This is a genomic window from Rhodococcus sp. WS3 (assembly GCF_003797085.1).
In the GTDB taxonomy this organism is placed as follows: domain Bacteria; phylum Actinomycetota; class Actinomycetes; order Mycobacteriales; family Mycobacteriaceae; genus Rhodococcus_F; species Rhodococcus_F globerula.
This window is the reverse complement of sequence record NZ_RKMA01000001.1, coordinates 1,430,339-1,487,289: the sequence shown is the minus strand read 5'-3', so window position 1 is coordinate 1,487,289 and position 56,951 is coordinate 1,430,339. Positions and strand designations below refer to the sequence as shown.

At 61.7% G+C, this 56,951-nt stretch carries 56 protein-coding genes and 1 riboswitch (1 of these 57 cut by a window edge); of the genes, 33 read left to right on the top strand and 23 right to left on the bottom strand.

Annotated elements, in window-relative coordinates; genetic code table 11:
- Positions 1-731: 731 nt before the first annotated feature.
- A complete protein-coding gene (locus tag EEB13_RS06845) occupies positions 732-953 on the bottom strand; it encodes a hypothetical protein (protein WP_116101834.1) in 222 nt (73 codons plus the stop codon).
- Between the two features lie 25 nt (positions 954-978).
- On the opposite strand from EEB13_RS06845, the gene EEB13_RS06840 reads away from it, so the two are divergent.
- The gene (locus EEB13_RS06840; RefSeq protein WP_141484887.1) at positions 979-2,313 is read left to right on the top strand and encodes an HNH endonuclease signature motif containing protein; all 1,335 of its coding nucleotides are present in this window, start codon (positions 979-981) and stop codon (positions 2,311-2,313) included.
- Positions 2,314-2,428: 115 nt separating this feature from the next.
- On the opposite strand, the gene EEB13_RS06835 is transcribed toward EEB13_RS06840, so the two are convergent.
- The 3 genes from EEB13_RS06835 to EEB13_RS06825 all read right to left on the bottom strand — a co-directional run bounded on the left by EEB13_RS06835 (position 2,429) and on the right by EEB13_RS06825 (position 4,435).
- Positions 2,429-2,920 (bottom strand): GNAT family N-acetyltransferase, encoded by a 492-nt coding sequence (locus tag EEB13_RS06835; protein ID WP_033235653.1) that lies wholly within the window; start codon positions 2,918-2,920, stop codon positions 2,429-2,431.
- An 88-nt stretch (positions 2,921-3,008) separates the two neighbouring features.
- On the bottom strand, positions 3,009-3,779 hold the full coding sequence (locus EEB13_RS06830) for a site-2 protease family protein (protein ID WP_141484886.1): 771 nt from the start codon (positions 3,777-3,779) through the stop codon (positions 3,009-3,011).
- A complete protein-coding gene (locus EEB13_RS06825) occupies positions 3,776-4,435 on the bottom strand; it encodes a hypothetical protein (RefSeq protein ID WP_092802426.1) in 660 nt (219 codons plus the stop codon). Before EEB13_RS06825 ends, EEB13_RS06830 begins: the two co-directional genes overlap by 4 nt.
- 305 nt (positions 4,436-4,740) lie before the next feature.
- Between EEB13_RS06825 and EEB13_RS06820 the strand changes: the two genes are divergently transcribed.
- Complete coding sequence (locus tag EEB13_RS06820) at positions 4,741-6,030, top strand: adenylosuccinate synthase (protein WP_033235650.1); 1,290 nt, start codon at positions 4,741-4,743, stop codon at positions 6,028-6,030.
- A 54-nt stretch (positions 6,031-6,084) separates the two neighbouring features.
- Here EEB13_RS06820 and EEB13_RS06815 read toward each other — a convergent pair whose 3' ends face one another.
- Together EEB13_RS06815 and EEB13_RS06810 are read right to left on the bottom strand one after the other, a co-directional pair.
- Entirely contained in the window at positions 6,085-6,570 is a 486-nt protein-coding gene (locus EEB13_RS06815) for a 5' nucleotidase, NT5C type (RefSeq protein WP_141484885.1), read from the bottom strand.
- Positions 6,571-6,603: 33 nt separating this feature from the next.
- Entirely contained in the window at positions 6,604-6,834 is a 231-nt protein-coding gene (locus EEB13_RS06810; protein ID WP_141484884.1) for a hypothetical protein, read from the bottom strand.
- 61 nt (positions 6,835-6,895) lie between these two features.
- Here EEB13_RS06810 and EEB13_RS06805 point away from each other — a divergent pair, with 61 nt between their 5' ends.
- Positions 6,896-8,371 (top strand): PLP-dependent aminotransferase family protein, encoded by a 1,476-nt coding sequence (locus tag EEB13_RS06805; RefSeq protein ID WP_141484883.1) that lies wholly within the window; start codon positions 6,896-6,898, stop codon positions 8,369-8,371.
- Between the two features lie 62 nt (positions 8,372-8,433).
- The gene (locus EEB13_RS06800; protein ID WP_141484882.1) at positions 8,434-9,567 is read left to right on the top strand and encodes a class I SAM-dependent methyltransferase; all 1,134 of its coding nucleotides are present in this window, start codon (positions 8,434-8,436) and stop codon (positions 9,565-9,567) included.
- An 84-nt stretch (positions 9,568-9,651) separates the two neighbouring features.
- Here the strand turns inward: EEB13_RS06800 and EEB13_RS06795 are convergent, their stop codons facing one another.
- The 3 genes from EEB13_RS06795 to EEB13_RS06785 form a co-directional block, all read right to left on the bottom strand.
- A complete protein-coding gene (locus EEB13_RS06795; RefSeq protein ID WP_033235812.1) occupies positions 9,652-10,752 on the bottom strand; it encodes a CaiB/BaiF CoA transferase family protein in 1,101 nt (366 codons plus the stop codon).
- 107 nt (positions 10,753-10,859) lie between these two features.
- Positions 10,860-13,010: an ABC transporter ATP-binding protein gene (locus EEB13_RS06790; RefSeq protein ID WP_141484881.1), complete on the bottom strand. Its 2,151-nt coding sequence runs from the start codon at positions 13,008-13,010 to the stop codon at positions 10,860-10,862.
- Complete coding sequence (locus EEB13_RS06785) at positions 13,007-14,740, bottom strand: ABC transporter ATP-binding protein (protein WP_033235645.1); 1,734 nt, start codon at positions 14,738-14,740, stop codon at positions 13,007-13,009. Before EEB13_RS06785 ends, EEB13_RS06790 begins: the two co-directional genes overlap by 4 nt.
- Before the next feature lie 311 nt (positions 14,741-15,051).
- On the opposite strand from EEB13_RS06785, the gene EEB13_RS31935 reads away from it, so the two are divergent.
- From EEB13_RS31935 to EEB13_RS06770, 6 genes are all read left to right on the top strand, one after another.
- On the top strand, positions 15,052-15,174 hold the full coding sequence (locus tag EEB13_RS31935) for a hypothetical protein (RefSeq protein WP_255285212.1): 123 nt from the start codon (positions 15,052-15,054) through the stop codon (positions 15,172-15,174).
- A 214-nt stretch (positions 15,175-15,388) separates the two neighbouring features.
- On the top strand, positions 15,389-15,511 hold the full coding sequence (locus tag EEB13_RS31930; RefSeq protein ID WP_255285213.1) for a hypothetical protein: 123 nt from the start codon (positions 15,389-15,391) through the stop codon (positions 15,509-15,511).
- Between the two features lie 378 nt (positions 15,512-15,889).
- Complete coding sequence (locus EEB13_RS31925) at positions 15,890-16,015, top strand: hypothetical protein (protein ID WP_261984456.1); 126 nt, start codon at positions 15,890-15,892, stop codon at positions 16,013-16,015.
- A gap of 173 nt (positions 16,016-16,188) precedes the next feature.
- Positions 16,189-17,619 (top strand): sensor domain-containing diguanylate cyclase, encoded by a 1,431-nt coding sequence (locus EEB13_RS06780; RefSeq protein ID WP_261984455.1) that lies wholly within the window; start codon positions 16,189-16,191, stop codon positions 17,617-17,619.
- A 62-nt stretch (positions 17,620-17,681) separates the two neighbouring features.
- The gene (gene purT, locus EEB13_RS06775) at positions 17,682-18,935 is read left to right on the top strand and encodes a formate-dependent phosphoribosylglycinamide formyltransferase (protein ID WP_045066599.1); all 1,254 of its coding nucleotides are present in this window, start codon (positions 17,682-17,684) and stop codon (positions 18,933-18,935) included.
- The gene (locus EEB13_RS06770) at positions 18,932-19,414 is read left to right on the top strand and encodes a DUF456 domain-containing protein (RefSeq protein ID WP_045064067.1); all 483 of its coding nucleotides are present in this window, start codon (positions 18,932-18,934) and stop codon (positions 19,412-19,414) included. Before purT ends, EEB13_RS06770 begins: the two co-directional genes overlap by 4 nt.
- A 7-nt stretch (positions 19,415-19,421) precedes the next feature.
- Here the strand turns inward: EEB13_RS06770 and EEB13_RS06765 are convergent, their stop codons facing one another.
- Both EEB13_RS06765 and EEB13_RS06760 read right to left on the bottom strand, forming a co-directional pair.
- Positions 19,422-20,204, bottom strand: coding sequence for an amidohydrolase family protein (locus EEB13_RS06765; RefSeq protein WP_141485551.1), 783 nt, complete (start codon positions 20,202-20,204; stop codon positions 19,422-19,424).
- Between the two features lie 118 nt (positions 20,205-20,322).
- Positions 20,323-21,717: an FAD-dependent oxidoreductase gene (locus tag EEB13_RS06760; protein ID WP_141484880.1), complete on the bottom strand. Its 1,395-nt coding sequence runs from the start codon at positions 21,715-21,717 to the stop codon at positions 20,323-20,325.
- Between the two features lie 231 nt (positions 21,718-21,948).
- On the opposite strand from EEB13_RS06760, the gene EEB13_RS06755 reads away from it, so the two are divergent.
- From EEB13_RS06755 to EEB13_RS06745, 3 genes are read left to right on the top strand one after another with little or no spacing between them, the layout of a single operon-like run.
- A complete protein-coding gene (locus tag EEB13_RS06755; RefSeq protein ID WP_045064066.1) occupies positions 21,949-22,374 on the top strand; it encodes a hypothetical protein in 426 nt (141 codons plus the stop codon).
- A 38-nt stretch (positions 22,375-22,412) separates the two neighbouring features.
- Positions 22,413-22,832 (top strand): rhodanese-like domain-containing protein, encoded by a 420-nt coding sequence (locus EEB13_RS06750; protein WP_092803338.1) that lies wholly within the window; start codon positions 22,413-22,415, stop codon positions 22,830-22,832.
- Entirely contained in the window at positions 22,829-24,052 is a 1,224-nt protein-coding gene (locus EEB13_RS06745) for an O-succinylhomoserine sulfhydrylase (protein WP_175393502.1), read from the top strand. The genes EEB13_RS06750 and EEB13_RS06745 overlap by 4 nt, the downstream gene beginning before the upstream one ends.
- Before the next feature lie 61 nt (positions 24,053-24,113).
- Here the strand turns inward: EEB13_RS06745 and EEB13_RS06740 are convergent, their stop codons facing one another.
- The 8 genes from EEB13_RS06740 to EEB13_RS06700 form a co-directional block, all read right to left on the bottom strand.
- Positions 24,114-24,668 (bottom strand): alternate-type signal peptide domain-containing protein, encoded by a 555-nt coding sequence (locus EEB13_RS06740; RefSeq protein ID WP_092802399.1) that lies wholly within the window; start codon positions 24,666-24,668, stop codon positions 24,114-24,116.
- On the bottom strand, positions 24,665-26,305 hold the full coding sequence (locus EEB13_RS31400; protein WP_187328501.1) for a signal peptidase I: 1,641 nt from the start codon (positions 26,303-26,305) through the stop codon (positions 24,665-24,667). Before EEB13_RS31400 ends, EEB13_RS06740 begins: the two co-directional genes overlap by 4 nt.
- Before the next feature lie 7 nt (positions 26,306-26,312).
- Positions 26,313-26,882, bottom strand: a complete 570-nt coding sequence (locus EEB13_RS06725; RefSeq protein ID WP_261984454.1) for a SipW-dependent-type signal peptide-containing protein — start codon at positions 26,880-26,882, stop codon at positions 26,313-26,315.
- A gap of 25 nt (positions 26,883-26,907) precedes the next feature.
- Complete coding sequence (locus EEB13_RS06720) at positions 26,908-27,564, bottom strand: signal peptidase I (RefSeq protein ID WP_072782284.1); 657 nt, start codon at positions 27,562-27,564, stop codon at positions 26,908-26,910.
- Positions 27,565-27,575: 11 nt separating this feature from the next.
- Positions 27,576-28,160: a hypothetical protein gene (locus EEB13_RS06715; protein ID WP_092802390.1), complete on the bottom strand. Its 585-nt coding sequence runs from the start codon at positions 28,158-28,160 to the stop codon at positions 27,576-27,578.
- Between the two features lie 12 nt (positions 28,161-28,172).
- The gene (locus EEB13_RS06710) at positions 28,173-28,757 is read right to left on the bottom strand and encodes an alternate-type signal peptide domain-containing protein (protein ID WP_033235638.1); all 585 of its coding nucleotides are present in this window, start codon (positions 28,755-28,757) and stop codon (positions 28,173-28,175) included.
- A 287-nt stretch (positions 28,758-29,044) separates the two neighbouring features.
- Complete coding sequence (locus EEB13_RS06705; RefSeq protein WP_033235637.1) at positions 29,045-29,854, bottom strand: HAD-IIA family hydrolase; 810 nt, start codon at positions 29,852-29,854, stop codon at positions 29,045-29,047.
- 37 nt (positions 29,855-29,891) lie between these two features.
- Complete coding sequence (locus EEB13_RS06700; protein ID WP_033235636.1) at positions 29,892-30,659, bottom strand: sulfite exporter TauE/SafE family protein; 768 nt, start codon at positions 30,657-30,659, stop codon at positions 29,892-29,894.
- 508 nt (positions 30,660-31,167) lie between these two features.
- Between EEB13_RS06700 and EEB13_RS06695 the strand changes: the two genes are divergently transcribed.
- From EEB13_RS06695 to EEB13_RS06635, 14 genes are all read left to right on the top strand, one after another.
- Positions 31,168-32,142, top strand: coding sequence for an amino acid ABC transporter permease (locus EEB13_RS06695; RefSeq protein ID WP_095886802.1), 975 nt, complete (start codon positions 31,168-31,170; stop codon positions 32,140-32,142).
- Positions 32,139-32,924, top strand: coding sequence for an amino acid ABC transporter ATP-binding protein (locus EEB13_RS06690; RefSeq protein ID WP_033235633.1), 786 nt, complete (start codon positions 32,139-32,141; stop codon positions 32,922-32,924). The genes EEB13_RS06695 and EEB13_RS06690 overlap by 4 nt, the downstream gene beginning before the upstream one ends.
- Positions 32,925-32,957: 33 nt before the next feature.
- Positions 32,958-33,929: an ABC transporter substrate-binding protein gene (locus EEB13_RS06685; RefSeq protein WP_141484879.1), complete on the top strand. Its 972-nt coding sequence runs from the start codon at positions 32,958-32,960 to the stop codon at positions 33,927-33,929.
- A gap of 10 nt (positions 33,930-33,939) precedes the next feature.
- Positions 33,940-35,049, top strand: coding sequence for an FAD-dependent oxidoreductase (locus EEB13_RS06680; RefSeq protein ID WP_141484878.1), 1,110 nt, complete (start codon positions 33,940-33,942; stop codon positions 35,047-35,049).
- A 32-nt stretch (positions 35,050-35,081) separates the two neighbouring features.
- Complete coding sequence (locus EEB13_RS06675; RefSeq protein ID WP_141484877.1) at positions 35,082-35,615, top strand: GNAT family N-acetyltransferase; 534 nt, start codon at positions 35,082-35,084, stop codon at positions 35,613-35,615.
- Positions 35,616-35,702: 87 nt separating this feature from the next.
- Positions 35,703-35,797, top strand: a riboswitch (SAM riboswitch).
- Between the two features lie 9 nt (positions 35,798-35,806).
- A complete protein-coding gene (locus EEB13_RS32425) occupies positions 35,807-35,896 on the top strand; it encodes a putative leader peptide (RefSeq protein ID WP_317823110.1) in 90 nt (29 codons plus the stop codon).
- Between the two features lie 167 nt (positions 35,897-36,063).
- A complete protein-coding gene (locus EEB13_RS06670) occupies positions 36,064-37,704 on the top strand; it encodes an ABC transporter substrate-binding protein (protein WP_141484876.1) in 1,641 nt (546 codons plus the stop codon).
- Positions 37,705-37,707: 3 nt separating this feature from the next.
- Positions 37,708-38,706, top strand: a complete 999-nt coding sequence (locus EEB13_RS06665; RefSeq protein ID WP_033235628.1) for an ABC transporter permease — start codon at positions 37,708-37,710, stop codon at positions 38,704-38,706.
- Complete coding sequence (locus tag EEB13_RS06660) at positions 38,699-39,589, top strand: ABC transporter permease (protein ID WP_141484875.1); 891 nt, start codon at positions 38,699-38,701, stop codon at positions 39,587-39,589. The genes EEB13_RS06665 and EEB13_RS06660 overlap by 8 nt, the downstream gene beginning before the upstream one ends.
- Positions 39,586-41,208 (top strand): dipeptide ABC transporter ATP-binding protein, encoded by a 1,623-nt coding sequence (locus EEB13_RS06655; protein ID WP_141484874.1) that lies wholly within the window; start codon positions 39,586-39,588, stop codon positions 41,206-41,208. The genes EEB13_RS06660 and EEB13_RS06655 overlap by 4 nt, the downstream gene beginning before the upstream one ends.
- The gene (locus tag EEB13_RS06650; protein ID WP_141484873.1) at positions 41,195-42,313 is read left to right on the top strand and encodes an LLM class flavin-dependent oxidoreductase; all 1,119 of its coding nucleotides are present in this window, start codon (positions 41,195-41,197) and stop codon (positions 42,311-42,313) included. The genes EEB13_RS06655 and EEB13_RS06650 overlap by 14 nt, the downstream gene beginning before the upstream one ends.
- Before the next feature lie 25 nt (positions 42,314-42,338).
- Complete coding sequence (locus tag EEB13_RS06645) at positions 42,339-43,709, top strand: NtaA/DmoA family FMN-dependent monooxygenase (protein WP_095886796.1); 1,371 nt, start codon at positions 42,339-42,341, stop codon at positions 43,707-43,709.
- Positions 43,706-44,512, top strand: coding sequence for a DUF1684 domain-containing protein (locus EEB13_RS06640; protein ID WP_141484872.1), 807 nt, complete (start codon positions 43,706-43,708; stop codon positions 44,510-44,512). The genes EEB13_RS06645 and EEB13_RS06640 overlap by 4 nt, the downstream gene beginning before the upstream one ends.
- A gap of 1 nt (position 44,513) precedes the next feature.
- The gene (locus EEB13_RS06635) at positions 44,514-45,653 is read left to right on the top strand and encodes an LLM class flavin-dependent oxidoreductase (protein WP_141484871.1); all 1,140 of its coding nucleotides are present in this window, start codon (positions 44,514-44,516) and stop codon (positions 45,651-45,653) included.
- A gap of 106 nt (positions 45,654-45,759) precedes the next feature.
- Here the strand turns inward: EEB13_RS06635 and EEB13_RS06630 are convergent, their stop codons facing one another.
- On the bottom strand, positions 45,760-46,668 hold the full coding sequence (locus tag EEB13_RS06630; protein ID WP_045066596.1) for an alpha/beta hydrolase: 909 nt from the start codon (positions 46,666-46,668) through the stop codon (positions 45,760-45,762).
- Positions 46,669-46,841: 173 nt separating this feature from the next.
- Here EEB13_RS06630 and EEB13_RS06625 point away from each other — a divergent pair, with 173 nt between their 5' ends.
- The 6 genes from EEB13_RS06625 to EEB13_RS06600 all read left to right on the top strand — a co-directional run bounded on the left by EEB13_RS06625 (position 46,842) and on the right by EEB13_RS06600 (position 52,908).
- On the top strand, positions 46,842-47,552 hold the full coding sequence (locus EEB13_RS06625) for a hypothetical protein (protein ID WP_045066595.1): 711 nt from the start codon (positions 46,842-46,844) through the stop codon (positions 47,550-47,552).
- Positions 47,552-48,028: an RDD family protein gene (locus EEB13_RS06620; RefSeq protein WP_045064034.1), complete on the top strand. Its 477-nt coding sequence runs from the start codon at positions 47,552-47,554 to the stop codon at positions 48,026-48,028. Before EEB13_RS06625 ends, EEB13_RS06620 begins: the two co-directional genes overlap by 1 nt.
- Positions 48,025-48,372, top strand: coding sequence for a YidH family protein (locus tag EEB13_RS06615; protein WP_033235620.1), 348 nt, complete (start codon positions 48,025-48,027; stop codon positions 48,370-48,372). The genes EEB13_RS06620 and EEB13_RS06615 overlap by 4 nt, the downstream gene beginning before the upstream one ends.
- A 91-nt stretch (positions 48,373-48,463) precedes the next feature.
- A complete protein-coding gene (gene fgd / locus EEB13_RS06610) occupies positions 48,464-49,477 on the top strand; it encodes a glucose-6-phosphate dehydrogenase (coenzyme-F420) (protein WP_033235619.1) in 1,014 nt (337 codons plus the stop codon).
- 147 nt (positions 49,478-49,624) lie between these two features.
- Positions 49,625-51,703, top strand: a complete 2,079-nt coding sequence (pta, locus tag EEB13_RS06605) for a phosphate acetyltransferase (protein WP_045064032.1) — start codon at positions 49,625-49,627, stop codon at positions 51,701-51,703.
- Between the two features lie 2 nt (positions 51,704-51,705).
- Positions 51,706-52,908 carry an acetate kinase gene (locus EEB13_RS06600; RefSeq protein WP_033235617.1) on the top strand — a complete coding sequence of 401 codons (1,203 nt, stop codon included), beginning with the start codon at positions 51,706-51,708 and terminating at the stop codon, positions 52,906-52,908.
- Positions 52,909-52,931: 23 nt separating this feature from the next.
- Here EEB13_RS06600 and EEB13_RS06595 read toward each other — a convergent pair whose 3' ends face one another.
- The 3 genes in view from EEB13_RS06595 to EEB13_RS06585 are tightly spaced (at most 53 nt apart) and all read right to left on the bottom strand, a layout consistent with a single transcriptional unit that may run on beyond the window.
- Positions 52,932-55,268, bottom strand: a complete 2,337-nt coding sequence (locus EEB13_RS06595; protein WP_141484870.1) for a serine/threonine-protein kinase — start codon at positions 55,266-55,268, stop codon at positions 52,932-52,934.
- A gap of 7 nt (positions 55,269-55,275) precedes the next feature.
- The gene (locus tag EEB13_RS06590; RefSeq protein WP_242484647.1) at positions 55,276-56,205 is read right to left on the bottom strand and encodes a glutamate ABC transporter substrate-binding protein; all 930 of its coding nucleotides are present in this window, start codon (positions 56,203-56,205) and stop codon (positions 55,276-55,278) included.
- 53 nt (positions 56,206-56,258) lie between these two features.
- Positions 56,259-56,951: the 3' portion of a hypothetical protein gene (locus EEB13_RS06585; protein WP_258956882.1), read on the bottom strand. Its footprint extends 660 nt past the window's final position; only the last 693 of its 1,353 coding nucleotides appear in the window; its start codon lies beyond the right edge, outside the window — the gene reads right to left on this strand; it ends in the stop codon at positions 56,259-56,261.

Here is a 56,951-nt window from a genome sequence, read left to right as displayed (position 1 = left end):
GTCGACTGCTTATCGAGAAGTGTGACTTGATCGCTATTTAAGGACACGACGGAGAGGTCGCCTACCCAGGTGTCAGCCCGATCCGTGGCGAAGGGAGTGCGCCTTCTGTCACGGAAACGTAAGTGCCGAAACGTATCCGATGAATCACCCGTGCAGCCTGCATTGTGGTGAGGCTCGATCAAAAGTTCCATGACCACCCGAAAATTCAGGTGGAGGATGACCGCTCGAGGCAATCTTGTTTGTCCATGGCTGCCGCGCCGCCGCTTCGCGCTGGCTTGCCAGCGGATATACAGTCGACTGTCTCGACGACCGAGTTCGCGTTCGCGCTCAATACCACCGAAAACCCTTGACGCTGGTGGTTGGCCCCATTGGGTGTTCATCTTGTTCGCGAGCCATTCTGCGTCCGTCTGGACCATCGGTCCGTGCAGGCAGTCGTGGCCGCCGTTGTCTTGGACGTAATGGGTGTAGCACTTGTTTTCGTATCCACCGTGTCCTGCGATGCGGGGCACTGTAATGAATCAGGCGGTGTTGGTCTCGGTCATGGTGGTTCCTTCCGGAGAGTCCGTAGAGTCGCTCCCCTCGACACGGTGTTCGGGGCGACTTGTGCGACGACTTTCTTGGCCGCTCGGGGAGTGAAACACCCCTGAAACACCTTAAGTAGTTTGGGGAGGAACCTGGCTTGATCAGTTCGTGGCGGCGAGTTGGTCGGTGTCGAATCTTTCGTGGCGGGGCTATGCGGTCGAGGTGACGACGGGTGGCGTCGAGTTTTGGGCGATCGTTTCCCAGCTGAGGGTGGGGTCGGCGAGTTTGCGTCGGGCGGTGTCTTTGATGTTGTGGGGGAGATCGGAGGTTGCGATGAACTGTTCGAGTTCGGCAAAGAGGTCCGGCTCGAGTGAATATTCTTGGAACCTGTCCGAAATGCCTCTTGAATCGAACGAACGTTCGAGTATCATTGTAGTCAAGGGTGGGGAGGCCTTGATGACTACGGTCAGCGATTTTGTTTCGGTGGGGGATGTTGTAGCTGGCTCGGCTGCGGGTGTGCGTGGCAGGTTGTGGCAATTGCGCCCGGCTGAGGTTCGGGACGTTGCAGTCTGTGTATCGGCGGAAATTCTTCGACTGGAAGCGATTCGGGTTGCCGCAGTAGATGAGTTGGCGCTCAATCCGGACGAGCAGGTGCTGTGCTACCGCGGCGTGGGGCGGTGGTTGGCGGCGAACACGATGCTGCAGAACGCGGCCGGTAACAAGATCGCCGCCCTCGGTGCCGCACTGCGGGGGTTCCCGGACATCGCCGGGCAGTTCGAGGCCGGTGATCTCTCGCTCGATCATGCGGCAATAATTGCCGCGTTCTGTGAATCCCCACCAAAAGGTATGCCGGAGAACGCTCTACCGTCCTGCATGGCAACACTGCTCGCTGCCGCATCCGGCGTGGAGGCGACCACCATCAAACTCCGGTACGCGATTGCGGTTTTGGAGCGGATCTTCGAATCGGATGAGACCCCGCCCGGTGAGGATGATGATCTCAATGTGTTACGGATTTCGCCGACGCTCAACGGGCGCGTGGCTATCAAGGGTGATTTCGACGCGCTGACCGGCGAAATGCTGTTGTCGGCCCTCTCGGGTTTGTCGATGCCGAAACCGGCCGCGGACGGAACCCCGGATCAGCGATCAGCTGCCAAACGCACCGCCGACGCCTTCACCGAACTGATCCGCCGCTACCTCGACAATGCCATGACCGGTGTTGACGGCGGTCAGCGTCCGCATGTGAATGTGCACATCACTGCGAAAGATCTTGCGGAGCATCGGGAATGCACCACCATGCGCAGTGAATCCGATAACGACGAGCCTGATATCGAAGATCTGGACGTCGGATACATGCCCTGGATGGGACCGCTCAGTGTGAGCCTGACCCGGATGCTCGCCTGCGACTGCATGCTCTCCACCGTCCTGATGGACGGCAACGGGGCACCGTTGGATGCGACCCCGCACAAACGCCTCGTCACACCGGAACAACGCACCGCACTGATTGCCCGGGACAAAGGCTGCGCCTTCCCCAACTGCGACGCCGTACCGGCGTGGTGCGACGCCCACCACATAAAACCCTGGTCGGTCGGTGGCCTGACGGTGATGGACAACCTCACCCTCCTCTGCCGAAATCACCACCGATTGATTCACAGCACCAGTGGGTTTCGCGGTATCTGGGAAGTCAAGATGGGCGATGATCATAAACCGTGGTTCATCCCACCAGCTGCGATCGATCCGAAACAGCGACGCAGACGCTCCACCACCCGCCAAGGGCCAGTGCATCGAGACTGAAACCGGCCCTGCCGGAACTGAACACTGCGCGTTTGCTTCGCATCACCAGAATGCCGATGCGAAGCCAACAGGCATGCGCAGGTTCGGAAATTCCGTGGCGATCTTCAGCCGTGCGTTAGCTCAAGGACTTCTTGAACCCGATGTGTGAGGCGACAAATCCGAGGCGTTCGTAGAACTCGTGGGCTTCTGTCCTCGTCTGGTCGGAGGTGAGCTGAGCGAGGAATGCGCCGCGCCGTGCCCCCTCGTCGCATGCCCAACGCAGCATTGCGCTCCCGATTCCCTGGCTGCGGTGATCCTCGTGCACCCGAACGGCCTCGATCTGCATCCGGGTTGCACCCATCCGGCTCAGTCCGGGGATGAAGGTGAGTTGCACGGTGCCGATCACGTTGTCGTCGGCGGTGGTGACAACAACAAGCAGGTGTGCGTCGTCGGCGTCGATCTTCTCGAAAGCCTTCTCGTAGATCGTCCGGGCGTCGGGATTTGTGGTTTCACGAGTGGACCCGATGGGGTCGTCGGCTAGAAGGTCCACCAGGGTGCCTACGTCGTGAAGCTCTGCCTTTCGGATGGTGTAAACCGAATTGCCGCACTCTATCGACGCCGAAATCATCAGTGGTGCTCCTGTTGAAAAGTAAATAGACCGAAATGTCAGGTTCTCATGTCGGCGTTCAGCTTTGTTCGGAAGGGTGCGATCTCCGTCACGTCCAGAAGCGCATCAACGAATTGCCGGCCGCCGCGTAGTTCCCGGGTACCCCACTGAGTTCGAAGATCCAATAGATCGCGTCGAAAAAGATCACGTTGACCTGAGGGACAAAGAGAACTGCGACCAGAAGGAGTAATCCATACGGTTTGAACTGGTCGAGTTGCGCTCGGGTCGTTGGCTTCAGGAACGGTTCGAGCGCGCCGTAGCCGTCGAGTCCGGGTACCGGCAACAGGTTGAGGACGGTCGCCATCACCTGCAGGAACGCGAGGAAACTCAGCCCCGCCCAGAACGTCACATGCTCTGGTCCGGATCCGTAAATGCGTATGACGACAAGTAGGGCTATGGCGGCGATGGCGTTGGTTGCCGGACCGGCCAGGGAGATGCGGGCCTGGACTTTGGGCGAGAACATCCCGGTGCGCAGATAAACCGCACCGCCGGGCAAGCCGATACCGCCAAGAGCTATGAACAGCACCGGGAGCCCGATCGAGAGCAAAGGATGGCTGTATTTCAACGGGTTGAGCGTCAGATATCCACGGGCTGCGACGTCGGTGTCGCCGTGTCGCCACGCAATAGAAGCGTGCGCAAACTCGTGGAGACAGAGAGTCACTACCCAACCGGCGACGACAAGAACAAAAACCCCGGCCCGACCGGACACGGAACCCCATTCGGAACCCCAGGCAACAACGCCGCCGAGGACAGCGACGGCCACGACCCCGAGGAAGACGGGGCTGGGCCGCACGGCTGACCTCGCAGCGCCCGTTCTCACCGGACCAACAGCCAGGTCTTGTCGTGGCGGTAGAACGTCGAGCGTTTGAGGTCTCGGGGGTTCGGAACACCGTCGCGCACGAGGTGAGCTGCGGGCGCTCCCAGTTGGACGGCTCGACCTTCCAGCCACCGTCGCCCAGCCCAGCGACTGCGGCGATCAACGGACGCCCGGATGCCTGGCAGCTTGGGGCTCGGAACAATCCGGACACCCTGCACAGTGCCCGAGAAGAGTTTGTTGTCGTCGACATACGCCTCACCGATCAATTCCTCGGTTCCGCCTGGGCCGGTGACCGTGGCAGCGCCGACCAGGGCTATTCCGGCGTCGTCGCGAATCAGTGGCACGACGTGCGCGGTGCCTTTGAGTGCTGCGCGGGCAGCTTTTGCGCCCGTGGACAGTTTGTACGCATCGGTGGCGTCCGACCGATCCTCCGTGACGTAGGCGAGTTCGACGTCCAATAGCTCGAGACGCATCAGTCGCGTCAGCACAGCGGCGAACGCCGCGTCCGTGCCGACCACAATCAAGCGGGGTTCGGAGACGACCTTCAGTTGTGCCAGGGCCTCACTGAAGTCGTCTTTCTCGGGCACCTCCGGCAGCGCGAACGACGTGACCTCGCCCAACGGGAGAGGCACGGGTGAATCGCCACATCTGAGTACCACTGGGGTCAACGCGCGCTCCTAGCTCGATCATGACTTTGTCGGCGGTGGTTGCACCACCGACACCGCTCACCTGGCTGGGGAACAGTCGTCGGAATTGCAGACCACGATCCTAATGCGACGTCGGGTACAGACCGACAACTGCGACAACAACGAGCCGATTTCTGGACCGAAGGGTTTGATCGTGTGCTCTGGGCTAGACTTCTCCTTCGGTCACTGCAACAGCTCGGCTGCACAAGAGTGCGCGGATTCAGGCAGTACCAATGCGGCGGGACAACTGCTGCACGTCGACCGTAGGAGACAACGTCATGCCGGCAATCGTCCTGATCGGCGCCCAGTGGGGCGACGAAGGTAAGGGCAAAGCTACAGATCTACTGGGCGAGCAGCTTCAGTGGGTCGTGCGATACCAGGGCGGCAACAATGCCGGACACACCGTAGTTCTGCCGAACGGTGAAAAATTCGCACTGCACCTCATCCCGTCCGGAATCCTCACACCGGCCGTCACCAATGTCATCGGAAACGGCGTCGTGGTGGACCCGGGAGTGCTGCTCACCGAACTCGCGGGCCTGGAATCGCGCGGCGTGGACACGTCCCGCCTGCTGCTTTCCGCCGATGCGCACCTGATCATGCCGTACCACGTGGCCATCGACAAGGTCACCGAACGCTTCCTCGGTGCCAAGAAGATCGGCACCACCGGTCGCGGAATCGGCCCGTGCTACCAGGACAAGATCGCTCGCGTCGGCGTACGCGCAGCGGATGTCCTGGACGAGAAGATCCTGACCCAGAAGGTCGAGGCGGCACTCGAATTCAAGAACCAGGTGCTGGTCAAGATTTACAACCGCAAGGCTCTTGATCCCCAGCAGGTTGTCGAAGAAGTTCTGACGCAGGCGGAGGGCTTCAAGCACCGTATCTCGGACACGCGACTCGAACTCAACCTCGCTCTCGAGCGCGGCGAGACCGTCCTGCTCGAGGGTTCACAGGGAACGCTGCTCGACGTCGACCACGGCACGTACCCGTACGTGACGTCGTCCAACCCCACTTCCGGTGGAGCAGCGGTTGGTTCGGGCATCGGCCCCACCAAGATCACCACTGTTCTCGGAATCCTGAAGGCGTACACCACACGCGTCGGCTCGGGCCCGTTCCCGACGGAACTGTTCGACGAGTTCGGTGTGTACCTGGCCGACAAGGGCGGTGAGGTCGGTGTCACCACCGGTCGTGGCCGCCGCACCGGTTGGTTCGACGCCGTAATCGCCCGCTACGCAACGCGCGTCAACGGCATCACCGATTACTTCCTGACCAAGCTCGACGTGCTCAGCAGCCTCGAGACGGTACCGATTTGTGTTGCATACGACGTCGACGGTGTGCGTCACGATGAAATGCCGATGTCGCAGACCGACATTCACCACGCCAAGCCTATCTACGAAGAGATGCCGGGTTGGTCCGAGGACATCTCGAAGGCTCGCACGTTCGAGGAGCTTCCGCAGGCCGCGCAGAATTACGTGCTTCGACTCGAAGAGCTGTCGGGTGCGTTCATGTCCTGCATCGGTGTCGGCCCCGGCCGTGACGAGACGATTGTCCGCCGCGAGGTCATCCGCTAGGAATTGTTTGTCGAAATCCCCGTTCCTTTCAAGTAGGAGCGGGGATTTCGTGTTTCAGGCTCGCTTCGACAAGTATTCGGTGACCCTCGTCCAATCGGGAAACTTGGTGGTGCCGAACTTGATCCACTCGCCCTCGAACCTGTCTGCGCCGTTGGCTCCGCGATCGTCGACGAGGAAGTCGCCTCGGTTGAGGTGCTTGTGGTGCGAGAGGATCAACCGCTTGTACGCGACGCTGCCTTCTTCCAGTCCGAGGTGTTCCTGGACCCACAAGACCTTGTCGTGCCACGCGGTTGCGTTCTTCCAGGGCGCAGTCGACAGGATGTAGGTGTCGAACTGCCGCGCAAGTTGGTGGTACGCGTCGATCGCGCCGTCGAGGGGATCCATACGCGAGAAGATGTGTGGGGCTTCGTCGAGGTCGTTTTCGAATTTCTTTCGCACATTGTCGGTCAGGCGATCGATGCCGGACTGGAAGTTGACGAGGGTGTTGTCGAGGTCGATGTAAAGAATCTTCTTGGATTCAGACTTCTTGGATTCAGGCATCTGCGCCTTTCTTCGAGCAGAAAGAGTCCAGTTTTATCGAACTGGACTGAGATCAGTGAATTCTTCCCCCTCATCACAATGGCACGGGTGTCCGACAGAGTTGTTCTCGGACCGTTCGCCGACCTCGCCGAAGATGCCGCCGAGCGGTGCTGCCAGGCGAAACTGTTCCACTCGAATGTATGTACCTTCACCTTCTGCTGGCGCAAAAAAGTACACGACGGCCACAAAGAGTCCGATGCCGATAAGCGTTGCGAAGGTAGTCATAAGCTCATCATCAGGTCCACTGGTATTGAATTACATAGCCAAGTACTCGATACTGGACCGCATGATGACTCGAGTTCTCGGTGCCCGTTCCCTTGCGCGTGATCTCGGGTCCTGGCAGGAGGAATCGGGACGACGGCCCGCCTACCGCGCACTGGCCGACGGTATTCGCTTACTCGTGCACGACGGGCGCGTTCCGTTGGGCGTGGCTCTGCCGAGCGAGCGTGAACTCGCAACCGTGCTCGAACTGAGCCGCACCACGATCACGTCGTCGTACTCGGTTCTGCGGGACGAGGGCTATCTGATCAGCCGTCAGGGTTCGCGCAGCACCGTGGCGTTGCCTGCCGGTGCGCGGCCGAACGGCTTGATGTTCCGCCAGCACCAACCCGGCCCGAGCGGTGCCGTCGTCGATCTCAGTTATGCCGCGATGGCTGCCCCGGCCGAGCAGGTGCAGCAGGCGTATGCGTCTGCGCTGGAGTCACTTCCGCAGTTCCTGCCCACTCACGGCATGGAGCCGATCGGCATCGCAGAACTGCGGGACGTCATCGCGCGTCGTTACACCGCACGCGGCTTGCCCACGACACCCGAGCAGATCATGGTGACCTCCGGCGCCCAGCACGCTTTGCGGTTGTTGTTGTCGGTGCTCACCTCTCCCGGCGAACGGGTGCTGGTGGATCACCCCACGTATCCCAATGCACTGGAAGCGATTCGGCGCAACGGGGCCAGACCCGTTCCGGTTCCGGTGCGTCCGGAGTTTGCCGCCGCCGGAGCCTGGGACCTCGACGGAATCCGAAGTGCTGCAAGGCAAACCGCAGCTCGCATGGCCTACCTGATTCCGGACTTCCACAATCCGACGGGTCTGTGCCTGGATTCCGCCGGGCGCGCGGAGCTTGCCAAGATCGCCCACGAGACCCGGATGACGCTTGTCGTCGACGAGACCATGGTGGACCTGTGGCTCGATGCGCCGCCGCCCGCTCCGGTGGCAGCGCACGGACGCGGCGCCGCCAAGACGGATGTCGTAACCCTCGGTTCCACCGCGAAGTCACTGTGGGGCGGCTTGCGCGTCGGCTGGATTCGGGCCGACCCCGCACTGATCACCCAGCTGGTGGGCGCTCGCGCGGCTGTCGACCTCGGTACCCCGGTCATGGATCAGCTTGCCGCCGCGTACCTCCTTGCCGACGACCACTCGCTGCTCGACGAGCGTCGCGCGGTCCTGCGCGAGCAACGATCGGTTCTGCTCGACGCGGTAGCCGAGCGACTCCCGGACTGGAGCCCCACGATCGGCTCGGGCGGAATGTCGGTATGGATGCGCATGTCGGCACCCGTGTCGACTGCCTTGGCGGCGGTGGCGCCCAACTTCGGAGTGCTCCTCGCAGCCGGCCCGAGATTTGGCGTCGAAGGTGCTTTCGAGCGGTTCATCCGTGTGCCATACGCACGTTCGTCGGAAGATCTGATCCGCGGAGTCGCGTCCATCGCCGCTGCATACGACACCCTTGCGACCGATCGGGACGCTGCAGACCAACGCCTCGTCGTCGTCTGAGCGGCTAGCCTGCGCTCGCGCGGGTACCCACCTGGAAACCAAGGTGAATTCAGGAGGTTTCGATGGCAACCGTCGAAGGAGTCAGTGCAGCGGGAGCTGGGGCAGGGGGAGCCGGGGCAGGGGGCGCAAGCGAATCGGAGGCATTGGCGGAACGGATGTTCGCGGCCGCGATCGGGGCGGCAGAACTGCAAGCGGTCTATCTCGGAGATCGGCTGGGCTGGTATCGCGCCCTGGCCGACTTCGGGCCCCTCACGTCGACGGAACTGGCCGATCGGACGGCAACGGTGGAACGGTATGCCCGCGAATGGCTGGAACAACAGGCCGTGGCCGGGTATCTGGACGTCAGTGCAGATGCAGACCGCCGATACACCTTGTCCGCCGCGCACGCCGCAGTACTCGTAGATTCGGACAGTCTGCTGTATGTGGCGCCGATGGCCCGATTGTTCGTGGCGACAACAACGTCGATGCCCAGACTGCTCGACGCGTATCGCCACGGCGGCGGGGTGACCTGGGAGTCCATGGGCGTTGACGCGCGCGAGGGGCAGGCGTTGCTGAACCGCCCGATGTTCCTGCGCCAGTTGTGCCAGGAGTTCTTGCCGATCATTCCGGATCTGCACGCCACGTTGACCGACGGGGCGAAGGTCGCGGATCTCGGAATGGGGGAGGGATGGTCTTCGGTGGCACTGGCTATCGGATACCCGAAAGTCGAGGTTCACGGCTTCGACGTGGACGCGGCGTCTGTGGCTGCGGCGCGCCGGCATGCGAGCGACTACGGCGTCGACGACCGTGTGCATTTCTCGTTGGTCGATGTGGCCGGCCAGGCCCCTGAGCAGGAGCGGGTGGAATCGGGTACCTACGACGCTGTTTTTGCGTTCGAATGTCTGCACGACGTGCCGGACCCGGTCGGGTTTTTGTCCACCGCCCGGTCGATCGCGCGGCCCGGCGCACCGGTGATCGTCATGGACGAGCGCACAGCGAGTTCTTTCGATCCCAATGCCGGGCAGGTGGAGCAACTGCTCTACGGGTATTCGCTGACTTGCTGCCTGCCGGACAGTCTCTCCCACCCCGGAAGCGTCGGGACGGGAACGGTCATGCGTAAGTCGACACTCGAAAGTTTTGCCCTGGCAGCAGGTTTCGAGCGAGTGGATGTGCTACCGATCGAGCACGAGTTCTTGCGGTTCTACCGATTGGGCTGACGCCCTGTGCGCCTTTGTGGTAGCCGGAACTACCAGAAAGGCGCACAGGGCCGAAGGCCCTAGGTCAACACAGAGCCGAAGGCCCTAGGTCCAAACCGTGTCGATATCCGTCGCCTCGCGCGCCGGCGGCGACGGAACGCTCGCCGGGGTGCGGGAGAAACGCGGTGCCGGAGCGTGCTGGGTGACGCCGTCGAGTTCGATGAGCGAGCCGCGCGCTGCGATGTGCTCGTTCGACGGTGCTTCCGCGAAGGTCAGTACCGGCGAGACGCACGCGTCGGTGCCGAGGAAGATCTTGGCCCACTCGTCGCGAGTCTTGGACAGGAACTTCTCCGTGAAGAGTGCCTTCATGTCGTCCCATTTGCTGGAATCCATCTGATGCGGAAGCGTCGACGGATCCAGTTCGAGGCCTTCGAGCAGCAGGGCGTAGAACTGCGGCTCGATGGAACCGACGGCCATGTACTTGCCGTCGGAGGTCTCGTAGGTGTCGTAGAACGGCGCACCGGTGTCGAGGAGGTTGACACCACGCTCGTCGGACCAGACGCCGCGGCCACGGAAGGCCCACATCATGTGTGAGAGGGCGAGGGTGCCGTCGACCATGGCCGCGTCGACTACCTGGCCTTTACCGGAGATCGAACGCTCGACCAGGGCGGACAGGATGCCGAAGATCAGGAACATGGAACCGCCACCGAAGTCGCCGACCATGTTGAGCGGCGGAACGGGACGTTCACCCTTGCGACCGATGGCGTTGAGGACGCCGGTGAGGGAGATGTAGTTGATGTCGTGGCCGGCGGCGCTCGCGAGGGGGCCTTCCTGGCCCCAGCCCGTCATACGCCCGAAGACGAGACGAGGGTTGCGCTCCAGCAGCACGTCGGGTCCGAGTCCCATACGTTCCATGACGCCGGGCCGGAAGCCTTCGATGACAACGTCGGCGCGATCGACCAGGTTCAGGACCTTCGCGACATCCTCGGGATCCTTGAGGTTGGCTTCGACGACACGACGGCCTCGCTTGATCTGGTCGGAGGCGTTGGCGTCCTGAGGAATCTGGCCTGCTCGTTGCACGATGACGATGTCGGCGCCCATGTCGGCGAGCAGAGTCGCTGCGTGCGGTCCCGGTCCCAATCCAGCGAATTCCACGATCCGAATGCCCGCGAGCGGGCCCTTCTTCTCCACAGTTTCTGCAGACACACGAACTCCCAATTCAGACGGCGACAACACTTCTGACCCGACGGTAACCTGTCGGACCGATCAGGTGTGCTCCGGGGCACGGTGTCTACGCAGGGAGGCGTCGGTCACTAGACGGCGGCGCCTTCGAACTGAGCGTTGTAGAGGCGGAAGTACGCTCCGCCGTGGGCGATGAGTTGATCGTGTGTGCCTTGCTCGACGATCTGGCCGGCCTCCATGACCACGATCAGATCCGCATTGCGAATCGTGGACAGACGGTGCGCGATGATGAAGCTCGTGCGACCGGCTCGCAGTGCCGACATAGCGTGCTGGACAAGCTGTTCCGTGCGAGTGTCGACCGAGCTGGTCGCCTCGTCGAGAATCAGCAGCGACGGCTCGGACAGGAAGGCGCGGGCGATGGTGATGAGCTGCTTCTCGCCCGAACTGATGTTGGACGCTTCCTCGTCGAGCACGGTGTCGTAGCCGTCGGGCAGGGTGTGGATGAAGCGGTCCGCGAACGCCGCCCGGGCTGCCGCTTGGATCTCGGCTTCGCTGGCACCGATGCGTCCGTATGCGATGTTTTCGCGGATGGTGCCGCCGAACAACCACGTGTCCTGCAGGACCATGCCGACGTGCGAGCGGAGGTCGGCGCGCCGCATGTGTGCGATGTCGACGTCGTCGATGGTGATCCGGCCGGAGTCGACTTCGTAGAACCTCATGATGAGGTTCACCAACGTGGTCTTGCCTGCGCCGGTGGGACCGACGATGGCGACGGTCTGTCCGGACTCGGCAGTGAGGTTGACGTTCTCGATGAGCGGGACGTCCTTGTCGTACCGGAACGAGACGTTCTCGAACACGACGGTGCCGACGGTGCGGTGACGGCCGGCCTGCTCGGGGAGGACGGGGTTCGCGATGTCCGGAGTCTGCTCGGGTTCGTCGAGCAGTTCGAAGACGCGTTCCGCCGACGCGGCCCCGGACTGCAGACTCGACGACATCGAGGCGATCTGGGTGAGCGGTGAGCTGAACTGGCGGGAGTAGACGATGAACGCCTGGACGTCGCCGAGGGACATGTTGCCACTGGCCACCTTCAGGGCACCCACTACGGCGAGCAGCACGTAGGTGATGTTTCCGACGAAGTTCATGACGGGCATGATCAGGCTGGACAGGAACTGTGCGCCGAACGATGCGTCGAGAAGTTTCTTGTTCTGTACCGCGAATTCGCGCTCGGCCTCGATCTGATGCCCGTAGACGCGCACCAGATCGCGACCGCTGTAGGTCTCTTCGATCTGCGCGTTGATCTTGCCGGTTTCTTCCCATTGCGCTTTGAACAGAACCTGCGCGCGCTTGGCGACACGGGCAACCAACACGACCGACACGGGAACAGCGATGAGTGCGATCAGCGAGAGCATCGGCGAGATGACGAACATCATGGTGAGGACGCCGACGACCGTCAGCACCGAGGTCAACAGTGACGTCAGAGTTTGGGACAGGGTCGACGAGACGTTGTCGATGTCGTTGGTGACGCGGCTGAGAACTTCACCGCGAGGCGTCCTGTCGAAGTACGGCAACGGAAGTCGGTGAATCTTCGCTTCGACCTCCGCACGCAACTTGTAGATCGTTTTCTGCACGATGATGTTGAGCAGGAACGCTTCCACCCAGGCGAGCAGCGACGCCATCACGTACACACCGATGGCGATGAGGATGACCTTGCCGATGGCGTCGAAGTTCAGCCCGACGCCAGGGACGACGTCGGCAGAGTTCTGAACCAGGTCGGCGAACGTCGAATTACCGGATGCACGAATAGCTTCCGCGGCCTCGTCACGGCTGATGCCGGCCGGCAAACTCTTGCCGATGAATCCGGCGAAGATGAGGTCGGTGACGTGGCCGAGGATCTTGGGAACCGCGACGGAGAGCGAGATGCTCCCGATCGTCGAGAGCACTACGACGAATACCGCGATCTTGTGCGGCTTCAACAGGCCCAACAGCCGTTTCATCGTGGCTTTGAACTGCTTGGGTTTGGTCGCCGGTGTGGTGGACGCGGGCTTCGGCGCCGGGGCATCGGGCTTGGGCTCGTCGCCGGGGGGCGGTTCGACAGGCGGTGGTCCGGATTGTTGCGGATCGTCCTGGGGTGGACCGTACAGGGGCTGACCGTACTGAGGCGCAGGTTCGGCAGGCGGCGCTGTGTCCGGCTCCGCGGGGATCTTGGCAAATACGACGGTAGGAGCGTCGTCGAAATACTGACGATTGCCAGGACCGAAATTTGGGCCTTGCGGAATGGTCATGCGCTCATCTCCGCGGGAATCTGGGAGGCCACGATCTCTTGGTACGTCGGGCAGTTGGCCAGCAGGAAGTTGTGGTCGCCGAGTCCGACGGGAGCGCCGTCCTCGAGGACCATGATCTGGTCGGCGTCGATGATCGAAGACACGCGTTGCGCGACGACGATGACGGTGCTGTTCGTCGTAATCGCGCGCAGCGCTGCGCGAACGGCCGCGTCGGTGTGCATGTCCAGGGCGGAGAAGGAATCGTCGAAAATGTAGATCCGCGGTCGGCGGACGACGGCTCGGGCGATGGCCAGGCGCTGCCGCTGGCCACCGGAGAGATTCGATCCACCTTGCGCTATCGGGGATTCCAGGCCCTGCGGAAGTTCCCGGACGAAGCCGTCGGCTTGCGCGACGGCGAGTGCAGCCCAGATGTCGTCGTCGGTGGCTGACGGATTTCCGTACCGGATGTTGGTGGCGACCGTGCCGGCGAACAGGTAGGTCTTTTGTGGGACGTACCCGAAGTTGGTGAACAGTTCGTCCTGATCCCAGCCGCGGACGTCGAGCCCGTCGATCAGAACCGCGCCGGCTGTGACGTCGAAGAGCCGGGGGATGAGGGAGACGAGGGTGGATTTTCCGCTGCCGGTGCTGCCGACGATCGCAGTGACGGTCCCAGGTAGACAGCGCATCGTCACACCGCTCAGAACCGGAGTCTCGGCACCGGGGTAGCTGAATCCGGCTCCGCCGAACTCCACGACGCCGTAAGGGTTGGTGGGGCGCAGCGGTTGGGACGGTGCCGGGACCGATGGCTTCGTGTCGATCACTTCGGTGATGCGGTCGGCGCAGACGGCGGCCCGTGGAATCACGACGGCCAACATTGTTGCCATCACGACGGACATCAGAATTTGCATGACGTACGCGAGGAACGCGCTGATCTGACCGATCTGCATGTCACCGGTGTTCACGAGGTGGGCACCGAACCACATGACCGCAACGCCGGTCAGGTTCGCGATCAGCATGACCGTCGGCAGGAGAACGGCTTGGTATCGACCGATGAGCAGGGCCGTGTCCGCAAGTTCCTTGTTGGCCTGATCGAAGCGCATGGTTTCGTCGGGTTCGCGAACGAACGCGCGAATCACGCGCATACCGGTGAGCTGTTCACGCAGTGCGCGGTTGATCTTGTCGATGCGGGCCTGCATGGTCCGGAAGTGCGGAATGAGGCGGGCGACGACCACTGCGACGGTGATGCCGAGTAGTGGCACCGAAATGGTCAGGAGCCACGACATCTGCAGATTCTCGCGTAGCGCCATGACTATGCCGCCGATGCACATGAGTGGTGCGCTGACGAGCATCGACGACGTCAGCATCACCAGCGTCTGGATCTGGAGGACGTCGTTGGTATTTCTGGTGATCAGTGTCGGGGCGCCGAAACCGGAGAATTCACGGTCGGAGAAACTGCCGACGGCCTTGTAGACGGCGGCCCGGACGTCGTGACCGAATCCCATCGAGGACTTTGCCGCCAGATACGTCGACGCGACCGAGGCGATGATCGACGCCAACGAGACCATCAGCATGATTCCGCCGGTCGACATGATGAATCCGGTATCACCGCGGGCGACGCCGTCGTCGATGATTCGGGCATTCAGGGTCGGCAGGATCAGCGACGCAATGGCACCGAAAAGTTGCAGCGCCAATACTCCTGCGAGCAACCAGCGGTACGGCGGCAGGTACGCCTTGAGCAGTTTTGCTAACACGGCGATCCCGATCTGGTTGCCACGCGTTCAGGATTGATCACATGCACACGGTATGACAGATCGCGGTCGGAGCGGGCACCGACTCTTACCTTTGTGGCCTTTTGTCTCAATCGATTGTGATGTCGATCACATTTGAATTTGAAGTTGAGTTCGAGTCACATGTCTTGATCTGGGGCTTTACAGATCACCACGAACTGTCACGCGAGTCTTTGTCCTTAAACAAACTGGACGTATGTATTTCTCCTGACTACAAAGGCTCTCGGCGGACCAAACGTGCGCCACGTCATACATCTCACGCAAGGAGTTCAGTTATGGGTTCGGTCGAAAACCTTCTCGAGGCAAACGGTATGGGCTGGAGTCTGCTCAAGCTCCTTCCACTGGTGAACATGCTCAAGACCATCCAGGGCCTCGATTCCGCCAGCTCGAACTCCTGACGTTCGCGCGCACGGCAATCTTTCGTAACGACACAGGAGTAGTCACATGACCTCGATCCAGAATCTCGACGCCTTCCTCAAAAGCGTTCTCGCTTTGGTAACCAAGCTGAACGCCGGATCGGCAGATTCTTCGGGTTCGACCGGTTCGGCTGCCGAGTAATTTCTCCAGCCTTTCCGATTCATCAACTGCATTTCTGAGAAAAGAGGAACCGACATGGGTTCGCAAGAAGAATTCAGCGCCGTTATCAAGAACCTTTTCCCGGTTCTCAAGGACTTGCTCACGGCCATCGGCGGTGGCTCGCTCACTCCGGGAACCGGCTCGGCCGCTGAGAAGTAGGTCTGAGAAGTAAGTCCTGTTTGCCCGAAAGTGTGGCTCGCAATTGACTGCGAGTCGCACTTTCTGCATTTCTGCTGTGATGCACATCACAATTTGTACTCTAATTGACATTGAACTACCGTCTTGATCTGCAGTTTTGACGACAGGTGTTACTTCGAGTCTTTGGTAGTAGCCACACGGTAGCTAGACAAGTACGTTTCTGCGGTCTATAAATGCTGTCAGCGCTAATTAGTGCGCTGCATCACAGCACGGGATGTCGCAGGGGGGCGACCGCATATTTCACCCCTGTGGCATGAGTTCCCAGACTGTTCGGTCACCGCCTGCGGCCGAAACGTCGCTGAACATTTCACATCACCTCTACGCACCAGGAGAACTCCTATGTTCGGATCACTCAGCGCACTCGGACCTCTGCTCACAGCACTCGGCGTTTTCCTCAAGTCGGTAGACACCTCTTCGCTCGAGGGCGGCTCGGGATCCTCGGGATCCAGCGGATCTGCTGAATAAGACCAACCGCTAACAAGACCTATCAGGTGCCGAGTCCTCGGTACTGTGATGGTCGGTCACTTCGCATTGCCCTCTGACCGCGTCATCGGTCAGGGGGCAATGTGGTCTGAACGTGACGATAAGATTTGGCAGTCGCCCGATACACCTTTTCTGGAGCGACGGTGAGGTGACGAATGACAAGGATGGGCCGAGTAACGCGGCTGCTGGTTGTCTTTGTCGTTGTCCTGCTTGCCGCGCTCATCGGAATTCTCACGCGACCGCCCGGACTGCTCGCCACGTTCTGGTGCGCCAATGCGTTGTTACTGGGAATGATGGTGCGGTGGCCGATTCTGATCGAGTGGCCCACGTGGATTGCCGCCGGCGTCGCTTATGTGAGCGCTGATCTGCTGACCGGCAACACGCTCTCGATGGCAATTCAGTTGAACGGTGCAAACCTGGTCGGGGTCACCGTTGGTGTGTTGTTGCTCGACTACCTCAAACGCACCCCGTTCCGCTTGGTCGACTCAACGTCTCTGATGTGGATGGTTGTCGTCGCCGGACTCAGTGCCTGCGCTACCGCGGCAACAGCTGGGCTGATGGATTGGGTCTTTCGAGGTGAGTCGTTTGCCGACACGCTTGTTCACTGGGGCAGTACGGAGTTCATGGCCTATCTGCTGGTGTTGCCTCTGATTCTGTCCATGACCATTCCGTCCAGCATTGCGGAGATCCGTAGCAAGACGACTGTACGGGCAGTTCTCGCCATGACAGTCCCGTTGCTCGCTACCGCCGCCTGCATGCCGATCGCGCTCAGCATCGAGGGGCCGATTGCCCTTCTCCTGCCCATCCCCGCGCTGTTGTGGTGCGCTACCCGGATTTCGGTTCCGAGTACTGCGTTGGTTTCGGCAGTGTGGTCGGTGTGGTCGCTCATGATGGCCGACGCCGGCAGGCTGGCTCTCGGGGAACAGAGTGGCGCAAACGTGAACGAGGCGGTGATCACGTCGATAGCGGTCACTCTGGTTGCGTTGGGCCCCATCGCTGTGGCGTGTGCGACGCAGGAGCGTCGGGCTGCCGAGCGTGAGCTGTTCCGCGCAGTCGAATACGACTCTCTCACCGGAGTCCTCTCGCGCGGGCCTTTCCTGCGTCAGGCCGAAGAACGACTCCAACAGGCAACGCAGACGGCGTTGCCTATCGGATTGCTGATGCTCGATCTCGACCACTTCAAAGCCGTCAACGACACATACGGGCACATGGTCGGCGACAGTGTTCTCGCCGATTTCGGTGCCCGGATGGCAGAACGCGTCTCCGATACCGATCTGGTCGGTCGACTCGGCGGTGAGGAGTTCGCGGTCTTGCTCACCGGTTCCAGTTTCGCCCGTGCGACCGAAGTCGCCGAAGAGATCCGACATGCTCAGGTCCACGACTCGGCACGATCCGGGCATGACAGCACCGTCAGTATCGGACTCGCTTGGACAGATGACGCGACACCCACCTTGGCGTCGCTGATGGTCGCCGCCGACGCAGCCCTGTACGAAGCCAAGCATGCAGGCCGAAATGTCGTGAAAGCCCAGAACGTTAGTGACATCGTGAGTGGCGTCGTGTCTGAGCGGATCACCAGAACCGCGTGAGTTCCGCCATCGCGTCCTCTGGACACGCTGACCTGCATCGGGATTGGCATATAGTCGCAGCCATGCAGCCTGATTCAACGCCGTCGGACCTTTCGGCGCCCTCGGACCCTTCCTCGCTTCCACTCCGATTCGGCACTCCGCTCGCCGAGAACGCGATCAGAGTGATGATGTTGGGATCGGGTGAACTGGGCAAGGAAGTTGTCATCGCGTTGCAGCGATTGGGCGTCGAGGTTATTGCAGTGGATCGGTACCCGGACGCACCCGGGCACCAGGTTGCGCACCGGGCTCACACCGTCGACATGACCGATCCCGATGCACTGCTGGCCGTGATCGAACTGGAGAAGCCGCATTTTGTGGTGCCCGAGATCGAGGCAATCGCGACCGACGCGCTGGCCGTCGTCGAAGCGCGGGGTGAGACCGTAGTCATTCCGACGGCCAGGGCAACACAGCTGACCATGAACCGCGAAGGTATCCGGCGGCTTGCAGCCGAGGAACTGGGCTTGCCCACCTCGCCGTATGCATTCGCGAATTCACTCGACGAGGTTCGGGCTGCCACCGAACTCACCGGATTTCCGTGCGTGATCAAGCCCGTCATGTCGTCCTCCGGCAAAGGGCAGTCGACAGTGCGCACTGCCGACGAACTCGAGTCAGCGTGGGATTACGCGATGGCCGGTGGGCGCGTCAATCACGGCCGGGTCATCGTAGAGGGCTTTGTCGATTTCGATTACGAGATAACACAATTGACGGTCCGGGCCGTGGGCAGTGGCGGCGAGGTCGAGACGTCGTTCTGTGAACCGATCGGTCACCTGCAGCAGTCGGGCGATTACGTCGAATCCTGGCAACCGCAGCAGATGTCGGCGCTCGCCCTCGCGGCCGCTCGCGAGGTCTCCGAGAAGGTCACGTCCGCGCTTGGCGGTCGCGGAATCTTCGGTGTCGAGTTGTTCGTCAAGGGCGACAACGTGTACTTCTCCGAGGTGAGCCCACGTCCACATGACACCGGACTGGTCACGCTGCGCACACAGCGGCTCTCCGAATTCGAATTGCACGCCCGCGCCATCCTGGGGCTCCCCGTCGACACGACGCTCACCTCACCTGGTGCTTCAGCCGTCATCTACGGCGGCGTCGAAGCGCAGGCAATCGGATTCGACGGCGTCGCAGAGGCTCTCGCGGTGCCCGAGACCGACATTCGGTTGTTCGGCAAGCCGGAAAGTTTCACGCGTCGACGGATGGGCGTTGCCGTCTCCACTGCCGCAGATGTCGAGACGGCTCGCTCCCGTGCACGCGAGGCGGCGTCGAAGGTTCGCCCCGTCGGATGAGTCCGGCTGCGGAAGTTGTTGTCGGGCTGGCAATTCTGATCGGCCTGATCGGGGTGGTTGTGCCGATCATTCCGGGAACGCTGCTCATCTTGGCAGCAATTCTGGTGTGGGCGTTGATGACCGGTGGCGCGACCGCGTGGACGGTGTTCGCGTTGGCCGCGCTGGCTCTCGTGATCACGGGCGTCGTGAAGTACACGTGGCCCGGTCAGCGAATGCGTGCCGGGGGAGTGCCAAACCGCTCTGTCATGGTGGGCGGGCTTGTCGGCATCATCGGATTCTTTGTCGTTCCGGTGGTGGGGCTGTTTCTGGGATTCATCGTGGGAACGTACGTCGCAGAACTCGTGCGCTTGCGCAACGTCAACATCGCGTGGGCGTCGACGCTTCACGCTGTGAAAGCTGTGGGGTTGTCCATGGTGGTGGAGTTGTTCGGTGCATTGATCGCGGCCGGGCTCTGGTTGGGCGCAGTCGTTTTCGTGTGAGCAGATTTCAGGAGTGAGCAGCTTTTCGGGCGTGAGCACTGGCTCGTTCACACCGATACCAGGCGCGGGCGTTGCCACCCATCACCGCCGGAAGATCGTCCCCGACGGCGTCGGCGATCACGTCGAGATCGTGGATCTCGAAGGCCCGGCGGGCGCGGGTGCCTGGCAGGTCGGTGCCGAACATCAGTGCCTGGGGATTGACAGCGTGGATTTGACGGAGCACGTCGCCGACGTCGGAGATGGTGGTGCGTCCGAATCCGGTGGCTTTGACTCGGACTCCGCGGTCCACGAGGTTGAGGAGATACGGCAGGCCGCGCGTCGACATGCCCAGGTGGTCGATCGACACGGCCGGAAGCTTCGCGAAAACTGGTTCGAGCGAGAGAAGTAGCGTCGCGTCGACGTAGAACTCGGCGTGCCAGCCGGCCAAATCGAAAGCCCGGTTTGCCAGGTCCGCGAGTTGACGCAGATCTGTTGCGCCGCGTCGGAGATTGAATCGGACTGCGCGAACACCGAGTGCGTCGAGGTCGACAATCTCTTTGTCGGTGACGTCGTCACCGAGTGCCGTGACGCCAACCCAGCCGGGGCCGAGTTCCGCGAGTGCGGTTTTGAGGTACTCCTGATCAGTGCCCTGATACGACGCCGTCACCACTGCTCCACCGTCCACACTCAGCCCCTCGAGAGTCGCCACCTTGGACCGGTAATCGGGGACGGTGAACGGCTCGGGCAGGTAGCCGTGATTCTCGACCAGCGGAAAGCGCGGGTCGATGATGTGAACATGGGCGTCAAACACGTCATTCATTTTGCACGCTGTCAATATGACCTCGAACAGAAGACCGGCCCGATGTGACCTGAATCGCTACGTGGCGAATTTCGGTCATATCGGGCCGGTCTGTCTGTGATGCCTGTGGTTATGCCTTCTCGGGCTCCGAGGCTTTCAGCATGTCGTGACGCTCGACGACCTTGATGCGCTCGCGGCCTTCGGGTTCGCCGAGGCTGCGCTCGTGTGCGTCGAGGCGGTACCAGCCCTGCCACGTCGTGTACGGCACCTGCTTGCCTTCGAGGAATTCGATGACGGCGTTCTCGTCGGGCTGTGCGGCTCCGGTGAAGTTGGCCGAGTCCTCGAGGAGGTTCGCGACGGTTTCGTTGGCGTCACCCTTGGTGTGGCCGATGAGGCCGACGGGGCCGCGCTTGATCCAGCCGGTGACGTAGGTGGCCGGCATGAACCGGGCTGCGCCTTCGGCGGTGTCGTCGGCGACGACGCGTCCGGCGTCGTTGGGGACGGTGCCGGCCTGGTCGTCGAACGGCAGTTGCGTGACGTTCTGTGACAGGTAGCCGACGGCGCGGTACACGGCCTGAACATCCCAGTCCTTGTAGGTGCCGGTGCCCTTGACGTTGCCGGTGCCGTCGAGTGCGGTGCGCTCGGTGCGCAGGCCCACTACCTTGCCGTCTTCACCGAGAACCTCGGTGGGGGATTCGAAGAAGTGCAGGAACAGCTTGTGCGGGCGGTTTCCGACGTCGCGGATTGCCCAGTCCTGCAGCGTGTTCGCGACCATGTCGACCTGCTTGGAGTTGCGGCGAGCCTGCTCGGAGCCCTCGTCGTAGTCGATGTCCTCGGGGTCGACGATGACCTCGATGGTCGGGGAATGGTCGAGTTCACGCAGTTCGAGAGGGGTGAACTTGGCCTGCGCGGGGCCGCGTCGGCCGAAGACGTGAACCTCGATGGCCTTGTTGTTCTTGAGGCCCTCGTAGACGTTGGCGGGGATCTCCGTTGGGAGCAGTTCGTCGCCGGTCTTCGCGAGGACGCGGGCGATGTCGAGGGCGACGTTACCGACGCCGAGGACGGCGACCTTCTCGGCGGTGAGGGGCCATTCGCGGGGGACGTCGGGGTGGCCGTCGTACCAGGAGACGAAGTCGGCGGCGCCGTAGCTGCCGTCGAGGTCGATGCCCGGGATGCCGAGGGCGCGGTCGGCATTGGCGCCGGTGGAGAAGATGACGGCGTCGTAGAACGACTGGAGGTCGTCGAGGGTGATGTCGGTGCCGTAGGCGATGTTGCCGAGGAGGCGGACCTGCGGCTTGTCGAGGACCTTGTGCAGGGCGGTGATGATGCCCTTGATGCGCGGGTGATCAGGTGCGACGCCGTAGCGGATGAGACCGAAGGGCGCTGGCATGCGCTCGAAGAGGTCGATGCTGACACCGCGGCCGGAGACTGCGGTATCGGACTTCATGAGGGCATCGGCGGCGTAGATGCCGGCGGGGCCGGCGCCGACGATCGCGACCCGGAGTGGGCGGTTGGAGTCAGTCATCGTAAAGACAGCTACCTTCTTCGAAGTTCGGACAACGTATCGACAAGTATCCAATTTAGCCGAACCTAAGCACCGTGGAGTGTTTGCGGTTCGACCCGGTTCACACTTTCACCCCAACGGGCGTCGGTAAACCGTTTCTTTCTTTCAATTCTCCTGCAAGTGCGGTTCGAAGCGGTAGGGGTCCACTACTTGACGGGCCACAAGCTGAGCTTGTGGGGGAGTATTGGTTTCATGAATGACCAGCGCGACGATTCCGGCAATTCCGAAAGCAAGACAGCATCGGCCGGGCCGTTCATCCTGGCAGTGGCAATTGTCGCGCTGATCCTCGGCGGAATCTTCATTTCGTCCTGGATGTCCCCGGCTGAGGAAAACGTCAGCGAAGAGGACCGCATCAGCCGTGTGGTCGCGGACTACGTCGCAGCTCACAACGAGAACGACACCAAGACACTCCAGAGCCTTACCTGCACAAACTTCGATCCGGAGACCGGACCACTCGCCGATACCGAAGGTGACGTCGAGATGCAGGGCATCAACGAATCTGTCGTCAGCGGCGACCGCGCGACTGTCGATGTTCGGCTCTCCGGTGGCGGCCAGGATCAGCGCGTCGAGGTCTGGACACTCACCCGCGACGGCGAAGGCTGGGATATCTGCACCTGATCGCCCGCACAATCCGGTCTTGTGAAAACATGGACAACGTGAGTTACGCAGGCGATCTGACGCCGGAGCAAGCCTGGGAGCTGCTCCGCGAAAACCCCGAGGCAGTGCTCGTCGACGTGCGCACCGACGCAGAGTGGAAGTACGTCGGTATCCCCGACGTCACGTCCCTCGGCAACTCGGCTGTGCAGATCGAATGGGTGAGCTACCCCAACGGTGCACGCAACGACAACTTCGTCGACGAGTTGAAGGAATCCGGTGTTGTTCCCGGCTCCGGGAAACCCGTGATCTTCCTGTGTCGATCCGGTCAGCGATCGATCGGGGCCGCAGAAAGTGCGACAGCGGCGGGCATCGGTCCGTCGTACAACGTGCTCGACGGGTTCGAAGGTGGTTTGGATGCCGACGGACATCGTGGAGTTGTAGGTTGGCGGGCCGTCGGCCTGCCGTGGAGGCAGCAGTGAGCGGAATTCCCCAGGGCGGCGCATTTCAACGAGCGTTGCCGGACGACGTAGGTCTTGGCACGCTCGGTGTCCGCGGCGGATTGATGCGAACGGGCTTCGAGGAAACCTCCGAAGCACTGTTCCTCAACTCCGGATTTGTCTACGAGAGTGCAGAAGCCGCCGAACAAGCCTTTACCGGCGAAGTAGACCATTTTGTCTACTCCCGCTACGGCAATCCGACGGTCAAGATGTTCGAAGAGCGTCTGCGCCTCATCGAAGGCGCAGAGGCGTGCTTTGCGACGGCCAGCGGAATGTCCGCCGTATTCACGGCGTTGGGCGCACTGCTGGGCAACGGTGACCGATTGGTCGCTGCTCGCAGCCTCTTCGGTTCCTGCTTTGTCGTATGCAACGAAATCCTCCCGCGCTGGGGAGTCGAGGTTGTTTTTGTCGACGGTGAAGACAATGCGCAGTGGGAAGAAGCGCTGTCGGTACCGACCACGGCAGTATTCTTCGAGACACCGTCCAACCCCATGCAATCTTTGGTGGACGTACGACGCGTATCCGAACTCGCGCATGCGGCTGGTGCAAAGGTAGTGCTGGACAACGTCTTTGCGACGCCGCTCCTGCAGCGAAGCTTGGACTTGGGCGCCGACGTCGTCGTGTACTCCGGCACCAAGCACATCGACGGTCAGGGCCGCGTCCTCGGTGGTGCGATCCTCGGAACCGAGGAGTACATCAGCGGTCCCGTTCGGGAACTGATGCGGCACACCGGACCGGCGCTCAGCCCGTTCAATGCGTGGACGTTGCTCAAGGGCCTCGAGACCATGCCGGTTCGTATTCGGCATTCCGTGGCGTCGGCCCTCGAGATCGCCGAATTCCTCGAAGCACACCCGGGCGTCAAGTGGGTCAAGTATCCGTACCTGACTTCGCACCCGCAGCATGAACTCGCGAAGGCTCAAATGAGCGGCGGCGGAACAGTTGTCACGTTCGAGCTCAATGCGCCTGACGGTGAGGGCAAGAAGCGGGCGTTCGAGGTTCTCAACGGCCTGCGCGTCATCGACATCTCCAACAACTTGGGTGACTCCAAGTCGTTGATCACCCACCCCGCGACCACGACGCACCGGGCCATGGGTCCGGAAGGCCGTGCAGCAGTGGGTCTTACAGATGGCGTGGTGCGTTTGTCCGTCGGGCTCGAAGACACTGTCGATCTGTTGGCTGATCTGAAGCGAGCCCTCGGGTAGTTGTCGACGCAAGACCAAATCGCTCTGTTCGTGCACCCCAGACGAACAGAGCGATTTTGTGTTATCCGATCGGTTGTTGTTGCGTGACCAGCTTGAACGACGGAATCGAAACGCTCTGATTCTGACCACCGTTGTCATTGCTCCGCATGAACTGGAACAGAACGATGACGTTGATGACCTGTCCGTTGTAGTCGCTCGTGAAGTCTGTGATGTCTGCGTTGGCGCTGTCGGACAGGAAGACGTTCACGTCCAAGTACGGCGCCAGGGCGCCGCCGATTGTTCCGGTCTGTGCGACTACGTCGGCCCGCAGGCGAGGACCGGTGGCGGATACTTTCGAATTGCAGGAGTAATAGACGTCCTGGCCGGGAAAGGTTCGGAAGGTCGAGATGTCTGGGATCGCTGTATAGGGCGCAGTATCGTAGTTGCGATAGAACCACCCCGTTGCAGTGGGTCCGCCGGGTCCCACGGCGCATGGTCCGAGGGAAAGGGTGCCGGCAGTAACCGTCTTGGAGAGCACAGTTGCGGAATCGTTCCACGAAGCGAGCGTGCCACTTCCGCCGAGAAGAACCGCAATCGCCGCGGTGGCCGCCAGGGCGCCTTTCCACTGTTTCTTCATTTGCTCACCAGCGCAGCAATTTCAGCGGGGAGTTCACCTGTGGGCGAGGTGGACGTCCACTGCCCTGCGATCTTACTGACCTTACGAGGTCCGCTGGATCCGAGTATCCACAATTCGTCAGCGCCAGTGAGCCAATGCAATTCGTCGTCGAGGCCAACTGCGGTGCGGAAGATCTCGGTTCCCGACGAGTCGGTGATCGAGGCAAACCGGCCTGATTCGCCAGTCGCTATTGCAGCGAAATAGGTGCCCGAGTCACTGGGATCCCCAACTGGGACAACCACAGTCGTTGTCGAAGTAGTTGGCAGGGTGGATGTGGTTGTGGTTGTGGTCGGCAAGGTCGTGGTCTGTGTTGCTGTCGTTTCGGTGGTTGTGGTTGTGGTTGTGCTTGCGGTAGTTGTCGTTTGAGGAGGGGTCGTCGGTGTCGGAGATGATTCTGTTGCCGAGGTCGACGTGCTTGTTGTCGTCTCGCCGGCAGACGACGTTGTGGGTGCGGCCGTAGTCGTCGACGTTGTTTCGGGAGCCGCGGCGGGCGCCAGGCGGGCGGCGAACCCGGCCGGAACGGTCTGTGCGCCCTCTTTGACACATTTGGTTCCGACAAGCGAAGCAACGGAGATAGGAACAGGGAAGAATGCGGTCGATATCTGCGTGCCGACCTTGGTATAGATCTCAGCCGTATATGCACCGTCAGCAAGCAAACCGAAGAGTCCGACGGCTATCGTCGTGGTGAGGCTGCTGATATTGTCCACGGTGACGGTCGAGGTCGGCGTATCGTTCTTTCGAACGATGACTTTGTATGTGTACGGGCCGGTACCACTAGGCGCGGTCCAAGTGAGAGTGACAGTCGTTAACAGACCAAAGAGGCCGCCAGTGGTGGCACAGGTTGCGCTCGGGACCCGCGGAGCTATGACGCTTGCGGCGGTGAATGTCGACTGGGCGGGTGCCGTGTCCTGAAATGCCGCAGCGGTTCCCGTCGTCTGTGCAATACCGAGTGACAGTGACACCAGAGTTGCTCCGGCAATCGTGGTTTTCACGAGCGTGCCCGATCGGGTTGCACGCGAAGGGGTATCCGATGGTGAAGAGATAACGTGTCTGTTTGTCGTCTCGATGCTTTCGCCAGTCGGAGGCTCAGGGCGGTTCGGTCGAGGCCCACCGGGCCTGAACGCGATCATCAGCAGGATTCCGGCGAGAACACCGCCGAGGAAGACGCCGATCGGTCCGGATGCCCAGGACACGAGGTAGCCAAGTTTGTTCATGCTGAGCAGAACTCGATCAACGGTTGTGACGTAGTACGTCTCGATGTCAGCCTCGGCGTTCGCGTCACCTTTCAGAGTCAGTACTACGCCCGCAGCCTGCGGAGCAATGCTGTCGACGCGGTGGGTAATCCGAGTGCCCTGAGTATTGGTCACGCTGACAACGTCACCGACGGCAATCTCATCGGCAGGTGTTGATCGAGAGAAAGCCAGTGCACCTGTGCTGATTTCAGGTTCCATGGAGCCAGAGCGGAAAACGAGGGGCTTTATCCCCAGAAACAGGCCGGCCGCCGCGATCACGATGCACAGAACTCCGGCGCATGCGCCGATCGTGAGCGCGAGATCCCGAACGCGACCGCGTCGATGTGAATGCTTCTCTCGGGTCATGGCGCGCTCACACCGACGTTGCAGTGAAGTTGAATGTAACTGTCACAGTGGTGCCTTGGACTGTCGTCGGCGCTGCCGCGTCCAAAGTCACGAGAAAGCAGATGTCGTCGACGCCGGAGGTGGCGGGCAGTGAACGAGTGCCGATGATGTTTGCGCTTGTACCCCCGTTCACGAGGGACGTATTTGCGATAATCGATGTTCCACTGCAGGTTCCGACATTGCTGGCATTGGCTGCGCCCCCTCCCGAGTACGTCGAGACTTTCAGGTACGGAGCGAGGGTAGACGTCGTCGATGTTGTATTGGCGGTGTAGGTGAAGGCTACAGACCCTTTGTTCTGAACTGGCAGCATGGCTGCAATGCTCTGTCCCGGAGACATATTGGCTTTGGTGAGCGCTGTGAACGCGTATGCGGTCGGGTTTCCTTCGGCATTGTTCAGTTGGAGATTGATGGTTCCGGTACTGAAAGCGCCCGAGGTTGCCGTGGCTGTGTCGGTCCACGCAGCCATGGTTCCGACCGCACCTGTTCCCAGAACCATCCCGAGTGCGAGTAGTGCGCGAACCCGCGCACTACTGAGCATCATTCGAACTCTGCTGGGCGTGTTTTCAGAGTGTCGTGACATGTCCGGCGCTTTCGTTGTGTGACGCGGTGGCTGTTTCGGATAGCTGGATATCGTCAGACATCTGAACGTCGTCGACATTCGCGGCGCGATTGCGTCGGTCTCGGCGGCCTTCACGCGTTCCGCTGACGAACATGTAGACGGCATAAGCGGCGAGAGCGGTGACAACAATGCTCAGGATGATCTTGCGTTGCTCCCCGGTCAGCCAGCTGTGCACGTATCCGAGATACGGAAAGCTGTACCAGACCTTCCCTCTGATCTGTTCCGGGATTACCGGTTTTTCATCCGGAATGGAGTTGGCATCTCCCTGTGTGGTGAAAACTCGTTCGCCGCGGGTGTTCTCACTGATGGCGATGATGCGATGTGTCACGACAGTCGGCTTTCCGGACTCCAACTGAAACGTGATGGGAGTTCCGATCGCGAGATCGTTTGCGTCTGCTTCCTTGACGACAATCAGGGAACCAGGCTTGTAGGTCGGCGACATCGAGCCTGTGAGAACCGTATATCGCTGCGCCCCAGCAAGGTACGGCACTACGATTGTTGCAATGATCAGCGCGCTGAGGACAAGCAGAAGCAGCCAGCTGGCAATGGAAGTGATCCACCAGATAGGTCCGCTTCGTTGTGCGCGGTGCTGTGCGTCCATCAAAATCCTCACTACGGCTGCGTGCGTGGGGGAACGAATTGTGTGCCCTTGAAGTTCAAGGTTGCGGTAGTCGACTGACCTTGTGCGGCACTTGCATTGACGGTCGCTCGCAGACACCACGTTGACGACGTGTTCGGTGAAAGAGTGGGCCTGGGTGTCGGTAGCGGAGTCGCTGGGTACTTGGCCGCAGTCAGGGGCCCGGTGTAGAGCTGCGTGCCGGTGGGCGTTCCTGTTGTGGGGCAATCGGCATTGCTGCCTACCTGCCACACCGTGAGATTGAGTTTCGGTTCCGGCTGCGACTGGCTTGCCGAGGTCAATTCGTATTGCACGATCATCGCAGTGCGGTTCGCGATGGTGATGGGCCTTTGGGAGTACGCGCCGGGTCCCATGGCGGTACCTCCGAAACCAGTCATCGTGTAACTCTCGGTCGCACTCGCGTAATCTGCGCCCAGGCGTAGGACCAACGTGTCTGCTGTCATTTGCAGCCCGGACACTGGAGTCTCGGCACGCCACAGGGCGCCGGTCTGTTGTGCTGATGCAAACATCACCACGATGACCGACGCACCTGCGAGTGCCCCCCAGGCTTTAGCTCTCACGGTTTCGCAGCCTCAGGGATTGATGGCTGTTTGCTCGATCTTGAGCGCGAGATCCGTCAAGTTGATCGACGCACCCTGAGCAACAAGGTCGTTCACGTTGGCGAATGTGATGACAACCGTGACGGCCACCGCGTCGCCGTTGTTGGCTTCTGTCAGGGGGCTCGCAGCGGTCACGACATTGCCGTCGACGGTGACAGTGGTCTCGACATCGATGTTGGCGAGGAGCTCCCCGGCAGTGGCGCCGGTTGCCGCTGTCGTGCCAGCTGTGATCGAAGCGGGATCCGCCTCGATGACGGCATTCAATCGATCGCCGATTGCGGTGATCGATGTGGTGCAGTTGTACTCGAGCACCTCGGTCGGGACGATTCTGTATGCAGCAAGGTCTGCGGTGGGAATGGCAATGGTCGTCGGGTTCGTCGACGCCCATCCACTGGTGCCTGCAGCTGCGACGCAATCTGCGATTTGCAGCTCGCCGGCGGTGATGGTGTTTCCGCCGATCGTCGAACTGTCGCTCCAGTACGCGAGTGAACCTGCGCCGCCGAGGAGTAGTGCGCCCGCGGCTGCTGCCGCAATTGCGCCCTTAGTCTGTTTCTTCATGGAGAGCTCATTTCTGGGGAGTCCGAATTGGGTCGTTCAGAAATGAGTATCAGCCATGGCAAACGATTCGTTACCGGTTTTGAACAGAATATTTCGCCCAAATTGAAATTTTACGTTTGAGCTGGGAAAAGCCGCCTACCTGCAACTAGTCACCAATCCGTTAGTTCAACCTTGAAGAATTCTCCCGTTTGTCCAACTCGACAAAGGTTTTACGTTTCCTTTGTTTTGCGTTATTCATTCGGCTGGTTAACTACCCGTTCTATTTAGGCGATATGTCCGAATTATCTTTACTTAGTGCTACGAAAAGGGTCCGTTGTATTTCCGACAAGGGAGGCGACGGATTCCAGAACAATGGTGGGGCGGTAGGGATACAGCTCCACCGACGCCGGTGTCGAGATCCCGGTCATGACAAGGATGGTCTGCAAGCCCGCCTCCAGGCCGCACACGATGTCGGTGTCCATCCGGTCGCCGATCATCAAGGTGTTGGCGGAATGAGCGCCGATGGACCGCAATGCTGATCGCATCATGAGGGCATTCGGCTTGCCGACGTAGTACGGGTCGCGTCCCGTGGCTTTGGTGATCAAGGCGGCAACGGAACCGGTGGCAGGTAGCGAGCCGTCCCGCGACGGTCCGGTGGCGTCGGGGTTGGTGGCGATGAACCGCGAGCCTCGCTCGACCAATCTGATCGCGGTGGTAATCGCCTCGAACGAGTAGGTGCGGGTCTCTCCCAGGACGACGTAATCGGGATCGCTGTCCGTCAGAACGTATCCGATGTCGTGCAGCGCCGTGGTCAGGCCCGATTCGCCGACCACATACGCGCTTCCTCCCGGTCGCTGATTTGCGAGGAAGGTGGCGGTCGCCAGCGCTGACGTCCAGATGGACTTCTCCGGAATGTCGAGACCGGAGTTGAGTAGGCGTGCCCGCAAGTCTCGCGGAGTTCTGATCGAGTTGTTGGTCAGCACCATGTACGGGATGTTGTTCGATGCCAGTTCGGCGAGGAACGTGTCCGCTCCCGGCACCAAGTGCTCTTCGTGAACGAGGACTCCGTCCATGTCCATGAGGTAGGTCCACTGGGGTTCATTCGCGGTTGTGGTCATGTCTCAAGTATGTGGGAACCGCGTCCGACGTGGGCGATCAAGCGAGCAGACGCCACAGTCCGATCAGGCCGACGACGACAATCGTGTACCGCAGCGCGGTGGGGGACAGGCGTCGCCCGTAGCGGGCACCGAGTACCCCTCCGCCGAGCGAGCCGACTGCGATCAAACCTGCTGCTGCCCAATTGATCTGGTCGAAAGCCAAGCTGATGTACATCACCGCCGCGACGATGTTGACGAGCAGTGAGAGCAGGTTCTTCGCGCCGTTCATTCGCTGCAGGGTTTCGGGAAGGATGGCACCCATCACACCGATCAGGAGGATGCCCTGGGCGGCGGTGAAATAGCCGCCGTAGATACCGACTGCAAACGTGCCGGCGGTCAGGAGCATCAACCTCGAGGTCGACAACGTTGTCTCTTCGGTGGAACGCTTCTTCGCCCAGGCCTGGATGCGTGGTTGGAGAAGGACAAGAGCGAGCGCCAGGATCAGCAATACCGGAACGATCGTCTCGAATAACTTCTCAGGTAGGTGCATCAGCAACCACGAGCCGAGTAGCGCCCCGGACAGCGACGCCGGAATCTGCCACCGAAGCCGGTCCCATTGCCCTGACAATTCGCGTCGGTAACCCCAGGTGCCCGAAACGCCGCCGGCGACCAGGCCGACAGCATTGGACATCGTCGCAGTGACCGGAGGCATACCGAAAGCCACGAGTGTGGGGAACGTGATCAGGGTTCCACTGCCCACCACGGCGTTGATCGCCCCGGCACCGATACCTGCCACGAGAATAAAAAATGCGTCCAGTCCGCTCACTCCGCAGACGGTACTGCAGGGTGATTCGGGGACGAGCGGTGGCTCGGGGCATCGGATACGGCTCATCCATCCAACACTGCATTCGCCGCTTTCGGGAGGCTTGCGATCAGCCTGATTTCAACGCACACAGATCCCTATTTCCCTTGTCTCGCAGGGAAATACAACATTTGACGACCGTTGATTCAGCGTCTAGTCTTTGCTCACCATCTCGAGCGACCGAGAGACCTGGCTCATCGACGTCGCAGCAACCCCCCGAGTGATCGGGAGCGGGTGCTTTCTGCCAGGACCGATGGAAGGCATCACATGGGTATCACTCGCTGCGCCGGTATTGCTTCGTGCGCCGGTTCGAACGCGTACGCACCGCACCGTCGACGTCACATCGACCTGCGTCGTACCGCGTCGTGTCACTGTCGCTGACCGAAATTCTCGGCACCAGCAATTCGTCGCGCAGTAATCCCATTTTCCGAAAGGTCTATTTTGTGATGTCCACTCCGTCAGACAGTGCGCCGTGAGCGCGCCTACCGAGGTCCGCCCCGAGAAGCCAGTGGCCGAGCCGCAGCTTCCCGACTCGGAGCTTGTTGTTGCCCGCACATGGCATCCGTTCCAATGGGTGGTCAGTGCGATAGTGCTGATCTTGCTGGCCCAGTTCATCCACGGTCTTGTGGTGAATCCCGGCTGGGACTGGCCGACGTTCGCGCAGTACTTCACCGCGAAATCGGTGCTTGCCGCCTTGTGGGTGACGATCAAACTGACCTTGTGGGGAACGATCCTGGGGTTCGGTCTCGGAGTCGTGCTGGCACTTGGCCGACTGTCGAATAATCCGGTTCTGCAGGTGATCGCCTGGACCTATATCTGGGCGTTCCGCTCGATCCCACTGATCGTGCAGTTGCTTTTCTGGTTCAACATCACCTACCTCTACCAAACGCTCTCTCTCGGAATACCGTTCGGGCCGGAGTTCTTCACGTTCCAGACCAGTGGCGTCATCGGCGGATTCACCGCAGCTGTCATCGGTTTGGCGCTGCATCAGGCTGCGTACTCCGCGGAGATCATCCGCTCGGGCATCATCTCGGTGGATCACGGTCAGATCGAAGCCGCTCATTCGCTGGGGATTCCGCGCCGGCGCCAGTTCTTCAAGATCATTCTGCCGCAAGCGATGCGGGCAATTCTTCCCAACGCCGCGAACGAGGTGATCGGACTGTTCAAGGGAACGTCCATCGTCTCGACCATGGCAATCGCCGAACTGTTCTACCAAGTACAGGTCATCTTCGGGCGCAACGGACGAGTGGTGCCGCTCCTGATGGTTGCAACACTGTGGTACATCATTCTCACGACGTTGCTCTCCATCGGCCAGTACTACGTCGAACGTCATTACGCTCGCGGCTCCGCTAGGGCTCTCCCGCTGACGCCTCTGCAGAAGGCGCGCAACAAATTCAACGAGATTCGTGATGCGCGTCTCGACATTCCGAGAGGCGCGACCCGATGACCGCGGAATTGCTCGAAGACAACGTCTATGCCGTCGAGGCGCGTGGCATCCACAAGTCGTTCGGTGCGCTGGAAGTGCTTGCCGGCGTTGATCTCCTGGTCCGCAAGGGCGAGGTGACCGTTATCCTCGGGCCGTCAGGTTCGGGAAAATCCACGCTGCTGCGCACCCTGAATCACCTCGAGAAGGTCGATCGGGGAACAGTGCGGATCGACGGGGAACTGATCGGATACCGGCGCAAGGGAAATCGGCTACACGAACTGCGCGATCGCGAAATCCTGAAGCAGCGCTCGCACATCGGTTTTGTGTTCCAGAACTTCAACCTGTTTCCCCATCTCACCGCTCTCGAAAATGTAGTGGAAGCCCCGCTGTCGGCACAGAAGCGTGATCGCGACGACGTGTACCGAGAGGCAAGGGCCCTACTCGAACGAGTGGGTGTGGGAGACAAAGCCGATCAGTATCCGCGTCAACTTTCCGGTGGCCAACAGCAGCGTGTTGCCATTGCCCGAGCCCTGGCACTGCGGCCGGCTGTGATTCTCTTCGACGAACCGACGTCGGCACTGGACCCGGAACTGGTTGGTGAAGTTCTCGAAGTTCTTGCCCAGCTTGCCCGTGACGGTGCAACATTGATCATCGTCACGCACGAAGTCGGCTTCGCCCGCGAGGTGGCGGACACCGCAGTCTTCATGGACGGCGGCGTCATCGTCGAACAGGGCCCGCCTTCGCAGGTGATCGACAATCCCGTCCACGAACGGACCAAAGCATTTCTCTCCCGCGTTCTCTGACGCTCAGACACATTTTCCGAAAGGCACACACTGATGTTCTCCCGATCCCGCCGCGCGACTTTCCTGATCTCGGCTCTCGCCACAGTCGGTCTGCTCAGCGCTGCGTGCAGCAGTGCGGACGCAGAGTCCGAGGGTAGCCAGGGCACCGCCGCCGCGGGTTACAACCTCACCGCCGAGCAGAATCGCATCACCACAGCGAAAGTCGATTCCATCGCTGCCGAGCTTCCTGCGGAAATCCGTGACAGCGGCACGCTGCGAGTGACCGGTAGCGCCGGATCCGCTCCGCCGCTTCGCTTCTACGCCGACGATGACAAAACCCTCATCGGTTCCGAAACGGACTTCGCCTACCTGATCGGTGATGTACTCGGGTTGAAGATAGACCTGCAGACGGCTGACTGGGCACAGAACTTCGTCCGGATCGACTCCGGTGAAGCCGACGCGTTCCTCTCCAATGTGACTGTCACAGAGGAGCGTAAGGAGAAGTACGACTTTGCCACCTATCGCCTGGACACCCTCGCATTCGAGGCCAAGAAGGGCGCCGGGGTATCCATCGCCGAGCCCAAGGACATTGCCGGGCTGAAGATCGCGGTGGGTTCCGGCACCAATCAGGAAGCGCTACTGGTCAAGTGGAACGAGCAGAATGTCGCGGCCGGCCTGGCACCAACCGACATCTCGTACTACCAGAACACAACCGACTACTACCTCCCGCTGCAGTCCGGTCGCATCGACGCCTACTTCGGACCGAACCCGTCGTCGCAGTTCCATGCCAAGCAGTCGGGTGAAACCGAGGTGGTCGGTGAGTTCTCCGGTGCGGGTGACACCCTGCAAGGTCAGATCGCCGTGCTGGTGAAGAAGGACAACGGACTGATCAAGGCTATCAACGACGCCATCAACCACACTATCGAGAACGGCACGTACCAGCAGATTCTCGAGCGCTGGAACATTACCGGTGAAGCCGTCGACACGTCGCTGATCAACCCGCCCGGTCTTCCGAAGACCAAGTGAGTATCCGTCGATGAGTGAGATAGTCGATGTGATCGTCATCGGCGGAGGGCTTGTCGGATCCTCCGCCGCGTGGCGGCTCGCGGCGCGCGGGCACAGCGTCGTACAGCTCGAGCAGTACGCGCCGGGGCACAAGCACGGTGCGTCACACGGTACGTCACGTATTTACCGGCAGGCCTACGACAATCACCTGTACACCGGGCTGGCAGCGTCGGCTCTACCGCTGTGGCGGGAGTTGGAAACCACAACGGACATCGGGTTTCTGGAACTGACGGGCGCCGTTGATCACGGGCTGCCCGCTGCGGTACTGACCAAGTCGCGGGTACTTGTCGAAGCGGGCATCAAGGGTGAGATCCTCACTCCTGCGCAAGCGTCGGCCCGCTGGCCGGGGCTGCGATTCGACACGACAGTCCTCCATCACCCCGACGCGGGCAGGCTGCACGCGGACCGCGCTGTCGTCGCCCTCGAAGCGGGTTCGCGACTCGAGGGAGCTGACGTCCGCCACGACACGCGCGTCCTGGCAGTTGCCGAGGCGTCGTACGGCGTCGACGTGATCACGGAGGGCGGGACGCTGCGAGGGCGGCACGTCGTTATTGCCGCCGGCGCGTGGACCGCGGAATTGATCGGGCGAAGCGAACTCGGCGCATCGGTCGTGTTGCCGACTTTGCGCACGACGCAAGAACAACCGGCACACTTTGCGCCACTCGATCCGGGAACCGCGTGGCCGAGCTTTGTCCATCATCCCGGTGCAGAGCTGGACACAGCGGGGATCTACGGGCTCGGTTCCGAAGACGGCATCAAGATCGGCGAGCATGCGACGGGGCCGGAGGTGACTCCGCAGACTCGCAGCTACACGCCCGACATCGCAGGCGAACAGCGTCTGGTCGACTATGCCGAAGCGTGGTTGCCGGGTGTCGATTCGACGCAGGTCGAGTCACTGACCTGCCTGTACACCAGCACACCTGACAGCAATTTTGTGATCGACAGGGTCGGTGCGATCACCGTCGCCGCAGGTTTCTCCGGACACGGATTCAAATTCGGGCCGGCGTTGGGTGAGCTGGTGGCTGATCTGGTGGAAGGAAATGCTCTGTCGCCGCAGCAATTCCAGTTAGGGGTGCGGTGAATGCGGCGCAAGGAAACCGAAAGGAAGATCACATGAGTGTCGAGATTGCGGGAATCGGCGGCGTAGAGGTGCGATCGGTGTCGCAGAACGATCCGCTGGCAGCGCCGCTCATCGCGGAATTGGCGCTGGAATACAGTTCGCGATACGGCGGTACGCGTGACGAGGTATTCGAAGATCTCACCACCTATCCGGCCGAGGAATTTGCGCCTCCGCACGGAGCGCTGCTGGTTCTCACGCTCGGCGATCAAGCCATCGCCGGTGGCGCGTTTCGTCAATTCGATTCCACCACTGCCGAACTGAAAAGAATCTGGACGTCGGCTGCCTTTCGTCAGCGTGGCCTCGGAAAGATCGTTGTCCGGGAGTTGGAGTCCGAGATAGCAGCTCGGGGATACCGCAGGGTCTATCTCACAACCGGTCCGCGCCAACCCGAAGCGGTCGCGCTCTACTTGTCCTGTGGCTACGCACCGCTGTACGACACTGCACTTTCACCGCTCGAGGTGGGGATTCATCCATTCGAGAAGAAGCTGCAGGTACGGCATGACTACGACCGGCGGGTATCGGCATGAGCGCGGCGGGGTTCCCGAAAATGTGGCGTAGCCTGCAATTCCTACTGAACGAGTTGACAACTCGCGATCATCTCGTAGACTTGCGAAAGACCATCTCGAGCGACAGAGAGACCTGGCTCAATGAAGTCGCAGCAACCCTTCGCGTCATCGCGTGAGGGTGCTACCGCCAGGATCGATGGAGGAATGAAGTAATGAAGGCAGTTGAAGGCGGTTTCGATACCGCGTGGTCGCGTCGTCACGTAGACCTGTGCCGCACAGCAGGATCGTTCTGTACTCACTGACCATGGCCGCGATGTTTGCCGTCGTAGTTGACCCTGGTCAGTCTCTCGAGGCTCCCGTACGTGGGTAAGCCTGTTTTCTCTTCTCTTCGTAGCTGATTCGTGCTTGCTTGCCCCGTTCTCCGGTGGTGACAAGCGCGCTTTTCCGCATGCCTCTTTAGGAGTTCTTGGTGTCTTCACGCTCAATCGGCGCGCGCTCACGCGTCACCGTCGCCGCTGGTATCGGCGCTATTTCGGTTCTCGGCACCGTACTTGCCGGTTGCAGCACCAGCAGCGGCGACACCAGCGCCGACGCCGGGCCGGCCCAGTCAGGTGGAACCCTGCGCTACGGACTCTCGACGGCGCCTACCTGCGCCGACCCCGCACAGGCGGGCACGAATCAGACCGTGTATGTCACTCGTACCGTGGTTGATTCGCTGACCGACCAGGATCCGGAGACGGGTGAGATCACACCGTGGCTGGCAAAGAGTTGGGACATCAGCCCCGATGCGGCAAGCTTCACGTTCACGTTGCGCGACGATGTCACGTTCAGTGACGGTACGCCGGTGACGGCCGAGTCGGTCAAGAAGAACTTCGACGTGGTCAAGGATCTGGGCCCGAACGCCTCACTGGCAAAGAGCTACCTGTCCTCGTACACGGGCACCGAGGTCGTCGACGCCCACACCGCCAAGATCAATTTCTCCGGTCCCAATGTTCAGTTCCTGCAGGCAACTTCGACCCCGCAGCTCGGCATTCTGGCGGACTCGACCACGGCACTACCGTCGGAGCAGCGTTGCGCCGGGACAGCCGTTGTCGGATCCGGCCCGTTTGTCTACACGGATTGGCAGCAGGATCGCTCGGTCGCGATCGAGAAGCGCGCCGGGTACAACTGGGCCTCGGATGTGACCGGCCACCAGGGGGAGGCGTATCTGGACGGCGTCAACTTCACGGTTGTGCCGGAGTCGGGAGTGCGTGCGGGCAGCGTCGCATCCGGCCAACTGGACGCGGTCAGTGACGCGTTGACGCAGGACGCTCCGCAGATCGAAGCGGCAGGCGGGCGAATTCTCACCCGGCCCAATCCTGGTGTGAGCTTCTTCTTCCAGCCCAACGTGAGCCGCGGTGTTCTTGCCGATCAGGCTGTGCGCCAGGCGATCATCCCCGCCATCAATCGGCAGGAACTTGTCGACACAGTGCTGGATCCGTCGTTCTTCCCGGCGACGAGCCCACTTGCGCACACCACTCCACTCTATGCCGATCAATCAGGTGTCGTGACCTATGACGCTGACAAAGCGGAAAAGCTACTCGATGCGGCAGGGTGGAAGGCCGGTTCAGACGGAGTGCGTGAGAAGGACGGCCAGAAACTGACTTTCGCGATTTCCTTCAGCCCGGCGTTCGCCGGAAACCAGGCAATCCTCGAGCTGGTTCAGCAGCAGCTGCGGAAGGTGGGTGTGGATGCGAAGCTCAACCTGCTGTCCAACGGGGAACTCACCGAGAAGCAGACTTCGGGTGACTACGATGCTGTGTACTACAACGCCACTCGTGCAGATGCGGACATTCTTCGGGCGTCATTCGGCATCGACGGTCGAAACCTCAACAAGCGCACCGCCGATCCGGAACTCGACAAGGTATTGACGGAGCAGCTCGCAACCACCGACACAACGGCACGCGGTGAATTGGTCGCTCAGGCACAGGAACTGATCATCGATCGTGGACTCTCGATTCCGACGATCGAACTGTCGCAGGCAGTCGGCGCCGGAGCCTCGGTGCAGGATCTGAAGTTCGAGGCCTCCTCACGTCTGCAGTTCTACGACGCATGGTTGTCGGGTAAGTAAGTCATGACGCGATACGTACTCGCCCGACTGGGGCAGGCTGCGCTGGTCCTCTGGGCAGCGTTCACCATCTCGTTCGTGATCTTGTTCCTCCTGCCGAGTGATCCGGTCAGCATGGCTGCGGAGTCGGCAGGACAGGGTGTGGCGGTGGATCAGGCTGCACTCGAACAGCTTCGAGCACGATACGGCCTGGACCAGTCGGTGTGGGCGCAGTACTGGACTTCGTTGACCAATGCGCTGCGCGGTGATTTCGGCACGTCGATCTCCACCGGTCAGTCGGTGACGGATGCGATCTTCTCGGCGCTGCCGAGCACGTTGGTGCTGGCAACCACGGGTTTGGTTCTTGCCGTGTTGTTCGGAGTGTCGATCGCGTTCTTTGCTACCTACACCCGTAAGCGCTGGCTCGCGAACCTGCTGTTCTCACTGCCTCCTCTCGGGGTGGCGGTGCCTACCTTCTGGGTGGGTCTGATTCTGCTGCAGCTTTTCTCGTTCCGGTTGCACATCTTCCCCGCATTCGGAGACAAGGGATTCGCGACGGTGATTCTCCCGGCGATCACCCTGGCGATCCCGACTGGCGCCGTGATCGCGCAGGTGCTCACGACCAGCCTGCAGTCGACGCTGCGTTCGCCACACGTGGAGACCGCGTACGCCAAGGGTGCAAGCCGGTGGCGCGTGCAGACCCGTCATGCGTTGCGACTCGCGAGCATTCCGGCATTCACCATTGCCGGTGTGCTGGTCGGAACTCTGCTGGCCGGTTCGGTGGTCGTCGAGACGGTGTTCTCCCGCGCCGGAGTCGGGCGTCTGACTCAGACGTCGGTGATGGCGCAGGACACTCCGGTAGTCCAAGGCGTGGTTGTCTTTGCATCCTTGGCATTTGTGCTCGTCAACCTGGCGGTCGATCTCTTCTATCCGTTGATCGACCCACGCATTATCTCGGCCAAGACGTCCGACACCGGGAAGTCACAGTCCGAAAGCTCGACAGATCTGGAGCCGGCGCATGTCTGACACGTTGATCGAACCACTATTGCTCGATCCGATACCGGAGGAGAAGTCACCGGCTACCACGCGTCGGACAACTTCGGTGATCCGACGGATCAGTAAGCCGGGTCTGCTGATTCCGGTGCTGATCGTGGCTCTGGCCATAGGCTTTGCCGTGGCCCCTGGCGTATTTGCCAGTGGCGACCCGTTATCCGGCGTGCCGGCCGACAAGTTGCAGGGACCGAGCCTGGCGCACTGGTTCGGAACGGACAACCTGGGACGAGATCTCTACACACGATTTGTGCACGGCGCTGCGCTGTCCCTGACCGCGACTCTCGTGGCCGTCGGTCTCGCGTTGATCGTCGGATCGTTGATCGGGCTGATTGCAGGATTTGTCGGTGGGGTTGTCGACGCAGTGCTGATGCGCATCGTCGATGTTCTGCTCTCGATTCCAGCCTTGCTGTTGTCGCTGGCACTGGTCACGGCGCTGGGTTTCGGCACCATCAACGTCGCGATCGCAGTGGGTGTGGCGATGGTCGCGAACTTTGCCAGGGTGATGCGTGCCGAGGTGATGCGGGTACGCAGCGCTGCGTACGTCGAGGCGGCTTTCGGTTCGGGAGTGCAGTGGCTCGGAGTTCTGCGCCGCCATATCCTGCCCAACTCGTACGCGCCCGTGATCGCATTGTCTGCGGTCGAATTCGGGCAGGCAGTACTTGCGGTGTCCGCGTTGAGTTTCCTTGGCTTCGGAGCCGTGCCGCCCACCCCGGAATGGGGATCGCTGGTATCCGAGGGACGGAACTTCCTCGCCAATGCCTGGTGGATGACAACACTTCCCGGCCTCGCCATTGTTGCCGTGGTCATCTCGGCGCATCGCATCGGACACGAGATCGAAAGGAGCAACCGGCGATGAGCACAACGCAGGATCAGTTGCTTTCCGTTACCGACCTACAGATCTCCTACGGAGCCGCACCCGCGGTACGCGGCGTGAGTTTCACGGTCGGCCGTGGTGAAGTTGTTGCAGTAGTGGGCGAATCGGGCTCCGGAAAGTCCACAACAGCGCACGCGATTCTCGGACTGCTCTCCGGCAGCGGACACGTCACCGGGGGCAACGTCGAGTTCGAGGGCGAACGTATCGACGACTACTCGGACCGGGCCTGGCAGAAAATCCGTGGTGCACGTATCGGTTTGGTGCCGCAGGACCCCACAACGTCGCTCAATCCGGTAACCCGGATCGGTGATCAGGTTGCCGAAGTCCTCCGTATTCACGGCCTGGCCGACCGACGGAAAGCGCGGTTCGACGCCATCGAGGTGCTCGCGCGCGCAGGAATCGATCGTCCGGAGATCCGAGCACGGCAGTACCCACACGAACTCTCCGGCGGTATGCGGCAACGAGTTCTGATCGGCATCGCGCTGGTCGCGAACCCGGCACTGATCATTGCCGACGAGCCCACCAGCGCCCTGGACGTCACGGTCCAACGACGGATCCTCGACCACTTGGACGAGCGGATCGCCGAATCCGGTGCCGCAGTTCTCCTCATCACACACGACCTGGGAGTGGCCGCCGATCGCGCGGATCGGATTCTGGTGATGCACGACGGTCGGATCGTCGAATCCGGGCCCACCGAAACGATTCTGGGAAATCCTCGACACGACTACACGAAGAAATTGCTGAGTTCGGCGCCGAGCCTGTCATCAGGACCCATCGATCGTCCGGTCCGAGCGCACGCAGCTCCGTTGCTGACTCTGGCGGGAATCACCAAGCGCTTCACCGTCGGACGAGGCAGTGCTATCACCGCGGTCAACGATGTGTCGCTGACCGTACCGCGTGGACAGACAGCGTCGTTGGTGGGGGAGTCCGGGTCCGGGAAATCCACGACGGCGCGCATCGCAGTGCGGTTGGAGCAGGCGGATTCGGGAACCATCACCTTCGACGGCGCGGATATCAGCAAGGTCAAGGGCAGCGATCTGCGTGAACTACGCCGCAAGATCCAACTCGTCTACCAGAACCCGTACGCATCCCTCGATCCCAAGCTCTCGATAGTCGACATCGTGGCGGAACCGTTGCGTGCCTTCAAAGTCGGCACTCGAATTCAGCAGCAGGCCCGCGCCGCGGAACTACTCGACCAGGTTGCCCTGCCCGGGCAGTTCGGCAGCCGCAGACCTGCCGAACTGTCCGGCGGGCAGCGGCAGCGTGTGGCGATTGCGCGAGCACTCGCACTGAAGCCCGATCTGCTTGTCCTCGACGAACCGGTATCCGCCCTGGACGTTTCGGTGCAGGCACAGATTCTGGCGCTCCTCGACGAGTTGCAACGCGAACTCGGATTGACGTACCTCTTCATCTCGCACGATCTGGCAGTAGTGCGGCAGATCAGCGACATCGTCGGTGTCATGCAATCCGGCCAGCTGGTCGAAATCGGCACTACCGCAGAAATATTCGACAATCCCCGCCACGACTACACCCGAACACTGCTCGGTGCCATCCCCGGGCGGGACCACGCAGCCGGAAAGGCCGAACATGTCCGAGCATAATTCCGCAGCATTTCTGATCGGCCTCGAATTCGAGGGCACCGGTGTGCACCCCTATTCGTGGCGCCGCGAGGATTCGCGGGCCGAAGAAGTGTTCACCTCGTCCTACTGGGTGGACCTGGTGACCGCCGCCGACCGGGCAGGCGTAGACCTGGCCTTCTTCCCGGATTCGTTTGCCCTGCAGACCCAGGGGCAGCATGCAACGCGTGGTCGACTGGAAGCAGTTGCCACAGCTGCCCGATTGAGCGGCGTGACCTCGCGGATCGGGTTGGTTCCCACCGCGACCGTCACCCACACCGAACCGTTCCACATCTCGAAAGCGATCGCGAGCATCGACTTCTCGTCTTCGGGCCGGGCGGGTTGGCAGGTAGAGGTATCCGACACTGACGCGGCTGCATCACTGTTCGGCCGAAAGGCCGTGCAGAGCGAACACTCGCTGTGGGAGGAAGCATCGGAGGCCGTCGAGGTGGTCAGCCGCCTATGGGACAGCTGGGAGGACGACGCCGAGATCAGAGATGTGCCGACCGGACGATTCATCGACCGGGACAAGCTGCACTACATAGATTTCGAGGGCAAGAATTTTTCGGTCAAGGGGCCGTCCATCACGCCGCGCTCACCGCAGGGACAACCGCTGATCGTGGTGGACGCGAGCAAGCCGCAGGCGCGGGAGTTGGCAACCGAGCGAGCCGATCTCATCCGCATCTCCGCCGCCGACCTGGGTGAGGCGCAGGCCACCGCCCGGCTGGTCCACGACAAAGCCGCGGAGAACGGCCGTACCGTTCGGGTTCTGCTCGACGTCGATGTTCTGCTCGGTGCCGATCGCGGGGCAGCGGACGACGCCCTCGCCGAACTCGAAGAGTGGGCAGGAGTGCCGTACACGCCGCACTCGGTGTTCTACCGCGGCGACGCCGGCGGACTGACCACGCTGCTTCGCGAGATCAGTGGTTCGGCCGGGCTGGACGGAGTGGTGCTGCGACCGTTGGCCCTGGCAGCCGGGGCAGCGAAGATCACCGCCGATGTACTGCCCGCGTTCAATCCGAGGCCGAACCTCGCCCCGACGCTGCGGGAGCGGCTGGGTCTGGGACTCCCCGTCAATCAGTTTGCGTAGCGGCGAGAAAAGAACAGGAAATTCGATGACACAGAACAAGATTCGTAAGCAAGTTCATCTGGGTGCTCACTTCCCCGGTGTGAACAACACCACCGTATGGGCTGATCCGGCCTCGAAGAGTCAGATCGAGTTCAGCTCGTTCGAGCATCTTGCACGCAGTGCCGAACGCGGCCTGTTCGACTTCTTCTTCCTCGCCGAGGGGCTGCGACTGCGCGAACATCAGGGCAAAATTCACGATCTCGACGTGGTCGGCCGCCCGGACACCTTCAGCATTCTCAACGCGATTGCCGGTGTGACAACACATCTCGGATTGGCCGGAACAATCAACACCACCTTCAACGAACCGTACGAGTTGGCCAAACAGTTCTCCACGCTCGATCATCTCTCGGACGGCCGGGCAGCCTGGAATCTGGTCACCTCGTCGGACGCTTTCACCGGTGAGAACTTCCGCCGCGGTGGATATCTGGAACACTCGCAGCGATACGCCCGCGCCAACGAATTGGTCGACGCGGTGCGGACACTGTGGGACAGTTGGAGTGTCACTCGCCCGCTCGTCGACCGTGAGCGCGGAATCTTTGCCACCGACCAGCAGGTCGGCCAGTTCTCGCACACCGGCGAACAATTCGACATCTCCGGACGATTCGAAGTACCTCGAAGCCCGCAAGGTCACCCAGTTCTCCTGCAGGCAGGTGACTCCGACGAAGGCCGAGAATTCGGGGCAGCCAAAGCCGACGCCATCTTCACCGGCCACGGAACGCTCGAAGCCGGAAAGGCTTTCTACGCGGACGTGAAGGGGCGCCTCGCCAAGTACGGACGGACGCATGCCGACCTCAAAATTCTCCCCGCCGCCACCTTTGTCCTCGGTGACAACGCGGCTGACGCCCAGGAGAAGGCGTATCATGTTCGGAGGCAGCAGGTCGGACCGCAGACCGCTATCGCGTTCCTCGAACAAGTCTGGGGCCGAGACCTTTCCGAGTACGACGCCGACGGCCCGCTGCCGAAGGAAGACCCGACGGACGACGTCAACATCACCCGTGGACGCGTCCGTCACGTCAAGGATCCCCGCGCCGTTGCGGACCAGTGGCGAGCAAAGGCCGAAGCGGAAAACCTCAGCATCCGTGAACTGATCATCGACGTGACTGCCCGTCAACAGTTTGTGGGCAGCGCAGCGGAGGTGGCTGCCGAGATCGACAGCTACGTCCAGGGTGACGCGAGTGACGGATTCATCCTCGTCCCCCATCTCACGCCGGCGGGTCTCGACGAGTTCATCGACACCGTTGTACCCGAGTTGCAGGACCGCGGCAGTTTCCGCACGGAGTACGAAGGAACAACTCTGCGCAGCCACCTCGGGTTGCGTCATCCCCACGAGCAGGCCGAAGGAGTTCGCGCATCATGACCGTCACCGAGACCAGAGACACCACCTTTGTCGGCGAATGGACTGCGTGGCATGCGTTGCGCGACGCCACCTTTGCCGAGCCGCTCGGTTGGCTGAGCCTGACCGCCCTGCACTGGCTGGTGGACACCGATTCCACTTTCTCGGACCTACCGGGTGCATGGCGGGCCGACGCAGATGCTGTTGTCGTCACCGCGAGGCCGGCAGACGACCTCTCGATCGACGGTGTTGCCGTGGACGGTTCGGTCACCCTGACGCCCGTCGAAGGCGCGCCGGGATTGATCGTGAATCAGGGGCCGCGTCGAGTCGAGGTCATCCGCCGCACCGGTGAGGTCGCTCTGCGCATTCACGATCCGCTTGCACCGGCTCTGGCGCAGTTCAGCGGTATCCCGACCTTCGTTCCGAATCCGCAGTGGCGCATTGACGCTGTCTTCACCGCTTTCAACGAGGCTCGAACAGTGACGACGGGCGCCGTCGTCGAGAGGCTCGAACATCACCACGATGCGCGCGGAACAATCAGTTTCGAGTACGACGGTGAAACTCGGACTCTGATTGCCTTCGCCGGCAAAGACGACGGCTTTCACATTCTGTTCACCGATGCGACCAGCGGGGTGACCACCTATCCGGCAGCGCGTTCGCTGCACGTAAGCCCACCAGTGCCCGGTGGTGCGGTAGTCCTCGATTTCAATCGTGCGTCGAATCTGCCGTGCGCCTTCACCGATTACGCGACGTGCCCCGTAGCCCCCGCGGAGAATCGCCTTCCGTTTGCGGTCGAAGCCGGCGAGAAGATTCCGGAAGTGCATTGACATGACGGTGCCGCTGTCAGTTCTGGACCTGTCGCCGATCAGCGAGGGCAGTACGGCGCGAGACGCGCTGCGAAACTCGCTGGACCTCGCGCGATCTGCCGAATCCTGGGGGTACAAGAGGTACTGGGTTGCCGAGCACCATTTTGTCGGCGTCGCGAGCTCGTCCCCGGCAGTACTCGTCGGGCTGATTGCTGCTGCCACCAACACTATTCGCGTCGGGTCCGCTGCCGTGCTGCTGGGTAACAACACGGCGGCCGAGGTGGTGGAGGCATTCGGTACCGTCGACGCGTTGTACCCGGGCCGGATCGATCTGGGTATCGGCCGCAGCGGCCAACGGCGGGTGGAAGCGCTTCGAGCCGTTGCCGCCGGCAAGACCGTGCCTGGTGCACCCAGGGAGACAGTGGTGCGTGAGGGTGTTGTGATCCCGGCGCCGTTCGATATTTCCGGACTGCTCACGTCACCGCGTCTGCAGGCGTCGCTGGAGGCCTTGGCATTTCCCGGCGCACAGGCCCCCGAGTTCGAGGATCACGTCGGCGAGATCCTGGCCCTGTTGAACGGCACCCACCGCACCCGTGACGGCATCGAATTGCACGCGAGTCCTGGCGAAGGCGCCGACGTCGAGGTGTGGGTGTTCGGCAGCAGTGCCGGGCCGAGTGCGGAGCTCGCGGGCAAGCTGGGGTTGCCCTTCGGCGCGAATTACCATGTGGCGCCGTCGAGCACACTCGAAGCGGTGCAGGCTTACCGCGCCGCGTTCCGCCCCTCGGACACGCTGGCGGAGCCGTATGTCGTGGTCTCTGCGGATGTCGTTGCGGCGGAGGACGACGCCACAGCGCGGGAGTTGGCGTCCACCTTCGGGCATTGGGCACACAGTATTCGCAGCGGTGCCGGAGCAATTCCGTACCCGGATCCCGCGACTGCGCTCCCGTTGCCCGAGCGCGAGCGCGCCTTGGTGGAGGACAGGCTGATCACTCAGTTCGTCGGCTCGCCCAGCACTGTTGCGGACCGGCTCGAGCGTCTGCAGAAGCTGACCGGTGCAGACGAATTGGTGATCACCGGCGTTACTCATAGTCATGAGGACCGACTGCGCTCGTACCAGTTGTTGGCCAGGGAGTGGGGACTGCCTGCGCTGCTGGCGGCGTGAGTGCGGCGAGTGAGCATAGGTTTCGGCAAGTGAGCAGCCCCTCCTGCAGGCGGGAAGGGCTGCTCACTGCGCAGAACCTATGTCAGCTCTTCAGCAAACCCGACTCCTACGCTCCGATCGCCCCCGCGATCATCGGCCAGGACGCGCGCATGTCCGCTTCGAAGAGCCCCCACGTGTGGGTGCCCTCGGGGCGGTAGCTGAATGTGGCCGGTATGCCGAGTTGTGCGAACCGCCCCTGCAGCGCAGCGGTACACAGTTGAGTGATCCCTTCGAGCACGCTGCCGGGAATGACTCCGGCGATCGCGGGGATCGAGTTGATGCCGTCCACCGGTCCGGGGATACCGTTACCCGTGGCGATGAAGAGCTGTGTGCCGCGGAGCTTTTCGGCGTTGACCAACGGGTCGTGGGCAGCCCACTGCGGTCCGCCCGGCCGGCCCCACATGTTGTGGACGTTGCCGCGTCCGAGAACTTCCACCATGGATCGAACCGCCATCTGCCCCAGCCCGTCGACGGTTCGAGGACAACCACTGTACGAACCGACAGCGCGGTACAGTCCCGGCGCCTGAATGGCGAGGTCCAGTACCGGCCCGCCGGCCATCGAAACTCCGCCGAGAGCGTTCACCCCGGTTGTGTTGTAGCGAGAGTTCACCGCCGCGGGGAGTTCCTGCGTCAGGTACGTCTGCCATTTGTTGCGGCCGAGCGCCGGGTCGTCGGCATTCCAGTCGGTGTACATGCTGTACTTGCCGCCGATCGGCATCACCACGTTGACGTGTTTGTCGTCGAAGAAATCGCGAACCCCGGTGTTGTTGAACCACGAGATCCCGTCTTCGCCGCCGCCGACCCCGGTCAAGAGGTAGAACGTGGGCGCTGGGCCCCCGCCGGCGGGGGAGATGACATCGTTGCTGATCCACCGGTCCATGGACGGTGAATAGACGTCGAACCTCGTGACCGTGGACTGTGCCGACGCAGTAGGGGCGGTCAGGCTCAGAAAGCCTGCGACCATTACCGCCGCCATCGTGAGATGGATACCGAAGTGTTTCCCGAATCGCGTCACGATCACGTCTCCCCACGTTTGATGCTGACGGTTGCTGCTCGTCCCGGCGAATTGTGTATACCAACAGTGGCACAATGCGAAGCAGAGTAACGAATGTCCGTTATTCAGCTGGGTGAGTGGTGGAGGGCGGTCTCGTGGGTGCACAACCGGATCGACCTGCGCCCGATCTTGTGCGTCTGGGCTTCGGATTGGCGTCGATCACGCTTGCCACGGCCCGGCGAGCGGCGACTGCCGTGTTGGACTCCGTTCCGCGGATTCCGATCGTCGGAGAGCCGCTGGACCACGCAATTGCTCAGGTGAGTGCCCTCGGCAACGACGCAATCGCCTCTACCGCCGCGTTTGCCGACACAACCTTGCGGACGGTGATCAAGGCCGTGGTGGCAGCGGCGCTGGACGAAGTCGACATCACCAAGATCGTCATCGACAACGTCGACCTCGACACTATTGCCGAAACCATCGACGTCGACAGGATCGCCGAACGTGTGTCGCTGGAACCGATCATCGATCGCATCGACGTGGACGACATTGCGCGGCGATTGGATGTCGAAGCAGTGATCAATCGGCTCGACCTCGACGGCATCGTCGATTCCGTCGACATCGAACGGCAGATCTACCGGGTTGATCTGGTGAAGATCGCGGACCAGGTCATCGAGGGCGTGGATCTGCCACAGATCATCCGCGAGTCCACTGGGTCGTTGTCCACCGAAGCGGTCCAGGGTGCCCGCGTGCAGGGGATGCAGGCAGACGACGCCGTTGCGGATTTTGTCGGTCGACTCTTCGGACGCGACAAGACCGACAGGACCGACAAGACCGACAAGAACAACGAGAACGCAGGGCAGGAGTAGTGGCGACATCCCAGAATTCGGGTCCCGCCGGAATTGTGACCCGCGGTATCGCCGGAGCGATCGACCTGGGTGTTGTACTCGTTCTGATGGGCGGTGGATACCTCGCGGTGGCCTTTGTGCGACTGCTGTTCTCGCCGCAGACGTTCACGTTCTCCCAGCCCGGGATCTTCCTGTCCACGACGGCATTCATCACGGTCTCGACTGTGTATCTGACGGTGTGCTGGGCGACCACCGGCCGAACTGTCGGCAATGTGGTCATGGGCTTGCGGGTCATCACGTCGGGGCATCGGCTGGTTCGCTGGCCGCTGGCACTTGTTCGGGCCGTGCTGTGTGTGCTTTTTGCCTTCGGGCTCGGCTGGGCGGTCATCGATCGGCGTCGACGCTCGTTGCAGGACATCGTGCTGCGGACGGCGGTGGTGTACGACTGGCGTCAAGATCCGGACATCGTCGTTACCCACGGAGTGGAGCACTCGTGACCGAACCCAATAGACCGGACGAACGATTCACCCTCGCCAGCGAGCGAACCTTCCTGGCGTGGATGCGAAGTTCGTTGGCGCTGTTGGCCGGTGGGATCGCGATAGTGCAGTTGGTTCCGGGGTGGAGTACCGGGTGGGTGCGCACCACGCTCGGTCTTGTCCTGATTGTGTTGGCGGCGGCAGCCGCACTGGTGGGGATGCGTCGGTGGTTGCAGGTGAAGAAGGCGCTCGAAGACGGAGCCCCGATGCCGGAACCGCACGCGCTCTGGCTGTTTGCCCTGGCACTGGCCGCCGTGGCGGTTGCGGCCGGAGTGGCAACGGTGGTTACGAGCCTCGCCCGCTGATCCACACGTAGAAGTCCTGGAGTGGCCTGGATAGTGTGCAGAGAAGGCGATTTACACGTCATAGCAAAACAAAGACGAAGAGGAGCACACAGTGGCGCAGGAGCTCAAGCTCGGATACAAGGCCTCGGCGGAGCAGTTCGGGCCTCGGGAGCTGGTGGAGCTGGCAGTTCTCGCCGAACAGCACGGCATGGATTCCGTTGCGGTCAGTGACCATTTCCAGCCGTGGCGACACAACGGCGGCCACGCACCGTTCTCACTGGCCTGGATGACGGCAGTGGGCGAGCGGACCGAGCGCGTGCAGATCGGCACGTCGGTGATGACTCCGACGTTCCGCTACAACCCGGCCGTTATCGCGCAGGCTTTTGCGACCATGGGTTGCCTGTACCCGGGACGCATCATGCTCGGTGTGGGCAGTGGTGAGGCGCTCAACGAGATCGCCACCGGATTCCAGGGCGAGTGGCCGGAGTTCAAGGAACGCTTTGCGCGGCTGCGCGAGTCGGTTCGGCTGATGCGCGAACTGTGGCTCGGTGACCGCGTCGACTTCGAGGGTGAGTACTTCACGACTCGCGGCGCCTCGATCTACGACGTTCCCGAGGGTGGTATCCCCGTGTACATCGCAGCCGGTGGACCGGTTGTGGCTCGGTACGCGGGCCGCGCCGGTGACGGCTTCATCTGCACGTCCGGCAAGGGCATGGATCTCTACACCGAGAAGCTGCTGCCCGCAGTGGCGGAAGGCGCTGCCAAGGCCGAGCGTGACGTCGCCGAGATCGACAAGATGATCGAGATCAAGATCAGCTACGACACCGATCCCGAAGCCGCGCTCGAGAACACCCGATTCTGGGCGCCGCTTTCGCTCACTCCGGAGCAGAAGCACAGCATCGAAGACCCCATCGAAATGGAAGCAGCAGCCGACGCGCTGCCCATCGAGCAGGTCGCGAAGCGCTGGATCGTCGCGTCCGATCCCGACGACGCCGTCGAACAGGTCAAGGCCTATGTCGACGCCGGACTCAACCACCTCGTGTTCCACGCACCCGGACACGATCAGCGCCGGTTCCTCGAACTGTTCGAGCGCGATCTCGCACCGCGGTTGCGCGCACTGGGCTGACGGACAAGCACATCCTTGACGGTGCCTGCCACTCGCCGCGTGGCAGGCACCGTTCGTCTGTCTCGGTGCCACCGGTGGGCTGATTCTCGGTGACGGTCACCACTCATTCGAGCAAGCTGGATAGGTGGCCCCACTAAGCTGTGGGGCATGTCCAGCGCGCCTGCACCCGTGTCGAGTGTCTACATTGCTTCTCCCGAAGGTGATACCGGGAAGTCCACCATTGCATTGGGCGTGATGCAGATGTTGTGCGCGACGGTCGCCCGCGTCGGCGTTTTCCGCCCCATCGCTCGGTCGACTGCCGAGACTGACTACATCCTCGAATTGTTGCTCGAGCACACCACAGCCGATTTGTCGTACGAGGATGCTCTCGGTGTCACGTACGAGCAGGTGCACGAAGATCCGGAGGCGGCGCTCGCGGACATTGTCGCGAAATACCATGAGGTGGCCGAGCGCAGCGACGCCGTGGTGATCATCGGCAGCGATTACACGGATGTCGCGAGTCCCAGCGAGTTGGGTTTCAACGCCCGAATTGCCGCGAATCTGGGTGCCCCGGTGTTGTTGGCGCTGAAGGGCGCTCGTCGCACCACACCGGAAATACTTCAGCTGGCGCAACTGTGCGCGTCCGAATTGTCCTCGAACCACGCGCATTTGCTGGCAGTGGTTGCCAATCGCTGTGATCCAGCCACGCTCGACGACGTGAATGCGGCATTGGCCGGCTTGGGTGTTCCGACCTGGAGCCTGCCGGAGATTCCGCTTCTCATCTCGCCCACGATGGCAGAGTTGATGGAGGCCACCGGTGGCGAATTCTATTCGGGCGATTCCGAATTGCTGCACCGCGAGGCATTGAAGGTGATGGTGGGCGGGATGACCGCCGAGCATATTCTCGAACGGCTCACCGAGGGAATGGTGGTGATCGCTCCCGGTGATCGCTCCGACGTTCTGTTGGCATTGATGAATGCGCATGAAGCAGAAGGGTTTCCCTCGCTGGCCGGCATCATCATGAACGGTGGAATTACCCCGCACCCGGCGATCGCCGCACTGATGGCCGGGCTCAAGCAGCGTCTGCCGATCCTGACGACAAAGCTCGGAACCTTCGACACCGCCAGTGCCGCAGCGCAAACGCGCGGCCGCGTCGCCGTCGGATCGCAGCGTAAGGTCGACACCGCGTTGAGTTTGATGGAACAGCACGTCGACGCCGCAACCTTGTTGGGCCGGATGGCATTACCGATTCCGTCGGTCATGACGCCGCAGATGTTCGAGTACAAGTTGATCGACCGCGCTCGCGAGAACCGCAAGCACATCGTCCTGCCGGAAGGTGGCGACGACCGTATCCTTCGGGCCGCCGGCCGAGTTCTGCAGCGTCAGGTTGCCGATCTGACCATTCTCGGTGACGAGGCAAGCGTGCGCCGACGGGCCGGTGAACTGGGCGTCGACATCAGTGCCGCTCGGATCCTGGCGCCGGCGCAGTCCGAGTACACGGAACGATTTGCGCAGGAGTACGCCGCGATTCGCGCCCACAAGGGCATGACCGTCGAACGGGCCCGCGACGTGATCGCGGACATCTCGTACTTCGGAACCATGATGGTGCACTTGGGAATTGCCGACGGGATGGTCTCCGGTGCCGCGCACACCACCGCGCATACGATCCGGCCGTCGTTCGAGATCATCAAGACGGCGCCGGGTGTGTCGACGGTGTCCAGCATCTTCCTGATGTGCCTGGCGGACCGTGTTCTCGCGTACGGTGATTGCGCTGTCGTCCCGGATCCGAGTGCGCAGCAGTTGGCGGACATCGCTATCTCGTCCGCGCAGACTGCGAGCCAGTTCGGTATCGATCCGCGCGTTGCGATGCTCTCGTACTCCACCGGGGATTCGGGTTCCGGCGCCGACGTCGACAAGGTTCGTGCCGCAACCGCCCTGGTGCGCGAGCGACGCCCTGACCTGCTGGTGGAAGGACCCATTCAGTACGATGCCGCGGTCGAGCAAAGCGTCGCCGACCAGAAGTTGCCGGATTCACTGGTGGCAGGCAAGGCGACCGTGTTCATATTCCCCGACCTCAACACGGGCAACAACACGTACAAGGCTGTGCAACGCAGTGCCGGGGCGATTGCCGTCGGCCCCGTTCTGCAGGGGTTGAACAAACCTGTCAACGATCTTTCGCGCGGCGCGCTGGTTCAGGACATTGTCAACACGGTGGCCATCACGGCCATTCAGGCGCAGGGAGCGTAAGCATGAGCGACGGCACCGTACTGGTCATCAATTCCGGCTCCTCGTCCATCAAATTTCAACTCGTACACCCGGATACGGCGGAGTTGGTGGCACACGGACTCATCGAGCGCATCGGTGAATCCGACGGCCACATCGTCTACAACCACCGCACCGGAACCTCGGACCGCAACCTCCTCATTGCCGATCATCGCGCTGGACTGAAGATGGTTCTCGAGATTGTCGCCGAAGTGGGGCGGCCACTGAGCGAGGCCGGCGTCATCGCTGTCGGGCACCGGGTAGTACACGGCGGGAACGTCTTCTACGCGCCGACGCTGATCGACGATTCTGTTGTCAAGGCGATCTCCGACCTGTCGACCCTTGCGCCACTGCACAATCCGGCAAACGTGATCGGCATCGAGGTGGCTCGCGAGGAATTGCCCGACGTACCGCACGTCGCCGTATTCGACACTGCCTTCTTCCACACACTGCCGGCGGCCGCGTCGACGTACGCGATCGATCGGGACGTCGCCGAAGCCAACCAGATTCGTCGATACGGATTCCACGGCACGTCCCACGAGTACGTATCCGGCCGGGTCGCCGCATTCCTGGGCAAGGATCCGGCAGACTTGAATCAGATTGTCCTGCACCTGGGCAACGGTGCGTCGGCGTCGGCGATCAAGGGTGGCAAGGCAATCGACACCACGATGGGCCTCACTCCGCTCGAGGGCCTGGTCATGGGAACCCGCAGCGGAGATATCGACCCCGGCATCATCTTGCACCTCAACCGGAACTCGGGCATGAAGGTAGACGAGATCGACGACCTTCTCAACCGCCGCTCCGGGCTGAAGGGACTCTCGGGTGTCAACGACTTCCGGGCACTGCTCGAGCTGATCGCAGCCGGAGACCAGCACGCGATGCTCGCCTACGACGTCTACATCCACATGCTGCGAAAGTACATCGGCGCCTTCATCGTTCAACTGGGCGGCGTCGACGTCATCACTTTCACCGGAGGAGTTGGGGAGAACAACATCGACGTCCGCCGTGACAGCCTCGCGGGCCTGAGGCGTCTGGGCATCGAGGTCGACGCAGTACTCAACGAGACGAAGAGTCGCGACGAGCGTCGTATCTCTGCATCCTCGTCGGCCGTGGAGGTGCTGGTGATCCCCACCAACGAGGAATTGGCGATCGCGCGCGCGGCGCAGGCGCTGGTTTCCGAACTCCGGTAAATCTCGCACTGCCCGCTTCGTGATCAGAAATTACTGTGCGGCCGAACGCTGTTCGCGAGGTCGACCAGAGCATAGCGATGCGTTCGGGAGACGGTGGTACGGGCCAGCGTCCGAAGACACATTTCGGCACCCGTGCGCAAACCGCGCTCGGTGAAGGGCAGATCGAGGATGGGTTCGAGTTCGTCGTGCGCTCGGTTTCCGGCCCTGATCCAGTCCAGTGCCGTGCCCAGTACCAGGGTCCGCATCTGCAGGCAGCGACCCTCGTCGGCCGGCAGGGCGCGGACGCGTCTGGCAGCCTCTCGGAGCGTTGCCTCGTCGAGGTTTGCTATCTCGGTACGCGAGAGCATCGTCAGCACGCTGGTCATGCGGGCAACGTTGTAATGGCGTGAGCTGGTGGGGACCTCGTCCAGCGCCGTGACCGCGGCACCGGTGTCGCCGCGTTCGGCAAGTTGGCGTGCCAACCCGAATGCCGCGCTGACGTAGTTGTGGTCGGTCCGCCAAACCGTGCGGTAGTACTTACCGGCGAAGCGGCACCATTGATCAGGATCCTCGGAATCCCATTGTTGCAGTACCAATTCAGCGGTTGCGGCCAGTGCGAGTTTAGGCGCCAACTCGCCGGGCAAAGCCGTGAGAACCGATTCGAAATGGGTGAAAGCCGATTCGAATGCGCTCTGCTGCAATCCCACCAGTCCGCGGTACCACTCGATCTTCCAATGGTCGCCGATGGTGGAATGCAGGTCGTCGAGTATCTTCTGCGCGGCTTCGGGATCACTCAGGTCCAGGTGCGCTTTGGCTTCGGCCAGTCGGAACTCCCCGGAAAACGCCGCCTCGGTTGCTGAGGCAACCCGATCGATCCCACCCTCACGGGCGCGGCGGAGTGCGTCGAGGGTCTGGGACGGCTCACTGTGGACGGCCGCGGCCAGCAACGGTGCACTCGGATCGGTGGGGTCGACCAAGGGGATGGGAAGTGCATGCGCAACCTCGAGTGGATCGAGACCGCTGTCGCGGGAATTGCCGTCGACGTACACGTCGGTCTGCGCAACCAGATCGTCGGTGCCGAAAGAGGTTCGTTGTCTACTGAATACGAGTGAGAGTCCCGGGTTTTCCTGGCCGCTCTGGTGCGCCAGTACCTCGTGGAGAACACCGACAAGTTGGCCGCCGATCTCGTCCGCAGACTGGAATCGTTTCTTCGGATCCGGATCGGTGGCGCGCAGAAGCAACCGGTGGAAGAACTCGTACTCGCTCAGCACCGGCTCGTCGGCAGGATCGGGAAGACCGTCGAGGTAACGGCCGTGTTTGGAGGGCATGTCGAGAGTGAGCACGGCAAGTGTACGGCCGACGGTGTAGATGTCGGACGCAACCGTCGGCCCGGTCTCGATGATCTCGGGGGCCTGGTAACCCGCTGTGCCGTACAGGTATCCGAAATCTTCGATTCCCGACACGGCGCCAAGGTCGATGAGTTTCAACTGGTCCTCGGTGACCATGACGTTCTCGGGTTTGAGGTCGTTGTACGCCAAGCCGGTGGAGTGCAGATAACTCAGGGCGGGAAGGATCTCCAGTACATACCCGATGGCCTGCTCGATCGGCATGTGACGGCCGTCGGGGAACGTAGCGAGTACTTCTCGGAGCGATCGCCCACCGACGTATTCCATGACGATGTAGCCCATGGGGGTGCCGTCGGGGCGAGGGTGCTCGACGAAGTTGAAGATCTTGACGATGCTGGGATGCGCTACTTCTGCGAGGAACTGCCGTTCGGCAACCGCGACGGCCTGTGCCTCGGAATCACCGAAGTGTAAGAGTCCCTTCAGAACTACCCAGCGGTCGCTGACATTGCGGTCGATCGCGAGATAGATCCACCCGAGGCCACCGTGAGCTATCGGCCCCTGCACCTCGTACTGACCGGAAACCAGTTCGCCTTCTTCGAGCAGCGGACGGAAGTCGAAAGTCGAACCGCACTTGGGGCACACACCACTCTGGCGCGCGGACGTGCCTGCCGCCTTGCGGCCCACCGGTTCTCCGCACTTCCAACAGAAACGTTTGCGTTCGGGAACCGTCGCATCGCTCATCACCGCCGACGCCGGGTCTACGTGGGGAACCGGGGGAACCTCGACCAGACCGCCGCCCAGACGGAGTTTGCGTGTCGAGCGCGAGCGGCGGGAACGAGTGGACCGGCCCGTCGGCGTCGACACGGAGGAGGGAACGGACTCACGTAACTGTGCGGATGTCTGCTCGGGGCGGGCAGCGGCCACGGTGAAATCCGGCTCGAATCGCGGCGCCGCCTGTGTGGCAGCGTGATCGGGCTCGCCGTTCCGATCCCCGCCGTTCTGATCCTCGTCTTTCGGATCTCGAGATTCTGTCATGACCGCCTCAATCCCGATACGCGGCAGGTGGGGGACCAGGAGTCGGTCCGAGCATGGTGAGCCAACGGTCGTAGAGAGAGTTCCAGGTGCCGTCGGTGCGGATCCGGTCCAGGGTGCCGTTCACGAATCGGACCAGATCGGTGTTGCCGGCGTTGATGCCGATCCCGTACGGTTCGGTGCCCAACGAACTTCCGACCATGTCGAGATACGGGTCCTGCGAGGCAAGTCCGGCAAGAATGGTGTCGTCGGTGCTGATGGCGTCGACCTGCCCTTGTTGAAGTACCACAAGGCAATCCGACCACATCGGGACAGTGACAACCGTGGCCGCGGGTTGTAGTTTCTGGATGCGGCTCAGTGACGTCGTCCCGTTCGCGACACAGACCCGTTTATCGGCCAGGTCGTCGATATTGCGAATATCGGATCCCCGGACGACCAGAATGCGTTGGCGCGCAGTGAAGTATTCACTGGAGAACTCGATCTTCTCCCGCCGCTCGCAGGTGATGGACATGGTCTTGACCACGATGTCCACGGTGGAATCCTGCAGGGCTTCGATCCGCTCGTCGGACGTCAGGATTCGGTATTCGATCTTCTCGGGATCGCCGAGGACATCGCGGGCAACTTCACGGGCGATGTCGACGTCGAAACCCTCGAGGCGTCCGGTTGCGGGATCGCGGAAGCTCATGAGGTTGCTGCCGGTATCGAGTCCGACGATGAGGCGGCCACGTTCGCGAATCTTGTCGACACTCGGCTGCGGCGGGCGAGGATTTGCGTCGGCCGGGACCGGACGCAGGCTGGCCGTCGGATCTCCACAGTCGGCCGACGTTGTCGGCGTAGGGCTGGGCGCGATGGTCGCTTCAGCAGGTAGCGGCGGCTGCGTGTATGGCGTGGTGGTGGACGAGATGAGCTCCTCGCCGGGTTGGCCGCCGCACGCAACCAGGAACAGCGCGGCCGCACCTGCCGCAACCAGCGCACGCGCTTTTCCTCTGCCGCTCACTGATACTCCCGCAGCCGTGGCCAGAATCCGGCGGCGATACCGACAACGCCAAGTACGGCCAGCATCGTCACTCCCGGAGCCGACGCTGACAACACACGCGAGGCGTGTGAGATGTCGGCGCGAAGGCTCTCACGGGAATCCGTTATCGCTTCCCACAAGGCGTCGTCGAGCGCGCGGTACTCGGCAGCGGAATCTTCCGCACCCGATCCGACGGCGATGTTCGCAGCTCCCGTGAAATCTCCGACGCCGAGGCGCAGAGCCATCCGATCGTGCGCCGCCACCCATTGATCGCGGGCGTCGATCGCCTGCGTGAGCACGGCGGTATCAACTCCCGACCGCCCATTGCCTTGCAGCTCACGGAGAATGGCGTCGACGTTGCTCACCTTGTTGATGAAGATGTCGGTCTCGTCGCCGTCGGAATCACGCTGGGCCAAACCCAGAGTCTCAACTGTTCGCGCTTGCTGGGCCATGATGCGGGCCTCGGTCAACTCGTGCAGCGGACCCGCTCCCGCGTCGAGCGCGCGGGTGGTGGTGATCGCCGAGATCAACCCGACCGTCAACAGCCAGATCAGCGCTGCAGCAACAGATATCGAGGCGAGGATCAATCCGAGATTGAAGCGTCGACGGCTGTGTTGCGCGATGCGGATCTGGACTGCGATGAGCATGGACAATGCCAGTGCAAATGCGAT

What these genes read in the sequence shown, in the direction of transcription:
- EEB13_RS06845 (WP_116101834.1), bottom strand. Translation starts at nt 953, where the DNA reads ATGATACTCGAACGTTCGTTCGATTCAAGAGGCATTTCGGACAGGTTC.
- EEB13_RS06840 (WP_141484887.1), top strand. Translation starts at nt 979, where the DNA reads ATGACTACGGTCAGCGATTTTGTTTCGGTGGGGGATGTTGTAGCTGGC.
- EEB13_RS06835 (WP_033235653.1), bottom strand. Translation starts at nt 2,920, where the DNA reads ATGATTTCGGCGTCGATAGAGTGCGGCAATTCGGTTTACACCATCCGA.
- EEB13_RS06820 (WP_033235650.1), top strand. Translation starts at nt 4,741, where the DNA reads ATGCCGGCAATCGTCCTGATCGGCGCCCAGTGGGGCGACGAAGGTAAG.
- EEB13_RS06815 (WP_141484885.1), bottom strand. Translation starts at nt 6,570, where the DNA reads ATGCCTGAATCCAAGAAGTCTGAATCCAAGAAGATTCTTTACATCGAC.
- EEB13_RS06810 (WP_141484884.1), bottom strand. Translation starts at nt 6,834, where the DNA reads ATGACTACCTTCGCAACGCTTATCGGCATCGGACTCTTTGTGGCCGTC.
- EEB13_RS06805 (WP_141484883.1), top strand. Translation starts at nt 6,896, where the DNA reads ATGATGACTCGAGTTCTCGGTGCCCGTTCCCTTGCGCGTGATCTCGGG.
- EEB13_RS06800 (WP_141484882.1), top strand. Translation starts at nt 8,434, where the DNA reads ATGGCAACCGTCGAAGGAGTCAGTGCAGCGGGAGCTGGGGCAGGGGGA.
- EEB13_RS06790 (WP_141484881.1), bottom strand. Translation starts at nt 13,010, where the DNA reads ATGACCATTCCGCAAGGCCCAAATTTCGGTCCTGGCAATCGTCAGTAT.
- EEB13_RS31935 (WP_255285212.1), top strand. Translation starts at nt 15,052, where the DNA reads ATGGGTTCGGTCGAAAACCTTCTCGAGGCAAACGGTATGGGCTGGAGT.
- EEB13_RS31930 (WP_255285213.1), top strand. Translation starts at nt 15,389, where the DNA reads ATGGGTTCGCAAGAAGAATTCAGCGCCGTTATCAAGAACCTTTTCCCG.
- EEB13_RS31925 (WP_261984456.1), top strand. Translation starts at nt 15,890, where the DNA reads ATGTTCGGATCACTCAGCGCACTCGGACCTCTGCTCACAGCACTCGGC.
- EEB13_RS06780 (WP_261984455.1), top strand. Translation starts at nt 16,189, where the DNA reads ATGACAAGGATGGGCCGAGTAACGCGGCTGCTGGTTGTCTTTGTCGTT.
- purT (WP_045066599.1), top strand. Translation starts at nt 17,682, where the DNA reads ATGCAGCCTGATTCAACGCCGTCGGACCTTTCGGCGCCCTCGGACCCT.
- EEB13_RS06770 (WP_045064067.1), top strand. Translation starts at nt 18,932, where the DNA reads ATGAGTCCGGCTGCGGAAGTTGTTGTCGGGCTGGCAATTCTGATCGGC.
- EEB13_RS06760 (WP_141484880.1), bottom strand. Translation starts at nt 21,717, where the DNA reads ATGACTGACTCCAACCGCCCACTCCGGGTCGCGATCGTCGGCGCCGGC.
- EEB13_RS06755 (WP_045064066.1), top strand. Translation starts at nt 21,949, where the DNA reads ATGAATGACCAGCGCGACGATTCCGGCAATTCCGAAAGCAAGACAGCA.
- EEB13_RS06740 (WP_092802399.1), bottom strand. Translation starts at nt 24,668, where the DNA reads ATGAAGAAACAGTGGAAAGGCGCCCTGGCGGCCACCGCGGCGATTGCG.
- EEB13_RS31400 (WP_187328501.1), bottom strand. Translation starts at nt 26,305, where the DNA reads ATGACCCGAGAGAAGCATTCACATCGACGCGGTCGCGTTCGGGATCTC.
- EEB13_RS06725 (WP_261984454.1), bottom strand. Translation starts at nt 26,882, where the DNA reads ATGCTCAGTAGTGCGCGGGTTCGCGCACTACTCGCACTCGGGATGGTT.
- EEB13_RS06720 (WP_072782284.1), bottom strand. Translation starts at nt 27,564, where the DNA reads ATGGACGCACAGCACCGCGCACAACGAAGCGGACCTATCTGGTGGATC.
- EEB13_RS06710 (WP_033235638.1), bottom strand. Translation starts at nt 28,757, where the DNA reads ATGAAGAAACAGACTAAGGGCGCAATTGCGGCAGCAGCCGCGGGCGCA.
- EEB13_RS06705 (WP_033235637.1), bottom strand. Translation starts at nt 29,854, where the DNA reads ATGACCACAACCGCGAATGAACCCCAGTGGACCTACCTCATGGACATG.
- EEB13_RS06690 (WP_033235633.1), top strand. Translation starts at nt 32,139, where the DNA reads ATGACCGCGGAATTGCTCGAAGACAACGTCTATGCCGTCGAGGCGCGT.
- EEB13_RS06685 (WP_141484879.1), top strand. Translation starts at nt 32,958, where the DNA reads ATGTTCTCCCGATCCCGCCGCGCGACTTTCCTGATCTCGGCTCTCGCC.
- EEB13_RS06680 (WP_141484878.1), top strand. Translation starts at nt 33,940, where the DNA reads ATGAGTGAGATAGTCGATGTGATCGTCATCGGCGGAGGGCTTGTCGGA.
- EEB13_RS06675 (WP_141484877.1), top strand. Translation starts at nt 35,082, where the DNA reads ATGAGTGTCGAGATTGCGGGAATCGGCGGCGTAGAGGTGCGATCGGTG.
- EEB13_RS32425 (WP_317823110.1), top strand. Translation starts at nt 35,807, where the DNA reads ATGAAGGCAGTTGAAGGCGGTTTCGATACCGCGTGGTCGCGTCGTCAC.
- EEB13_RS06665 (WP_033235628.1), top strand. Translation starts at nt 37,708, where the DNA reads ATGACGCGATACGTACTCGCCCGACTGGGGCAGGCTGCGCTGGTCCTC.
- EEB13_RS06660 (WP_141484875.1), top strand. Translation starts at nt 38,699, where the DNA reads ATGTCTGACACGTTGATCGAACCACTATTGCTCGATCCGATACCGGAG.
- EEB13_RS06655 (WP_141484874.1), top strand. Translation starts at nt 39,586, where the DNA reads ATGAGCACAACGCAGGATCAGTTGCTTTCCGTTACCGACCTACAGATC.
- EEB13_RS06650 (WP_141484873.1), top strand. Translation starts at nt 41,195, where the DNA reads ATGTCCGAGCATAATTCCGCAGCATTTCTGATCGGCCTCGAATTCGAG.
- EEB13_RS06645 (WP_095886796.1), top strand. Translation starts at nt 42,339, where the DNA reads ATGACACAGAACAAGATTCGTAAGCAAGTTCATCTGGGTGCTCACTTC.
- EEB13_RS06640 (WP_141484872.1), top strand. Translation starts at nt 43,706, where the DNA reads ATGACCGTCACCGAGACCAGAGACACCACCTTTGTCGGCGAATGGACT.
- EEB13_RS06635 (WP_141484871.1), top strand. Translation starts at nt 44,514, where the DNA reads ATGACGGTGCCGCTGTCAGTTCTGGACCTGTCGCCGATCAGCGAGGGC.
- EEB13_RS06630 (WP_045066596.1), bottom strand. Translation starts at nt 46,668, where the DNA reads ATGGCGGCGGTAATGGTCGCAGGCTTTCTGAGCCTGACCGCCCCTACT.
- pta (WP_045064032.1), top strand. Translation starts at nt 49,625, where the DNA reads ATGTCCAGCGCGCCTGCACCCGTGTCGAGTGTCTACATTGCTTCTCCC.
- EEB13_RS06600 (WP_033235617.1), top strand. Translation starts at nt 51,706, where the DNA reads ATGAGCGACGGCACCGTACTGGTCATCAATTCCGGCTCCTCGTCCATC.
- EEB13_RS06595 (WP_141484870.1), bottom strand. Translation starts at nt 55,268, where the DNA reads ATGACAGAATCTCGAGATCCGAAAGACGAGGATCAGAACGGCGGGGAT.